The organism is Parapedobacter tibetensis (assembly GCF_024704835.1).
In the GTDB taxonomy this organism is placed as follows: domain Bacteria; phylum Bacteroidota; class Bacteroidia; order Sphingobacteriales; family Sphingobacteriaceae; genus Parapedobacter; species Parapedobacter tibetensis.
Map to the genome: position 1 here is coordinate 1 of NZ_JAMXBE010000021.1, position 51768 is coordinate 51768.

A 51768-nucleotide genomic window follows, 5' to 3' on the forward strand; every position below is an offset into this window, starting at 1 on the left:
AACAAGCTGGACCGCTAGTGTGACAACGGGCACGGTGACCTTGCCAAACACAACTGGCGTGGGTAACCTGAATGAGACCATTGCTAGCTTGCCGAACGGCGCGATGGTGACCTATGTGGTAACCGTGCAGACCCCGTCAGACTTCATGGACGAACTGGTGAACGCGGTACAGGTAACGACACCTACCGAGGATCCCAATCCGGAATGCCTGACCTGTACAACGCCACCATTGACCCCTGATCCACAAGCCGATATTGTAACGGTGAAGGTCATCAGTGATGCAGGACGGACAGAATACACCCCCGGTGAGGCGGTTGACTATACGATTACCATAAGGAACAATGGCCCGAACGATGCGATGGACGTGAATATCATGGATACGGCTCCTGCGGGAACCACCATCAGCAGTTGGACGGCGAGCGTGACAACAGGTACCGTGACCTTGCCGAACACAACTGGCACGGGTAACCTGAACGAGACGATCGCGGTATTGCCGAACGGCGCGGTGGTGACCTATGTGGTAACCGTGCAGACGCCATCCGACTTCAGGGACGAGCTGGTGAACGCGGTACAGGTGACTAGCCCGACCAAGGATCCCGATCCGGACTGTCCAGATTGCGTGACCCCGCCACTTCCACCGTTGCCGGCATCGGACCTAAAGGTCACCAAAACTGTGGATAACAATAGCCCATTGATAGATACCGAAGTCGTGTTCACGATTGAGGTATCCAACGCGGGTCCGAATGATGCAACAGGTGTGGAAGTTGTCGATAAATTACCTTCTGGCTATACCTTCGTTTCCCATGAGACCGCAACCGGTTCTTATGATGAAACATCGGGCATATGGGCCGTCGGCAATCTTACGAATGGTGGTAATGCGTTATTGCGTATCACTGCCCTGGTCAATCCTTCGGGAGATTATAGGAATACGGCCCAAATAACAGGAAATGAGCAAGATCCTGAAGAGGACGACAACGATGACGAAGTTACCTTGATACCCGTTCATCCGCCAGAGGCCGAAGATGATGAAATGGTTGGAAAGGCCAATGAAAATATCGTTATTCCAGTGGTAACGAATGATGAAGGAGCAACTTATCCGTTGGATCCATCATCCATCGAAATCATCAGTCAGCCTCAGCATGGCACAGTGGTGGTCAATGCAGATGGCACGGTGACCTATAGACCTAATCATGGGTATGTGGGGAATGACACATTCACCTATCGGGTGAAAGATAGCGAAGGGAATTGGAGTAACGTGGCGGTGGTATCCATCACGGTGGAAGCAAATCCATTGAAAATTCCGAATGTCTTCACCCCGAATGGTGACGGTCAGAATGATCTGTTTGAGATTGTCGGTATCGAAGGGTTCGACAGGGTTGAACTAACCATCTTCAATCGGTGGGGTAATGAGGTCTACCGCCATCGTGATTACAATAACACTTGGGATGGTAAGGACCTGACTGAAGGAACATACTTCTATATTTTGACCCTATACAGAGGAAGTACCCAACAAGTTGAAAAAGGCTGGGTGCTCCTTAAACGGCAATAGGATTGGATTATGGGCAATCGGCTTGGTAAAAAAGTCGGTTGCCCTTCTACAAACCAATAAGATAACACGATGAAATTAAAAACCTTATTAACGATAATGGCCCTGGGTACTGCACTCATTGTCCGTGGACAGCAAAACATCCAGTTCACACAGTACATCTTCAATTCGATGAGTATCAATCCCGCCTATGCAGGCTATAAAGAGGAATGGTTTGGTCAGTTGGGTTTGCGGAGTCAATGGGTGGGACTTGACGGGGCGCCAGAAACGGGCTCATTGTCCGTCGATGGGGTATTGGATCCAACGAATAAACGGCATGGATTGGGTATTCAGATGACGGCCGACAGGATTGGCCCCCAAGCGGCCACCGCGTTTTACGCCAATTATGCTTTTCGGTTGCGCTTGAACGACGAGGATACGCAACGGTTGAGTTTTGGATTAGGGGCAGGTTTTACCCAGTACAGCCTTGATGGCGTGATGCTAGACCCGGTGACACCAGGCGACCCGAACCTGCCGCCAAACAAAATCGCCAATTTCATACCCGATGTCCGTTTTGGTGTCTATTACTATAATCCGAGTTGGTATGCTGGGGTATCAATCATGGATTTATTGTCCGGCGACCAGAGCAACAATATTTTCCGCTGGGACAATACGACCACCGATAACATCCGGCGTAAACGCCATATCTATTTTATGGGCGGGGCATTGGTCAACCTTAGTGAAGGGACCAAGCTGCGGCCCAGTCTATTGGTCAAGGAGGATTTCAAGGGCCCCACGAGCCTTGATCTCAATGCGATGTTCATCTTCGCCGACCGGTTTTGGATCGGGGGAGGATGGCGTACCGGGGTTACGGTATTCAAAAAGGATTATGAACGCGTTACAGGAAACCGTTTAGATCGACGGAATTCGATTTCAGCCATTACCCAGATCTATATTACAGAGGCGTTGCGTATCGGTTATTCGTATGACCATATCCTGAGCAGGTTGAGTAATGTGCAGAATGGATCACATGAGGTGACATTGGGAATTACGTTTGGCAAGCGGGCGAATCGATTGCTAAGCCCTCGGTTTTTCTAACGGGCGTATGGACATGTTTCGTTGACATTGCTGCGTTAATTGTGAGAATAGTTAAATATAACAAGAATATGAAGGAATCGTTATTCGCTAAAATTTACGTGATTATGGCTTTGGCCATCATGGCTTTGATCACTATTTGCATATTATTGGTTGCCCCGGCCTATGCCCAGGAACAGCCTAATTTGCGTGACCGTGCAGACGAGTTGTACCGGCGTTATGAATATGCAAATGCTTCGGTGTTGTATGAGAAACTTGCGAACCGGAGGAAGCCCCGTTTACAAGACCTGGAACGTCTTGCCGACAGCTACACGAAAATGAATGACTACGAATCTGCTGAAAAATGGTATTCCAGCGTCATCGAACATGAGGATAGTGCGCCCGAAAACTTGCGGCATTACGGCCAGGTGCTAAAAGTAAATGGGAAATATGAGGAGGCTAAGCAGCAATTGGAAGCGTATGCGTCCCTTGCTGGTGACCGTGAATCAGTGGCCAGGCAAATCGCGGGCTGTGACTCTTCCATGGTTTGGATCAAGCAACCTACGGGACATCATGTGCAAAATGAGGCGGCTGTGAACACGGATTTGTCGGAGTTTGCCACGTTCCCTAATGATGGCGCAGTTTACTATACGGGTGAACCTGGAAAAGGACTGGGTTTCAATTCCTATGGTTGGACGGGCAACGCATTTCTACGGATTTATTCAGCTAAACGTTCCACGGATAATAGGTTATCCTCCCCACAGCTGGCAGATGCAGTGCCCAATGATGAACGTTACCATATCGGCCCGATAGCGACGGACAACACGGGGAGCACCTTATTTGTAACCCGCACCTATCCCGGTAAGGAAGGAGAGGTGACCAAAGAACGGCGGAAAAAATACCGCACCCAGAACTTGGAACTTTATATTTATACCAAAACTTCAGAAACCGGCCAATGGGAAGCTACACCATTTCCTTATAACGACGTGCAAAAATACTCTTTAGGCCATGCGGCATTGAGCAATGATGGCAATATACTCTATTTTGCAAGCGATATGCCGGGTGGTTACGGTGGTACAGATATCTGGTTTTGTAAAAAGCAAACGGATGGAAGCTGGGGCACTCCCGTAAATGCTGGATCCGCGGTAAACAGTGAAGGGGAGGAACTATTTCCAAACATTGGCCCAGATAACAGCCTGTATTATTCCAGCGATGGATTGGTAGGGATGGGAGGACTGGATATTTTCCACGCGGAAGGAAGCGGGGATCGTTGGTCGGAATCAAAAAATCTGCGGTATCCCATCAATTCATCAGGAGATGACTTCGCTTATATCGGTACATTGGAAGATGAAGAAAACGTATACGGCTACCTTTCATCCAATAGAACTGGGGGAAAGGGAGCCGATGACATTTATTCATTCACATTAGATAAACCAAAAATTATCATCATCCTGCAAGGGACAACATCCGATAAGCAGACTGGAGCACGCTTAGCGGGCACCGCGATTACGCTTTTTGATGGCGAACGTGAAATCGTCGCACGGCAAAGCAGCACCCGTGAAGGGACATTTGAATTCGTGCTTGACCGCAACCGTGTATATTCCGTGTTGGGCACAAAAGAGGGATATCAGCCTGATTCAGCGGCAGTGAGTACGATGGGAATAGTGAAAAGTGACACGTTAGAAGTGGCTTTATTGTTGGAACCCGAGTTTGTTGTAGGGCAAAATATTGAGCTGGAGAATATTTATTACAATTTTGATAAACACAATATCCGCCCAGATGCCGCGGAGATATTGGATAGGTTGGTACAAATCATGAATGATTACCCCACATTAAAAATCCGCCTCTCCAGCCATACCGACAGCCGTGGCAGCGATGAGTATAACATGGGCTTATCGCAGCGACGTGCGCAAGCCGCTGTCGACTATTTGGTAGGCAAAGGCATCGTTCGTGAACGGATGATTGCCCAAGGCTTTGGGGAGAGCCAACTGGTCAACAAATGTGCTAATGGTGTGCCTTGCTCGCGGGAAGCCCACCAAGCTAATAGGCGGACCGAAGTGACCGTGCTGGAGTATTGATCGAATAAAACTTATTTTTCGAAATGGTTGACCAATCCGGATTTCGGATTGGTCAATTTTATTTACAAGCCCGTTTAATCGCAGCCATTTAATCGCAACAACCATGTCAGGTTTGTTATTTTTTTTACGATTCTGTAATTTTATTTCCATTTTTATGCATTTTTGTTAGCAAAACCAATAAAAATGAAACATTTAGTTACTTGGATTATTTTTTTATTAATTTATACTCCCGAAACCTTTTCACAAACCGGCGGAAACCAACAGGATGCTTTTGACAGTACCTTCTATCACATCTATATGCATACGGCCAGTGAAGATGTCAGGCTTGCCCTGAAGGCAGCCGATTCACTCTACCAAACTTCCGTCAGTGATATCCATAAAATACGTTCGTTGATGCTAATCGGTGATATGTATCACCGCATGGCCAATAGGGATTCCTCGATTTTTTATGCCATTGAAGCGGAAAAAATAGCGGTAAAGGCGAATATATACGATTGGCAAGCCCGCATATATGGCGTTCTTTCTACCCAATACCGAGAAACAGGATTACTAAGTGAGGGAAAAAAATATTTAGAAAAAGGGTTGAAAGCGATAGATAAGGTGGATGATGTAAACCGGTCGAAACTATATAAAGGCCAATGTTATCAGGAAATGGGATTCTATGCCTTGGAAGAAGAGCATTTGCAAGAGGCTATCCAATCGTTCAAATGGGCAGCGACATTTTTCAATGACCTTCCTGAATCACCAACCGTAAACTTTGCACTGACACAAAACGAAGAGCGGCTGGGATTGTGTTATTTAGAACGGGGGATTGTCGATTCGGCAAACTGTCACTATTTGAATGCCTTGGCGTTAGGAACCAGCACTTCAGATGCTGAAACTCCGCTCCATGGCTTTATTTATAGTGGACTGGGGCGTGTATATACGCTACAAGGTGCTTATCACGAAGCAAATGTGTATTTAGAAAAAGCACTTTCGACCGCGGAAACAACCGGGTTTCCCCACCTCAAAATCAGTGTATATAAGAGCCTCGCTTTATATCATAAAGCCACCAATAACAATGAGGATTACATGCATTACAGTGAAAAACATATAGAAGCCGTAAGGGATAATGCATCTAAACACAGTAGGTATGCCGATAACGTATTGGTTGGCATCCAGCAAAAACTAGTTGAAATGACTGCCTCCCACAAGATCATGAGCTCCGTTGCATCCGTTTTGATATTGCTCGGAGGAATGGGCATGGGGATATACATTTGGCAACAAAAACGGAATTATCGGCGCTTCAAGGAGCTTATTCATAGACTGAGAAAAGAAGGGCAGGCCGCCGGCAAGCCAGCTCCAGTTATGGTTGACTCTAGGGATAAGGAGCTAATGCCGGAAGACAAGAAGCAAGAACTGCTGAAAAAACTGGAGCGTTTTGAATCTTCGCTGCAGTTTACCGATAAAAATATTTCCATTGCCGTGTTGGCAGGAAAAATGAAAACCAATACAAAATACCTCTCCCATATCATCAATAATTTTAGGCATAAAGACTTCAATACCTACATCAACGACCTCCGCATCAATTACATCATCGCCAAAATGGAAGAAGACAGCAGATACCTAAACTACAAAATCAGTTATTTGGCCGAGGAATGCGGCTTTTCCACTCATAGCCAATTTACGACCATCTTTAGAAACGTTACCGGTTTGGCACCATCAACTTTCATGACATACTTGAAAAAAACCAATAAGGACAAGAAACCTGTGATGGTCGATTAGAACCTAGTTATAAATGCGGTTGCCGACAGGGTACAGCAGCTGTTTATGCCGTGAAAATAAACATTGTGATAAACTTTTCATTTATAGTTAATTATGGGAGAATTCACCTTTCAAAATTCCGTCATATGACAAGGTAAACAGTTTGATTTACGGCTGCCGACCTGTAACTTTGACGCTTATTACTGCTTTTGTCCATGATGGAAATTTCTATTGCGAGTTTGTTCCTTATTTACATCTTGGTGTTGTGTATTGTTGGGCTGCTTACTTTTTTTTACATGCAGCGGCATGATAGCCGTGGCCAATTGATTTTGGTCCAGGACGGATTTGATCGTGTGATGATGGAGGCTACCCTAGATAAAAGGGTAAGGAGGCCATTGCTGAGGGGATTCTCCCGAGGGAAGCCAAAGCGGCCTGTTTCATACTGCAGTTGTTACGATAAGTTGACCCAGTATTTGGAAAATGCGGAACTTGATTTTTCCTATATCAGAGATGACTCCCGCATGGAGATTTGGATAAAAGAGAAGGAGTGGCTCCCCATCCTGATTTCCAGAATCGGTTTACGCCGATATCTTGTTTCATGGTGTGGAATAGCGTATGAAGTGAACGATGAGAAAAAAGTATACCATTATGTTATGAGATTTTGTGTGAATATAAAAGAAAGCAAAAAGAACAATTGGGGGCTATAACCGATGCAATGATTTAAGTATACCAACCGGATGGCGCTGGCACCTGAGGTGCCTATAGCGATACGTTACATCCATCTACCAAACAACAAGAGGGCTGATTCCTAAATCACCAATAGGCCAATCAATTTAGTTTGATTGGTCTTCTTTTATAGGTACATACCCAACCATTCTTCTTCAAAAACATTTAACTAGCCAACTTGTTATTGTTATCGATTGATAGCAATAGAAAAGAACTGTAATGATTGGAGATTTTCACCCATGGAATTATCTTTTTCGATACACAAGGCGCAAAGCCCGATCATTGCAGCAGCTATTCATGATGGTCATTTGATAGACGCTTCCCTATTGGACGACCTAGCGCTGCAGGAGCATGAACGTTTTCGAGAAGAAGACCCCTATACAGCTTATATGGCAGATTTGCCGGTAAGCCGGATTGATGTGCGGACTTCGAGGTTCCAGATAGATTTGAATCGCGCACGCGAGCAAGCCATATATCGGCGTCCAGAAGATGCTTGGGGCCTACAGGTGTGGCGTCGGCCCTTGCCCAAAACCAGCATCCTACAGTTATTGGACGAGTATGATCGTTTCTATACGGGGGTCGCGCAACTGCTTCAATGGACCATTGCGATGTTTGGGAAGTTCGTGGTTTTAGACATCCATAGCTATAATCATCGACGATCAAATCCTTTAGAAGCTGCAAGCATCAGTGAGAATCCGGAAATCAATATCGGAACGGCATTTAATTACGGAAAATGGCAGCTATTGGGCCGCCGTGTGGTTCGTTTCTTGTCGTATCATTCCATTTTGGGGCATTTCCCGGATGTTAGGGAGAATACGAAATTTGGAGGAGGGACATTTGCCGAATGGGTCAATCGGTATTACGGTGAATATGGATGTGTGCTTTCCTTGGAATTCAAAAAAACGTTTATGGACGAATGGACAGGCAGGGTGGATATCCGGCATCTAAACGATATTAGAATGGCATTAAAGGGGTGTATCCCTTTTCTATTGGATCAGCTTGATGTTCAAAGCAAACTTACTTAATGTGGGATGGCCATTAACGAAAAAAAATATATTAACCGTATCGTGGATAAACTCAAAAAGGGTCTTCCACTTCATATCAGTTTGCCCAATAAGGGTGAGTTGGTTATGGATAGACCAGTTCCCTTTTTGCTGGTTTACCGTATACCACCCGATAGTGAGGATGAATTTACATTAACCCTGGGCAAAACGGAGTCTGCTTATTTGGTAGCCCCGGATACCGATGACTGGACAGTTACACCCATCATTAAGGCGATAGCTAATACCTTGGCAGATCAATTCGGAGGATTTATGCTGTTAGAAGTATGGTTATCCAATCAGGACGACTCGGCTACGTTTACCATCCATATTAACCAAAAAAGTGTGTTGCCGATAGCGGAAAAACTACAGACAGAGTTGCAAAATATTCAGCTTAGTCAGGGGATAGCTATGGATGTAACGCTCAGTAAACGGAAGAAAATGCCATCTCCGCCCTATTATGAGGCATTGTTAAGCAACGAGGAGGCCCGCAAAAGCGAAATCCATGTCATTGGGCTTGAAATCGCCCCCATTTATATCAATCGGCAAACTGGCTCACCGTATCCATTGTTTCTACGGGAATTGCGTGAGGGCTTTGGAAAGGCATTGCGGAAAAGTTTCTTCGAATTTGTACGGATGCAAACATCCTATAACGCGGCCCATTTTGAGATGTTGGGCACCACTGAACTGCATGAAACAGTATGGGAAATCGATGATAAATTGGCTGAATATAGCAACCAGTTTGATTTCCTCCTGTTGGTAACCCCAATCAATGCCAAAGAGGCATGGGAGGATTTTTGTAAAAGCAAGTACCAGAAACCCCCAGTATTTCACTACCGCCCCATGCCTATAGATCCCGAGCTAATTAAAAGGAAGTTGTATTGCCTATCCATTGAAGATATAGCGGATCCAACGATAGCCTACCTTTTTCGGGATAAACGCAAGGAAATAGACCGCATGCTCAACATGTTGGGTGAACGGGAGAAGCCCGATTTCCTCTATAGTAGCCAACAGCTATTTGGCAACATCGAGGAAAACTTGCTCGAAACGGCCCGTGCCATATTGGTGGCTGCCGAACTAAAACGGTCATCTGAAGAAAAGGAGATGTTGAATGCCAATGAATTTGCACAATTGGCGAGAGTTGAACTGCAATACCTGAAAAATCAATATGATATCGTATCCACCGCCGTACGTGTGAGAGACGACGTGGAAGGTGTCATGGTATCGCGGGGCACGCTCAATATCGGGAGCCGCTATCGCATTGCTAAGGAACGGGCCTTTGCATTGCTTCAACATGAGATTGGCACACATGTAGCCACGTATTACAATGGGATGGCCCAGCCTTTCAAGCTATTTCATGTAGGGGTGCCGGGCTATGAACAATTGCAAGAAGGGCTCGCCGTGCTAACCGAATATATGGCTGGGGGGCTCACTAATGATCGGATGCGTATACTTGCCGCCCGTGTGGTGGCAGTATATCACATGGTAGCGGGCAATTCATTCCCCGATACATTTGCCATGCTTACGGACAAATACAAGTTTAGGTCCGAGTTGGCATTTTATATTGCCATGCGGGTATATCGGGGAGGAGGGCTTACAAAGGATGCGGTATATCTCAAAGGGTTGCTGAATGTGATCGAATACATCAAACAGGGCAAAGACATTACGAAGTTGCTCGTGGGTAAGATCCGGCAAGATTATCTGCCGGTTATCGAAGGGCTGATGCATAGGCAGCTGCTCCGGCCATCACCCCTGCGCCCCAGGTTTTTGGAGAAACCCTACTTCGATCGGATTGATGAAATCAAAAAAGGAGGTAGTGTGTTTAAAATGATAAATTAGCTCTGCTGTCAGCTATGGGCCGTCAGCTTATCCCAGTTTTATAACATTTACTTTTCACTTTTGTATATGAACATCGCTTTTCTAGTCAATCAGACACACAAGGAAAAGGTGGATTACACCACCACCGGGCTTGCGCTTGAGGCCCACCGCTTGGGTCACAAGGTATACTACATCGGTGTGGGTGATTTGGCCTATTTTGCAAATGGACAGATAGGTGCCCATGCACGTGTTGTACCCCAAAAGGAGTTTCGCTCAACGTCCACCATGCTGGAAGCCCTACGGGAAAGTGAAAAACAACGAATCAGTGCCAAGGAATTGGATGTACTGTTACTAAGAAACGACCCCGTTATGGATATGGAAAGTCGGCCATGGGCACAGGATGCGGGTATCCTATTTGGACAGTTGGCTAGCCAGCAGGGAGTGGTCGTGCTCAATGACCCAAATGGGCTTGCCCATGCTTCCAGTAAGCTATATCTGCAATATTTCCCGGCAAAGGTACGTCCCGATACCATCATCACCCGTAACCTGGTAGATGTGGAAAAATTCTATCACGACCACAAACGTAAAATCATCCTAAAACCATTGAAAGGCTCAGGGGGTAAAAATGTGTTTCTTGTGGATGGTAAAGAAGACAAAAACATGAAACAGATCGTGGAAGCTATTTGCAGGGACGGTTTCTTGATTGCGCAGGAGTATCTCCCTGAAGCAAGAAAAGGAGACATCCGTTTGTTCTTGCTCGATGGGGATGTGCTGCAAGTGGGTGGGAAGATAGCTGCTATCCGTCGCGTTCAAAAAACAGGCGATATCCGCAGCAATATCCACCAAGGTGGGCAAGCTCAAAAGGTGAAAGTGACCAAGCAATTGTTGGATGTCGCAGGAGCAGTTGCCCAGAAATTGAAAGAAGACGGAATGTTTTTAGCAGGATTGGATGTCGTAGGCAACAAACTAATGGAGATAAATGTCTTCAGCCCGGGTGGATTACAGGTAGCCAGTGAGTTATATGGTGTTGATTTCTGCAATGCCGTCATGACTACTGTGGAACAACGAGTTGGTGGGTAACGAGTCGGTCTGAAGGCGGCTTTACCAGCCACCGCCACCTCCGCCACCACCCCCACCGCTGGAGGAACCCCCGCCGGAACTACCAGAACTCCAACTGCTACTGCCCGATGAACCAGATGAAGAACCTGAGGAGCTTGGTGGTGCTGGATTGACCGCTCCGCTGAAGCTGGCAAGCACGCCTACCGTGGCAACATTGAATGTGGTCATGGAATCGCCAGTATACCAATCGGGCTCATAGCCCAGTTTTTCCAATTCGTTCTTGAATTTTTCAGCCCATTGGTTTTCTACATCGAGGGCGAAGGCGTATGGAAGGAATTTTTCAAACAGTTCGGGCGTATGGTCGGGCGGGTTGAGTATGTTCAGTCGGTGCTCTTCCACGGTTTCCAAGTACATTTTGAAACCCAGTATTTTGCTCATCGTTGTGGCACCAACTTCAGTTGGCACTTTGACTAAACGTACAAACAACACATATAGACCGATGCATGCTACCATGAAAAAGGCCAAAACGTAGTTGATTTGATCAGCAGTGGCAAGTATCGAAACCAAGGGCACCGCCCCGAAAATAAGCCCGAAACCAGTCAACAATAAGCCAATGAAAAAATTACCTTTGAATACTTCATTAATTCCCAGCACCGTAATAACACCTCCAAATGCAACAAAAGGAGTCACGAATAGCAATAAAAAGTCGGTATCCCGTGCTTCGACAATAAAATAGACCACCAGTGCCAGCAACAGAGCAAGGAACCCCCAAATCGCCTGGCGGGTATTTTTTAGAAAGTAATCTTTGATACGGATATCATTGGTGATGGTTTTTTTCAATACGTCTTTGGTTGACCGGAGCGTGGTGCCATTGCTTGCCGCTGTGCTGATACTTTTACGCGAGCGAAATAATTTTTGAAAAACTTCGGCTTCTTCTTTTGATAGCCCATCAGGTTCCTCACTTCTTTTCCTGAGCATATAGTTTTCCTTTTTAGTCCGTGGCACGGCTATCGTAATATGCTTTTTAACCGCCATATTGATCAACGCCGTTGTAAAGGTTTTGTCATCCACTTTCCGTTTATACAGGTAGCGCATTCGCGCAGGCGAAAGTTTGTCAGGTGGTTCATACTGGGCGATGATCGTAGGCATTTTGGGGTCACGGCCATGCCGATTCCATAAGAAGTAATAATACAGGAACAGGCCGAACACTAAAATTGCGGCTAACACATAGCTCTTGTAATCATTATAAAATCCTTCCAATATGCCGGGGCGCCGAATAAATCCTGGGGTAAAACCTACAGCGATAGCAAACCCTTCCCATTGATTCACGTTGTCCTGGGTTTGAAAATGAAGGGTACCATCACTATTGTCCGCATAGGTGCAGGCATTGGTGCTTCGATCAGCTGGCCCAGTATAGCATTGATGTTGCAACACGGACGCCCCCTTCGGGAGATGCAGGGTGATGGATGCGCGGCGTATGGTGAAATTCCATTTATCGCCCGTCACATTCCAGTAAATCTCATCATATCCATCGAAAAACCCTACATGGCCCTTTGTTTGGTAGGTGATGGTGTAGGTATGTATACCCGGTGTGAGCATCACATGCTCCTTGCCGATATAGATGCTGCGGTCATTACGTGTTTCCTCCGTGAAGAAATGTTCCTCAGCCCCATCTTTCCTAATATCGGTGATTTCAAAATCTATCCGTTTACGTATCCCATGTTTATTTATGCGGGAGGTGGGGATGGTGCGTACTAATCCCCGTTTAAAATCACGGCCAAGCGCATGGATGGTGATCTGTTCCGTCACGAGTAGCATCCCTGATGAATCCAGTTTCATATCCACATCAAAAGCGTGGATATATTCTTGGGTCATCCAATACAGACTGTCATTTCTAAATTCTTCAGACGATTGCCGGGCAGAAAGTTCCCCTTGGAAAAGGCACATGAAAAATGCACAAAGTACCAAAGGAAAAAGAATGATTGGATGTTTTAACATGATAGTTATGGGTCAGTATGGTGCTAAGGTATCGTTTTGGGTGGAAATGACCAAACGATACATCCTTTCTTCCGGGAAAATATATCCAAGTCCTTGGAAGGAGTAAAATGTTAAAAAATGGGGAGTGGTTGGTGGGAATTGCCAAAAAGCGATATATTAGCCAATGATTCCATACTAGATTGATTTGAATGAACCCTATCAAAAAAATACTTACTTGCTTTATCCTTAGTTTATTTTCAGTAGTCGTGTATGCTCAAGACACGACAAGCATCAATACCGTAGTGGAAAAGACGCAAAAACTGTTGGAAGCGTATCCAATAGAGAAAGTCCACTTACATTTTGACAAGCCGTACTATGCTGTGGGCGATACACTTTGGTTTAAGACCTATCTCGTTAGCAACTTATATGATTATGACCTCAGCAATGTGGTTTATGTGGACGTGATGAATGGACGCGATTCATTGATGCAGACATTACGTATCCCTTTGGCCAACAACACGGGGTCAGGGCATTTGGTGTTGGATCCAGAATGGTATGTACAGGATAATTATCGCTTTAGAGCCTATACCAAATGGATGGTCAATTTTAATTCGGCCTATTTCTTCAACAAAGTCGTCCCTGTAGGCGATGCGCTCACCGATGGGCTGCATTATACGATTATATATAACGATGCGAGCAAGGGGAAGGGTGCAAAGACCCAAGCCATTATCCAGTTTAAAGATCGGGAAGGCAAACCTTTGAGTAATAAAAAACTGACTTGGGCCGCAGTTGCTGGATGGGAGCCCATAGACGATGGCAAGGCACAAACGGATGCGATGGGCAACGCGACCATCAACATCATCGGGAAGGATCGGGAACTTTTAAAGAAAGGGAACCTGCATGTTTCATTGGAAACAGGAGGTGGGGATACCCCGATGATGGGCGCCTTTCCACTCCGATCGGCCCTTTGGGATGCCGATGTGCAATTTTTTCCGGAAGGCGGCGAACTCATTGCCGGACTGGTCAAGAAAGTTGCATTTAAGGCGGTGGGTAGCGACGGTTTGGGACTGACAGTGAAAGGGGAAGTGACCAACCAAAGCAACGAGGTGGTGGCCACATTTGCCGATACCAATTTGGGTATGGGGCATTTCACGTTCAACCCGGAACTGGACCAGCGCTATACGGCCAAGATAACTTTTGACAACGGTGAAACCCGCAATTATCCGCTGCCGGAGGTTATGGAACAAGGAATCAGTGTAACCGTACAGCATTCAGATACCGCCCAATTGCAATTGGCCATCATGGCCAATGAAGCGTATTACCAAGCACATAAGGACCAGGCATTTTACCTGATTGCGCAGAGCAATGGCATTTTGTGCTATGCCGCACAAGCGACATTGCGTACTGCAACGGTAGCAGTGAACTTGCCCAAAGAACGTTTTCCCACCGGCATTGCACAACTTACCTTATTCACATCGGATGCCAAGCCAATAAGTGAGCGGCTGGTTTTCGTTGAAAATATTAAACCGCTGGATATCCAGGTTACCACTGACCAAAAGGAGTATTCGGCTAAGCAGCAGGTTAAGCTCGGACTAGCCGTAAACAACAACGGCGAGCCTGCCGCAGGCAGCTATTCGATTGCCGTGATTGATGAGGCCAAAGTGCCGTATGAAGAAAATAAGGAAATCACTATCCTGAGTAATTTGTTGCTTACGTCTGACCTCGCAGGATATGTGGAGCAACCGAACTATTATTTCAACAAGCCAGACGAACAAAAGCGGGAAGCCCTCGATGCCCTATTGCTCACCCAAGGCTACCGCCGATTTTCCTATACGGATATTTTGGCTGATAAATACCCACAGGTGTATTTCCTCCCGGAACAGGGGATTTCGATTTCTGGTGTTTTGCGGTTAAACAATGGTAAACCAGTACCCAATGGAGGCTTATTACTTTCCATACCCGACAGAAGTTTCCGTAAGGATACGTATACAGATGAAAATGGACGGTTTGTATTTAATGACCTCGTGTTTACCGATTCGTCAAGGGTAACCGTCAACGCCCGCGGCAATGACAATTACAGAAATTTGGTGATTACCATGGATCAAACTGAGTTTCCAGGCGTCGATTCAAATAGATATCGTGGGGATGGCTTGCTTAACATCAATGATGCGATTGCACCTTATGTAACGAACAGCCGTAATGAGTATCGCACGTCCATCTTGCTTGAAGAGGTGGAGGTGACTGCTAGGGCCAAGCCATCAGCCTCACATAAGGATTACCCCGCCATTTCAGGATTGGGCATGGCTGATCACCGCATTGGGGTGGAGCGCCTCAAGGGTTGCAATATGTTGTTGATGTGCCTCCAAACCGCATTAACGGGGATTACATACGATAGCCAAAGCCAAAATTTCTTCATCACACGCGATTACAATGCCGGGGGGAGGATACCCGTACAGTTTTTTATCAATGGCATGGCGGTAGACGTGCCTTCGCTCAATGGTGTTGCTATAGCTGATATAGAAGGTATCGAGATTTTCCTGAGGGATGAGTTGGGTGTGGTGAGCCGAACCCACCAGAATAATGGCGTGGTATCCATCTATACCAAAAAGGTGGAGAAGGCCCCGAGAATGTCACTTAGCGAGATCGAAAGCTTATTGCCCAAAAGCAATATCATTGATCTTACTCCGCTGGGATATATCAAGGAGCGCAAGTTCTATACACCCAAATACGATACCCCTGAGCGGCGTGCGGTCAACGACATCCGGACAACCGTGTATTGGAATCCCGCCGTGACCACAGGAGAGGATGGGCAAACCCATATCGATTATTATAATGCTGATGGTCTTGGAAATTATCGGGTTGTTGTGGAGGGTATCGATGCACGGGGTAATATTGGCCGTACCGTATATCGATACACGGTGAAGTAAGAGAACACGTGCGCTTATGCCATCTCAGACGATGGCCGTATGAGGTTTATTGAGTAATATCCATGACGAAAGAAAGTGGAAAAAATATGCGGAAGATCATCCATATCGATATGGATGCCTTCTACGCCTCGGTAGAGCAGCGCGATTTTCCCGAATACCGAGGCAAGCCCTTAGTCGTTGGTGGTTCCCCAAATAGTCGTGGAGTGGTGGCCACAGCTAGCTATGAAGCCCGCCAATATGGGATACGCTCAGCCATGCCGTGCAGTATGGCGGCCAAGCTTTGTCCCCAAGTGTTATTTGTACCACCCCGATTTGATGCCTATAAGGCCGTTTCGATTCAAATAAGAGATATTTTTCGCCGTTATACCGATTTCATCGAGCCGCTTTCGCTTGATGAGGCTTATTTGGATGTAACGACCGATAAACTAGGGATAGGCTACGCGATGGATATTGCCCGCCAAATCAAGGAGGCTATTCATGAGGAACTGCTATTGACGGCTTCGGCCGGTATATCCATCAACAAGTTTGTTGCCAAAATAGCCTCCGACATGAATAAACCGGATGGACTTACCTTCATAGGCCCTTCCCGGGTGGAACGGTTTATGGAAGGCCTTCCGGTGGAAAAATTCTTTGGGGTGGGGAAGGTGACCGCTGCGAAAATGAAACAATTACAGCTATTTACGGGTGCCGATCTCAAACGACTGACCGAAGCGGATTTAGTGAGGTTATTTGGTAAGAGTGGGCGTTTTTATTACCGTATTGTGCGAGGGATAGACGACCGGCCTGTACAGCCCGACCGTGAACGTAAATCGCTGGCGGTGGAGGATACGTTTAGTAAAGACCTCATCCATATGGATGCGATGGAGGAGGAGCTTGGCAAAATTGCCTCGAAATTGGCTAGCCGCCTAAAAAAAAGTCAACTTAAAGGACGCACGTTTACCCTTAAAATTAGATTTGCTGATTTCAGGCTCATTACCCGAAGCCATTCTTTACCTTATTATACCGATGATTCCGAGGAAATGCTTGCTATTGCTCGCCAATTCCTCCAACTAGTGGTAGCACAGGATCCGATGCCTATACGGCTATTGGGTATATCGGTGAGCAATTTTGATAATATCCCGCTTACACCAAGCCAACTAAAGCTGTTTTGATTCTAGCGCTATACCTGCTGCCCATACTCCTCATCCTATCTCCACTTCCTTTTGGACAATTTTGACGGCATAACTGGTCGGCAATACACCTTTACCGTATCGCTGTGCATATACTTTGGTGAATTCCGCCCCAAAATAGAGGATGGCAGCCGAGTAATAAATCCACAATAGGAGTACGATGATGGAACCGGCAGCACCGTATGTAGAAGCTGGGGCACTATATAGCATGTACAGCGTGATGAGGTATCTGCCCAACATAAACAGCAATGCGGTAAAAACGGCCCCCCAAGCAATATCGCGCAGACGTAAACGGGCATCAGGTAAAACACCAAAAATAGTAGCAAAGAGGATGGTGATAACTAGGAAAGTAAGCCCAATATTGACCCATTGGATCATCCACATGGAAATATCGGGGAAGTACCGATTGATTTGGTTACTTAGGGCCATAATTATCCCATTCAATAATAGGGAGGCAATCAACAAAAAGCCCAGCCCAATAACCATGGAAAAAGAAATGGCTCGGTTAAGCAGCATTTTTAACCACCCCTTCTTGGGTTTCGGCTTTACGCCCCATATCCGGTTTAGTGAATCCTGTATCTCCACGAAGATGGTAGTAGAACCCATCACCAATGCAGCGATCCAAATGGCGACGCCCATCCCAGATTTATCAGAAATGCGGATTCGCTCAATGATCTGTTGGATTTGCGCGGCGGCTTCGAGGCCAAATAAATCCGTGAATTCTTCAAACACCTGCGCCTGTGCTCCTTGTTGGCCCTCGACGCGTTCCCCATACAGAAAGCCTACCAACCAGATAACAATTAGTAACAATGGAGCAATGGAAAACACGGTATAATAAGCCAAGGAAGCACTCATCTTCATGGCTTTGTCGTTAGAAAATTCTGAAAATGTTTCACCAAACAGCCCAAATACTTCCTTATAATATGATTTCCTAAAGCGTTTCAATATGGTAATGTGTTGATTCCCTTATGATAACCGAAATCAGCAAAATAAGTTTTATAATCGCTGCCTTGGAAAGCCTGCGCTAAGGTAACGGTGTCTATTCTTGATAGATGCTTTCTATCTCTTTTTCATAACGCTGCATGATTATTTTACGCTTTAGGCTCAGTTTCGGTGTAAGTTCCCCGGCGTCGATGGTCCATTCCTTTGGTAACAGCACGAATTTCTTTACTTTTTCCCATTGGCCAAAACCTTGGTTAAGCCGATCAAGTTCGCGCTGATACTTGTCGATTACCGCTGGTTTTTTAACAATTTCCATTTTTGATTCAAAAGGAATTCCTTTGATTTTGCACCAATTTTCCAGTACATCAAATGCAGGAACAATTAGCGCCGAAGGGAATTTCCGGTTTTCGCCAATGACCATTACATGTGCAATCAAGGTAGACTCCATGTATTTGTTTTCCAAAGCCTGTGGTGCCACGTATTTACCTCCCGCTGTTTTGAACATTTCCTTTTTACGGTCTGTGATCCGCAGAAAGCCATCAGCGGTTAATTCGCCAATATCACCGGTGTGAAAGTAGCCATCCTTATCAATAACTTCTGCGGTGGCAGCGTCATTTTTGTAATAGCCCATGGTGACATTTGGTCCTTTGCACAGGATTTCGCCATCGGAAGCGATTTTGACTTTTACGCTTGCCAACAGCTTGCCTACCGTTCCGAATTTTACCCCGCCTTTTTCCAAGCTGTTAACAGCGATGACAGGGGATGTTTCCGTAAGCCCGTATCCTTCGAGCACCGGTATGCCCGCTGCCCAGAATACACGTGCCAAACGAGGTTGGAGGGCTGCACCACCAGAGACAATAAGCTTGATATTGCCACCTAGCGCCGCTTGCCATTTGCTGAAAACCAATTTGCGGGCAATACCCAATTTGAAATTAAACCATGCGCTATTTTTACCGGGTTCTTTATTATTGAGCCCTAGATTGAGTGCCCAGAAGAAGATATGTTTTTTCAATCCGCTGAGATCTTTGCCTTTGGAAACGATTTTGTCATAAACTTTTTCCAATACGCGTGGTACGGTGGTGAACCCGTCGGGTTTCACATCGTTGATGTCCGCCACAATAGTGTCCAAGCTTTCGGCGTAGTAGATTTCTACCCCCTTTACAAAATACAGGTAAACCACCATGCGCTCAAAGATGTGACATAATGGCAAAAAGCTAAGCGCTTTTTTGAAGTAGTCTGGCAGCAGGTGATGACAGTCGTGTACGTTGCTCATGACATTTTTGTGCGAAAGGTACACGCCTTTTGGCTTGCCAGTTGTGCCGGAAGTATAGATGAGGGTCAGCAAATCGTCTTCGTGAACGGCGTCACGATAAGCGGAGAGATCGGTATCGTGTTGTTTGCCTTCCTCGACCAATTGCTGCCAAGAAGGTACATTGTCCACAGGATCAAAGGAGTAGATGGGGGTATCCAGGTTGTTTGCTTGCAGCGCGGCTTTTACCTTTTCATGTAGATCCACATTGCTTAGGAAGATGATTTTTACTTCGGCATCATTAATGATGAAGGAAAGATCATGGTCGGACAGGGTGGGGTATAGCGGAATAACGGCAGCACCAAGCTGGTTGATTGCGAAATCACAGAAATTCCATTCGGGTCGGTTAGATGACATCAATGCGATTTTGTCACCTTTGCCAATGCCCTTAGATACAAGCCCTTTGCTTAAGTTATCTACGATGGCCAAAAAAACATCAGTGGAATAGTTTGTCCACTTACCATCCGATTTCCCAGCTACCATTACAGGTTTGGCGTAGTTGTTTTTGTAGTGGGTCAATATATCAAAAATCCGGGTTGGTGACTTCATATACAAGTTTGTTTGGTTTATAATCCTAACGCTATGCAAGTTTAGCATTTAAGCACCTAAGTTAATAATAATTCGATTAAATCATAGAAATCGAGTGCACGACAAACCTGCGAAGCAAGATTGAATGAACAATTCTCGCAAGCACGCGGAGACCCGTTGCGCAGAGGGCGCTAAGTTGACGTCTTTGTTACTTTGCGTGAACCTTGTTGGGCCGCGAATGAAAATTGTTGTTGTGCATCCGTGAAAGTGATGATTGAGTTTGAGTTGTTAAACTATTGAAACAATAGCAATGTTGGCATTTGTTTTGAGAGCCAAAAAGGAAACTATATTCATATCATTATTGCATGGAAAAAAAACTCATTGCCTTATTAGTTGCCACAATTTTTGTCGGAATCACATATCACCAATCCTTAGCACAAGAAAGCAGTACATACACTCGGGCCATAGGTGGCCGTTTCGGTGTAGCGAACGGCATTACCTACAAACATTTCCTCAATGACACCCGTGCCATTGATGGGATCGTCAATTTCCAAGGCAATAGAAATTTTACGATTTTCAAGGTATTGGGGTTGTACGAAATCCATAAGCCGATCGACTTCGTAGATGTTGAAGGCTTGCAGTGGTATTATGGTTTTGGTGGAGGCCTAGGCGGATATCGGTATAAAGATACGGATGAAAGTGGGTTGGCTTGGAGCTTCGATGGTGTAGTTGGCGTTGATTATAAAATAACAACGGCCCCGATTAACCTATCGCTGGATTGGAAACCCACCATGGAACTGACTCCTGAATCGGGAGTTCGGTTTGACGGTATTGGGTTATCCATCCGGTTTGTATTTTAGTGGGCTATCGGCTATCAGCTTTCGGCTAATGACCGCTTGCTGATAGCCGATAATCGAAAGCCGATAGCTAACCAATCATTCCAACGATAACCAAATCTTCCCCAGTTTTTCCTGCTCCGGTGTCGCATTTTGTAATGGAACGATATTGAATACTCCTTTCTTTTCTTTTCCTAAGGTGATTTCCAATTCACGTACCTTTCCATCCCTAGCGATCAATACCTTGGCCACATCTCCGATGGACGCTGATTGCAGAAAGCGGGTCATTTCTTTATTATTGGCATCCAAGCGTTCACCATTGATAGCAATAATTTCATCCCTTACATTGATGCCTCCGTCCCAAGCACCGGTGCCCCGGGTTACGCCAGTTACCATAATGCGACCATCAGTTACCGAAGTTGACATACCAAAGTCGGGCAATTCGCGTCCTGAATTATAATCAATCAATTGATAACCTACGGCATTTAAATAATGGTTATAGTCTAATGGTTCCACAGTATGTGCTGCACGGAAAATGTCGGCGACGGATATCGTGGCTATCTGCTCGATTAATGCTTGCAACTCATGTTCTTCGAAGCCACGTTTCTTCTTGATATAAAACTCCTCATAAGCCACCTTCAGGACATCGTCCAGCCGTTTTTCGCCGTTGGTTGCCGCAAGGATTTGCAAATCGAGCATCATGGCGAGCAAAGCGCCTTTGTTGTAATAAGAGACACTCGTGTTCGCTGAATTTTCATCGGGGCGATAATGTTTTATCCAAGCGTCGAAGCTAGCCAATGCCACAGGTTGTACCCGTTGGCCAGCGCGGTTTTCAACCGCATTTACATCATTGGCCAATGCTTGAAGATAAGTCGCTTCATTCATAAATCCACTACGGCGGAGGATAAGGTTATCGAAATATGCCGTAAAGCCCTCCATTATCCATAATGCGGTCGTGTAGTTTTCGGCATCGTAATTAAAGGGGCCGAGTTCGATCGGGCGGAGTCGTTTGACATGCCACAAATGGAAGTATTCGTGTGCCACAAGCCCTAGGAAACCTACGTAAGACCGTTCGTTTTGATAGCCGTTTCTGCTTGCCCCCAACACGGTGGAGTTGAGATGCTCAAGTCCACCACCACCCGATTGGAAGTTGTGCACGATAAACACATAACGTTTGTTTGGGTTTACACCAAACACGCTTGTTGCCTCCTCCACAATCGCTGCACAATCGCTTTTCAGGCGTTCCCGATCATAATTGCCTCCTCCTACCATGGCAATCTCATGGTGCACACCAGCGGCATCGAATGTAAAGATATCTTGGTTACCCACCTCGATCGGCGAATCGAACAAAATGTCAAAATCTTTCGCGCTGAACGTGCCGGGTTTCCCAGCAACGGGTTTGAGTCCCGTAGAGATTTTAGACCATGAAGGATGTGGGATAACGGTCACCTCTACCGGATGGTCTATCATCCCATCTACATACATGAATGTAGCCGCGGGCGATAGAAATGCATGCACATCATCTATAAAATTGGTTCGCACCGACACCTCAAATCCATAAATGCGGTAATGTATGATCACGTTGTCGCTTTTGTTTGATGCAATGCGCCATGTGTTCTTACTGGTTTTCTCAACGTCCATGGGATCTCCGTTTGCACTGCATGCTTCAACGCTTTCCACATGCCGCGAATATTCCCTGACCAAGTATGAGCCAGGAGTCCATACCGGCATTTTCACATCGATATAATCCTTGCGAAGGCCCGAAATCTCCATTTTGATTTCGGCATAATGTGCTTGTGGTTCTTTGAACGAAACTTCGAAATGGACACGGGTGTTGGCATAGGTAGTTACAGTGGTCATAATGACTAATAGATTGACAACGATTCTTTTCATGACTGTGTTAAGTAGGAAAGTACAAAAGTATAAGTATAAGGTAAACCGCCAAAGGAATATGCTAATAATTGCAAATTAAGATAACTAAAGGGACGCTAGCTGTAAAAAATGTGATACAGCTAAAAAATACCTTTTGATTACAGTAGTTTTGACAAATGTAAAGGTGTATATTTATTTCTGATTGTTGCATCCAAACGAGACACCTTGCATCTATATTTCAGTTTATAACGATGAAGAAAAAATACCTATATATTACGATTGCCATTGTTGCTGTCGCTTTTGTGAGTTACCGACTAACCCGAAGTGACAACGCCAAAGTAGCTCCTCCAGAGGCAAGGCCTGGTGGGGGAGCTATGGAAGTCAATGCTATCGTGGTTAAACCCCGCCAGTTTGCTAATGTGATTACCCTGTCCGGCTCCATCGAACCCAATGAAAAAGTACAGATACGTAGTGAGGTGTCCGGTATTGTAAGAGCGCTATCATTCCGTGAGGGAGCTGCGGTGCAAAAAGGCCAGGTATTGTTTCGTATTGACGATTCGGAATTGCAGGCGCAGTTAATCCAAGCGCAAAGCAGTGAAAAATTGGCTGAAGATAATGAAAACCGTGCCCGTCTACTACTGGAGAAGGAGGCCATCAGCCAGCAGGAGTATGATGTGGCGCATGCTGATTATGAATCGACCAAGGCCCAGACCGTACTCATCCGTGCCCAGATAGCCAAAACCTCCGTTCGAGCTCCTTTTAGCGGGAAGATAGGTCTTCGATCGATTTCCGAAGGAGAATACCTCACTCCAACCACCGTAGTGGCCAATTTGCTGAGTATCAATCCGGTTAAAATTTTGTTTTCAGTACCCGAGAAATACGGTAGCCATATCCATGTGGGGCAAGGGCTGAACTTTAGCGTTAGTGGATCCGACACCAAGTATCACGCGGAAATTTATGCCGTCGAACCAGGGGTGGATGCCACGACACGAACCATTAGTATCAGGGCAGTGGCTGAAAATCCGGGAGAGCAGCTTTTCCCCGGTTCTTTTGCACGTATTGAATTATCATTGGACAGTAAGGAAGATGCGGTATTGGTGCCCACCGAGGCGGTGATTCCCATCCAAAATGGCAAACAGGTGTATTTATTAAAGGATGGGATGGCTAGAGCCACCGATGTTGAAGCGGAAAACCGCACCCGCACGGACGTATTGATCATCAACGGCGTAAATATCGGTGATACGGTATTAATTTCGGGTATCATGTCGCTCAAGGATGGTATGCCCGTACGCGTACAGGTTGTTGAACATAATTAAATTCCAAGCCATGAGTCTCTCCACCATTAGTATCAAAAGGCCGGTTCTTACCATGGTAATGAACCTGATGCTCATTTTATTTGGTATCATTGGATATACGTTCCTTGGTGTGCGTGAATTTCCTTCTATTGACCCACCGATGGTATCGGTACGGACGAACTATGCGGGTGCCAACCCGGATATTATCGAATCTCAAATTACTGAGCCTTTGGAACGTTCGATCAACCAGATTGATGGAATCCGCAACATCTCATCGTCAAGCAGCCAAGGCTCCAGCCGGATCAACATTGAATTTCTGTTGAGTAAAGATTTGGAAGAAGCTGCCAATGATGTCCGGGATAAGGTATCACAGGCTATGCGCAGCTTGCCGCAGGATATCGATGCCCCACCCGTCGTATCCAAAGCCGATGCCGACTCTGAGGCTATTATCGTGATGACGGTCCAAAGCGAATCGCATTCAGCTCTTGAACTTGGTGACATTGCTGATAACATTATTGCGCAACGCTTGCAGACGCTGCCTGGAGTGAGCTCTGTACAGATTTGGGGCGAAAAGCGATATGCGATGAGGCTGTGGATTGATCCCATGCGCCTTTCGGCCTACGGGCTTACGCCGTTGGATGTTCGCAATGCACTGAGCAGACAGAATGTAGAGTTGCCCTCAGGGAAAATTACGGGAGAAAATACCGAGCTTTCTATCAAAACAATTGGAAATCTGACCACCGAGGAAGAATTTAACAACCTGATTATCCGCTCGGAAGGCGACCGGATTATCCGGTTTGGTGATATTGGAAATGCCGTGCTCGGCCCGGAAAATCTGGAAAGTGAATTCCGGGAGTCAGGTGCTGTCATGGCAGCGATGGCCATCGTACCCCAACCGGGCACGAACTACATCGACATCGCCAATACGTTCTACGAGCGATTTGAACAACTCAAGAACGAGGTGCCGAGTGATATCAAAATGGAAGTAGCCATCGATAATACGTTGTTTATCAAGCGTTCGGTTACTGAGGTAGCGGAAACCATTGGCATCGCATTGATACTTGTAATTCTCGTCATTTTTATTTTTTTTCGAGAATGGGGCATTGCATTCCGTCCGTTGATTGATATACCGGTATCACTGATTGCCACTTTTTTCGTGATGTACTTGTTCGGATTCTCTATCAATGTGCTGACCTTGTTGGCTATTGTACTGGCTACCGGATTAGTGGTTGATGATGGTATCGTGGTTACCGAGAACATTTACAAAAAAGTGGAGGAGGGCATGTCGCCGATTATGGCGGCAATAAAAGGATCAAACGAGATTTTCTTCGCTGTCATCTCCATTTCCATTACGTTGGCTGCCGTATTTTTACCGGTGATGTTCATGGAAGGGTTTGTAGGGCGATTATTCAGGGAGTTTGGGGTGGTCATCGCCGCCGCGGTATTGATATCCGCATTTGTGGCGTTGTCGCTTACACCGATGCTCAACGCATACCTCATGCGCAGCGGGGCCAAGCATTCCAAGTTTTATAACGCTACTGAGCCCTATTTCGTGAAGATGACGACCGGCTATGCTAATTCGCTGCGCCGGTTCATGCATGCAAAATGGGTAAGCTTTCCGATATTGGCCATCTGCTTTGGACTTATTGCTTGGTTTTGGGTCAATTTGAGGAAAGAAACGGCCCCTTATGAAGACCGGGGTTTGGTGCGAGCCAGTGTGACCGCACCGGAAGGGAGCACATTTGAGTATATGGACCGTTTTATGTTGGGAATGATACAACTGATTAACGATTCCGTGCCAGAGAAAACCGTAAATATGGTAAACACATCGCCGGGATTTTCAGGTACCGGGTCAGCCAACACAGGAATGATGCGTATTGGCCTTGTACCACCTGAAGAACGGGAACGGTCGCAGGATGAAATCGCAGAGGCTCTGATCAAGCAAACCAGCAGGTTTACCGAAGCCCGTACATTTATTTCCCAGCAACCTACGATAGCAGTAAGTAGGAGGGGAGGTATGCCCATCCAATACATCATTCAGGCACCGAATTTTGAGAAGCTTGAAGAAAAGATACCTGAGTTTATGGATCGGGCGACCGCAGACCCCACATTTGCCAACGTGGATGTGAATCTCAAATTCAATCGACCCGAACTTAATATCAGCATTGACAGGGATAAAGCGCAGAGCCTTGGTGTATCGGTATTGGACGTGGCGCAGACCTTGCAGCTTTCATTGAGTGGGCAGCGGTTTGCCTATTTCCTGATGAATGGAAAGCAATATCAGGTGATTGGCCAGTTTTCCAATCTGGATAGAAGTTCGCCTTTGGACTTAGCTACCATTTTTGTCCGTAGTAGTACAGGCGAGTTGGTACAGCTCGATAATGTGGTGGATATGGCCGAGCAGAGTAGTCCCCCCCAATTGTATCACAACAATCGTTTTATGTCTGCCACGGTCTCTGCCTCACTGGCTCGTGGAAAGACTATAGAAGAAGGAATCGATGCAATGGATCGGATTGCGGATCAAGTGCTGGACGACAGTTTCTCCGTCGACTTGGGTGGTGAGTCCCGTGACTTCAGAGAAAGTAGCTCGAATGCACTCTTTGCCTTCTGTCTAGCCTTGCTGCTCGTATACTTAATCCTTGCCGCCCAATTCGAGAGTTTTCTGGATCCATTTATCATTATCCTTACGGTGCCTATGGCGGTGGCCGGCGCCATGTTGTCCTTGTGGATTACGGGTGAATCGTGGAATATTTTCAGTCAGATAGGTACCGTGATGCTTATCGGACTGGTCACAAAGAATGGTATCCTGATCGTTGAATTTGCCAATCAGCTAAAGGAACAGGGAAGACCAGTCAAGCAAGCAATCATCGAAGCCGCTGAAGCAAGGCTCCGCCCGATATTGATGACTAGCCTGACCATTTCATTGGGTGCGTTGCCCATTGCAATGGCCTTTGGTGCTGCCGCTACAAGCCGCATTGGGATGGGGGTAGTGATTGTTGGTGGCACCATGTTTTCCTTAATACTCACCTTGTACATTATTCCTGCAGTTTATGCCATGTGGTCAAGGGAATATAAGGCTAATCCCGAACTGGAAGAAGCCAAACGTATAGAGGAAGAAGTGGTGGCAGCTACCGATTAATTATGAAGAGACTTATTTATATTGTATTTTATATCATTCCCTTCTATGGGACTGCCCAACAGGAGTTCACCTTAGAAGAAGCCGTCGCTATCGCGTTGGAAAATAATTATGATATTCGCTTGGTGTCTAAAGATGTAGCTATCGCTGAGAACAATGTGAGCATCGGAAATGCTGGTATGCTGCCCGTTGTCACTGGGGATGTATCTGCGGCTGCAGGTATCCAAAATACTACGCAGACTTTGTTAAGCGGAGAAATCCGTGCATTACGTGGGGCTACAAACCGATCATCGGCTTATGGCGCCAATCTGGACTGGACCATATTTGATGGGCTTCAAATGTTTACCCGCTATGAGCAGCTTAAGGAATTGAAGGCATTGGGTGAAGCCAATTTAAAAGCGGCCATATTGGCTACTATCTATGAGGTGGTGAGTAGCTACTTTAACTTGGTGCAGCAACAACAACTCATCAATGCTACTCAAACAGCGCTAGATTTATCCGCCTTTCGTTATCAAACCGCCGAAAACCGGTATCAGATTGGCCGGGCTTCCAAATTGGAGGTATTGGCGGCCAGCGTGGATCTCAATACCGATACCACCAACTTGCTGCGGCAGCGCGATCAATACCGAAGCACACAAATCCGCCTTAATGAACTGCTGGCACGTGATGTGAATACGGAATTTAGTATTGTAGATACCATGATCATCACTGCCGACCTTCATTATGAAACATTGTCCAAACAGGCAAAGCAACTGAATCCGACTTTACAGTCGGCTATCGTCAACCACCGGATTAGCGAATTGGAGCTAAAACGTGTTAAAGGCGAACGTTATCCGGTGGTCAGCGTTTCATCGGCTTATACCCGTTCCCAATCTAGGACCGAACTTGGGTTTTCTACCCAGTCAAGAAACAATGGATTCAATTACGGCATTTCGGCTTCCATGAATATCTTCAATGGATTTATGCAACGGAGGAATGAACAGAATGCGCAATTTGCCGTGGAGGCTGTGGAAATTGAAGTCGATAAAATCAGCAAGAATATAGAAGCGCAGTTGCTTGCTGCATATCAGACCTATTTGATGAACTTGGATTTAGTAAGGCTTGAAGAAAGAAATAAGGACATCGCTAAGGAGAATATGGACATTACGCTGGAAAAATTCAAACTCGGCAGTATTGCTCCTTTGGAGTTCCGTGAGGCCCAACGCAATTTTGTGGATGCCAGCGCAAGGTACACCACTGCACAATACCAAGCCAAGCTGGCTGAAATAACATTGAACCAGATAGCCGGAACGTTGAAGGTGGATTAATTGTGGTTTCGGACTTACTGACTTTCGGTCTTTCCAACTTTTTTCGTAAATTTGATATCCTGAAGGAAGCTAACGCATAAACACTATTCAATGATATTAGTAGCAGATAGCGGTTCCTCCCAATCGGATTGGATGCTGGCATTGCCGGGAGAAGAGCCACTGGCATTTACGACCAAAGGGTTGAACCCTTTTTTTGTAAACGAAAAGGATATTGCAAAAATCATCCAGAATATACCGGAAATTAAACCTTATACCGACCATATAAGTGAAGTATATTTTTTTGGTTCCGGTTGCTCGAGTCCTGATAGACGCGAAATGGTTTCCAATGCGTTATCGCAATTATTTATCAATGCCTTTGTTTCCGTGGAGACGGATCTCATTGGTGCAGCATACGCCACTTGTGGTAATCGTAAGGGATACATTGCAACCTTAGGGACAGGATCCGATGTGAGCTTTTTTGATGGCCAAGAAGTGCTGCCTACTAGACAGGGCATCGGGTATGTCCTTGGCGATGAGGGTTCAGGAGTTTGGTTCGGTAAACAACTGATAACGAATTTTCTGTATGGCACCATGCCCACTGATCTAGCTGAAAGATTTAATGCCAAATACCGGATTAATAAGGAAATCGTTATCAAGAATGTATACCAACGGGCTTCCCCCAATGCCTACTTGGCATCATTCGCCCGATTTATGGGCGAGTATATAGATCATCCATTCGTGGATGAACTACTGAAAGTGGGCTTTAAGGAATTTATCACAACGAACATCAAACCTTTTCCAAATTACCGGGAGTATATTTGCCATTTTGTGGGGTCTATAGCGTTTTATTTCAAGGATCAGCTGCACTATATTTGCGAGCAGAATGGGGTCAAAATCGGCAAGGTGTTAAAACGACCCATTGAGGAATTGTTTAACTATGTCATCCAACGGGAAAAAAACTATGAGATACAGTAGTCCTGAAGTTCGGGATCTGGAATACAACGGTTCCATCCCGCTAAGACGGGACAGGTATTGACTGTTGAAAATTAACCCCGCAAATCGGGCTCCTGAGTGCAAATGAATACATATAAAGACGATTAAAATAAACATAATGAAATTAATGATTTTAATGCTGACTACCGTTGTCATGGCTTCATCAGCCGACAATGTATATCAATTTTCCATCACATCTATTGATGGCAAAGAAGTGAATCTTTCTCAATTTAAGGGCAAGAAAATATTAATTGTCAATACGGCATCCAAATGTGGATTTACTAAGCAGTATGCAGGTTTGCAGGAGTTATCAGAACAATATGCGGATAAGGTGGTTGTCATCGGGTTTCCCGCTGATAATTTTGGTGGTCAGGAACCGGGAAGCAATGAAGAAATCCAGGGATTTTGTGAAAAGAATTTCGGGGTAACGTTTCTATTGGCTGAAAAAAACAGTGTGAAAGGGGATGATATATCGCTGTTGTTCGAATACCTCACCGGAGCCCAAAACAGTGATTTTACTGGCGAAATCAACTGGAATTTTGAAAAATTTCTCATCGACGAACAGGGGAATCTCGTCCATCGTTTCCGGTCTAAGGTGGAGCCGATGAGTGAAGAACTTACGAGTAAACTCTAGATGAACTGAAAATAAGCGAAGGTTAAAATAAAAAAAGCCTCCTGGTGGGCAGGAGGCTTTAAACTAACCAATTATAAACCTAAATTATGAAAAGTCTTATCTATAGGCCTAAGACCTATTTTATCTAATGATCTATGACTATAACGCAAAGATAAGCCTTGTAGTCTGTGGGGCTTTAAATATTTATGTAATTTTATTAATACCTATTTATTCCGGTAAAAACATGACCTGCATCTGGGTTCATAACTCTCTTTTTCGCCCAACAATAGTTGCTGCTCATCTTTGGCAATACGGAAAGAATAATTTGCGGGCGCACCGCACCGTACACATACGGCATGTACTTTGGTGATATGCTCGGCGATAGCCATCAACGCGGGTATTGGACCGAAGGGTCTGCCCTTGAAATCCATGTCCAGTCCAGCTACGATGACACGGATTCCACGATTGGCCAGTTTGTTGCATACCGTTGGCAATTCATCGTCGAAGAACTGCGCTTCATCAATGCCCACTACCTTTGTAGTGCTGCCCACTAGCAAGATATCCGATGAATGGTCTACCGGTGTAGATTTGATACTATTACTATCGTGCGATATAATATCGATATTATGGTAGCGCGTGTCTATTTTTGGTTTGAAAATTTCCACATCCAGCTTGGCAAACTGGGCACGTCGCATCCTGCGAATGAGCTCTTCTGTTTTGCCCGAGAACATCGAACCGCAAATCACTTCGATACTTCCGTATGCTGCACTTCCTTGTGCAAATCGATGTTCAGAAAATAACATAGTCTAACTCCTATTCCTCGAAGACTTGAATTTTACATTCTTTTAAGGCCCTGAAGGCCCGCTAATATCAGAATTTAATGCTAAATTTGGCTAATAAATCACCAAGAAATACGTTTCAATACTATGGCGACAAAACAGCAGATTTTTGAAAAAATAACGGAACTACTTAACGACATCAACGACCAGTATGATGATTTGCAAGCTGATAAGTTATCAGAGGATGGTCTAGAAACGGATCTTTTTGAGGCTACAGCAAATTATTTTGCTGCCCATGTGGCCTTGTATAATAAGCTTCATAAAAGGGACACCGGGGAGGTTGGTGCCTCTGCACCCCCTATTCAGGATTCCGATGACGAATTGGAGAGTGAGCAAGCAGATGAACCCGATGATGTCCAACAGATTGTTTTCACACCTCCCATCGATTCAGAAGCAGAACAAGCATCACATGCGGAACAAGTTGAAGAAGTAAGCTCGGATGACAACAATGAAGGCGACGACCAATCTAATGAAGATACAGATCAGGAAGATACCGATAATGATTCGCAGGAAAAAGTAGCTGATACTATCGCAGAAGATACATCGGATGATGAGGAAGAACCTGTATCTGCCAAAGATGAACAGGATGCCGAAGAAGACGAAGGGAATGCCGATGAGGAAATCAAGCAAGCTGTCGATACAGATGAAGAAAAAGGCAATGGCGAATCTGATGAAAGGAAGGATAACAATTCAGAACCGGTCGACGAAACGAACGATGAGTTTGTGAATGAAGTAACCATTGCGGAAAAGGAAGTAAGTGTTGAACCAATGGATGCCCCTCAAGCGACACCTTCCGAAGCAGAGAAACCTGCAAGGCCCCTCTCCATCAACGAAATGATGTCTGCCCAACGGAAGGCAGGCACCAATCCGATTTTTGCGGCGCGTCGTGGGGAATCCGAAAGGATCGCTGACCTTAAATCAGCTATCAGCCTCAATGACAAATTGCTTTTCATCAAAGACCTCTTTAATGGGTACAGCCTTGCCTACAGTGAAGCAATCGAGTTACTTAACCGGTATGATGATTTTGCCGCTGCAGAAGCATTTCTACAGGCCAATTATGCCGAGAAAAACAATTGGGCGGCTAAACAGACCACAGTAGACAAGCTGTATGCCGTTATGCGGAAACGGTTTGGTTGATTGGAAGTCGGAAAGTCCGGAAGTTTCTTTGGCAACTTTAGGTCTTTCCAACTTATTTCAACTTCACGCTCCCATACCGTGAGCTGATGTTAAGGGAGTTGCCGCTCGTCTTATTCCAATAGCCTTCATAACTTTTTGACGTGTTATTTTCAGATTTGCTGTCGATATGAGCAAGGTTATGGTCATATTCAAACCCTCCATAATTGACGGCTACGTTGAGGTTGAAAGCGGCATTAGATGCCGGATTGATGTTGACACTAGAGTATGAAGCAGCCACATTGGCTTTTCGAATCGCCGAGCCAAGGCCCATTTTGAAACCTCCACTGTACCGGAGGCTGATGTTTGCTTCACGATTCACTTTCCCAATTTCGCTCCCACTGGTATAACTCAGGGACAAGGAGAGTTTTTCCGCTTCGGATAGGGTGAACCCACCATAGCGTACGGATACTTCCCCTTCGTTGAGGTATTCAACTTCAGCCTTTGAATATGCTATGGCAAGCGAATTGCTTTGGGCACTGAGGCGGCCGGCTTGGAGACTGCCATAGCTTATAGAAACAGACACTTTGCCGTCCCTATCGTCCATTTCAATGGATCCATATCGATTGACGAGCGCCAATTCATTCCCTTTCGGCATATAGACCTCATAGTCTACATTCAAGGCACGGTTGCTCCCACTACCTGTCAGCGAAGACCACCAATTGGAATCCCCTTGGGAGATGTTTGTCTTGAAGGAAATGTTATTGCCCGATTTTGATTCGTCAATACGCACGCGATCTAATGCTTCCTGAGCTTTTCTTTCTGAGTCTTCAGCAGTACGTATCCTCACCGTTACTTTGATTTCATTACGATTCCAATTGCGTACAACAATTTTACCGTACCGATTATCGATATTGAGCTTGTTATTGATGTTGACCGGATAGCTTTTTTCGATGACTTTTTCCCTTTGGAAGCCAATATGGTTGGCATCCACTTCTTCCCAAATATGTCCCCAGTCAATTTTGGCAGCCTCTTCGGCGATTGCTTGACTTTGTTGTATAATGGGCGTGAAATCTATTCTTTCGATTTCGCATACGATTTTTTGTGCTTCCACTTCCGACAATACTGCAGTTTTTTCTGCATCTCGGCTTAGGGCCTCAAAATCGATTTCCTTTACGGCATTGGCCACTTCCACGCTGATTTCGGTAGCCAGCTGGCCGATGCTTCTTACCGCTACCTTCAATGCCTTTTCGTTTGCATTATGTGTCGGAGGCTGCGCAAATGTTGCCATACTGGACAACAAAAACGCCATGGTTAATAAGATATATGAATTAAATCTGTTCATCTTTTGCTTGGTTTTTAGTGTCATTAATATAGTCTAATATTTCTAATTGTTGTCCAAGCACCTCGATTTGTGCGCGGAGATTACGAATCATGGCTTCCAGTGTCAGTTGCTTGTTAGGGCTCTCCGTCAGTTCTCGTTTCAGTGTCTCATAATTTGCTTCCATTTGGTTGAGCACTGCCGAAAACTCGCCATAAAGTGCAGGATTAGACGCCGCAATAAAGGCAATTGAATCCTTTTTCTGTGTCACTAATTGGGCGTAGTTTTTTTGCTCAGCAGCCAACGTGGGGTTTATTTGACTGTAATCTTCATAGGCTTGTTTTCTTCCATAAAAATACACCGTGATACCGGCTACACCAATCAGGAAGGTCACGGCGGCTACTTTCAGCACTTGTATGAGCCATATTTTCCTGATAGGCGCTTTGCCCTGGGGTGTACCTTTTTGATCCAATTCACTTGCTATCCGTTGCCAAAGCTCCTTTGGTGGGGTTCCATGGTCAAACGCAGCCCTGTTTTCCGTGATGAATGTTTTCAAATCCTTTTTCATTTCTTTCTCCTCCTATGTTAGCTCCGTTTTAATTCGCCAAGTAGTCCAATAATTTTCGTTTTCCGCGAAAGAATTGGCTCCGGGAAGTCGCTTCGCTTATCCGCAGAATATGTGCGATTTCCTCGTGATCGTATCCTTCGAGCAGGTACAGTGTCAGCACCAACCGATAGCCGTCAGGCAATTTGTTGATGGCCTCCTTGATCGCTTCCACCTGGAATGCGATATCACCTTCTTCCGGTTCATCTTCAATGATATGGTCTCCTTCTTCGAGCGGTTGCAACTCCAGTTTCCGCTTGCGCAAGGCGGATATGGATTTGTTGACTACAATTTGTTTCATCCAAAGGCCAAACGTGCTCTCTTGGCGGAAACCATCCAAGCGGGTGAAGGCGTCAATGAATGCCTCCTGCAGCACATCGGCAGCCTCATCTTCATCGCGTACGATGCGAAGAGCCGTGTTATACATGGCTTTTGCATACAGATTGTATAGCTTGAATTGGGACTGGCGATCGCCTTGTTTGCAGGCCACTACCAATTCATAATGCTTGTCACCAAATGAGGCTTCCAACTAGCTGTGTTTTTCTATGATTCACAAAAATAACGTTATTCCGCTTTTTCCACACGTTGTTTCCTAACTCACTTAATCAATAGACGCGCGCGGTGTGGTGTGTGTTGCATCATTCCGAAAAAAACGAGAAGTGTTTCACAAAAAAAGTATTTTTGTTCCCAATGCATACCATCCAACTAAAGAAAAATAAAGACAAGGCCGCCTTCCAGCTTCACCCCTGGGTGTTCTCGGGCGCTATTGAGAACATCCAGGGAAATCCAGAAAATGGCGATATCGTACAGGTAATGAACTTTTCGGGTGAATTTGTTGCCTATGGATATTACAACAACCTATCTCGCGTAGCGGTCCGGCTTATCGAATGGCATCCGGATCAGTTACCGGACGAACAATGGTGGCGCATGCGGATACAACGGGCCGTTCAAGCCCGGGAGCACCTGCTCCGATCGGGAGATACCGATACATTACGGCTTATTTTTGCAGAGGCTGATTTCCTTCCTGGTCTGATTGCTGATAAATATGGCGATTTTATTTCCCTCCAAGTACATGCATCCGGTGTGGAGCGGGTAAAACCGATTATCATTGATGAGCTGGATCAATTGCTTAAACCCAAGGGAATATATGAACGCAGTGATGACAATGCCCGTGGCCATGAGGGGCTGGCCGGCAGTAATGGGTTGTTATTTGGCTTGCATCCTCCTGAATTTGCGCCAATCAGAGAAAATGGCATCCTATACGAGGTCAATATTGCTGAGGGGCAGAAATCCGGCTTTTACTGCGACCAGCGTGACAACCGCTTACTAACGGCGCAATACGCCAAAGGCAAACGGGTACTTGACGGTTTCTGCTATTCCGGCGGGTTTTCGTTGAATGCCCTGGCCCAAGGGGCAAGGGAAGTGGTCAGTGTGGATAGTTCGGCTCTGGCCTTGGAAACCCTGCAACGGAATATCACGCTGAATGGCTATGACGCTGCCAACCATACAGCCATACAAGCAGATGTGAATAAACAGCTCCGGGCTTTTTCAGAGGCAGGAGAGCGGTTTGACCTTATCATCTTGGATCCGCCTAAATATGCACCCTCGCGTTCCAGTCTGGGCAAGGCAGCGCGAGCTTACAAGGACTTGAATAGGAGAGGACTAATGTTGTTGGAAAGCGGGGGTCTACTGGCCACTTTTTCCTGTTCGGCGGCAATGGATATGGCTACTTTCAAGCAGGTATTGGCTTGGGCAGCGCTGGACGCAGGCAAGGAAATCCAGTTCATTCGCCAATTCACGCAGCCCGAAGACCATCCCGTACGGGCTTCCTTTTCAGAAGGGGAATACCTGAAGGGGTTGTTGTGCAGGGTGGTGTGATGTAATCTTCCTGAGTTTCCATACTGTTACTGCGATGCATAGCGTTGCAGGCCGCGCAGGATCACTTCACAGGCCATTTTAATTTCCTGGTCACTGATAGTGAGCGGCGGAGCGATGCGCAATGCGGTTTCGCAATGCAGGAACCAATCAATGATGACCCCATGCTCTGCACAGTACTTGCTGATGTTTTCTACCTGTGCAAAACTAGCGAGTTGCAGGCACATCATCAGGCCAAGGCCTCGGATTTCCCGGATGGCGGGATGCCGCAAGTATTGGCGGAACAGTGTCGCTTTCCTTGCTACCCCTTCTACCAAATGCTCATCCAGTATGACGTTGAGTGACGCCAATGCTGCAGCACAGCTCACCGGATGGCCACCAAAAGTAGTGATATGTCCAAGCATGGGGTTATCCTTGATAACATCCATTACCGCCTTGTTGGCGACAAATGCACCAATGGGCATGCCGCCACCCATACCCTTGGCAAGCAAGAGGATATCAGGCACCATACCATAATGTTCAAAGGCAAACAGCTTGCCTGTGCGGCCGAAACCCGTCTGTATCTCATCAAAGACAAGCAAGGTTCCTGTCTCATCACAGCGTTTTCTTACCGCTTGCATGTATTCAACATCCGGTACACGTATCCCTGCCTCCCCCTGCACGGCTTCAAGGATAACCGCGGCAGTGGATGAGGTTATCTTAGCAAGACTATTCAGGTCATTATAGCGGATGAATGTGATTTCCGGTAGAAGAGGAGCATAAGCTATGCGGTATTCAGGATTTCCGATGAGACTCAGCGCGCCCTGTGTGCTCCCATGGTACGCTTTTTCGGCTGCGACGATTTCACGCCTTCCTGTAAATTTCTTGGCGATTTTCATGGCGCCCTCTGTGGCTTCGGCTCCTGAATTGGTGAAGTAAACCGTATCGAACCTTTCGGGCAGTACGGACAGGAGCTTGGTTGCCAATGCTACTTGTGGAGCCTGTACAAATTCGCCATATACGGTAACATGTAGGTACTTGTCGAGCTGCTTGGATATGGCTTTGAGCACGTTGGGATGTCGATGGCCGATGTTGCTCACCGCAAAACCTGAAACCAGATCAATGTACTTCTTGCCATCTGGTCCATAGAGGTAAACCCCCTCAGCATGTTCGATTTCGATAAGCCGGGGAGAACAAGAGGTTTGAGCCGTATTTAACAGAAAAAGCTGTCGATTGCTAAGCATGCGCAATGTGGCAAATTTACTCGTTTTCCTTATCGCGCCTTCTGTGCTGCAGTTGGCGCATTAAGTAATTGCGGAACTCCTCTTCAACTTCAAAGAATTGTGAGGCACGGGCCTGCCCAATCACATTGGCAAAACGTTTCCTATAGATTTTCTTCACTTCCAACTCTTTGGCATCAAAAGCGAGGACATCACGGTTGGTGGGATTAAGGCTATTTCCCGGGAGTTTCTGGCTTCGCAGGTTCTGCGATTTCCTATCCCGTTTCTCATGCCTTAGATTGGATATTTCCTTATAATATTGATTGTATATTGGGAAAAATTTCTGCGCTTCCGACGGCGTTAGATTGAGTTCTTTGGTAATGAACGCTACTTTCTCCGCCTCGATTCGCTCAAATCGCTTTGACCTGTTCTCCTGAGCCATTGTAAAAGCAGTGGAAAATAGCAAAATAGTTGCAATGAGATTCAAATATTTTATTAAGGTCATTTTTTTAAAGCGTATTATTAAGGTATGCTTCGATATCTTCTTCACTTAATCCCTCCCCGATATTACGCCCACCGAAGTCATCGAGATGCTCCGAAATGTAGGTGAAATCGCTGGTTGTGCCATAAAACTCAAGATAATTGAGTATTTCTTGGTCAGATACAGCGGTTAAATGGTTGGTGCTTATGGACTGCTCGCTGTCAGCGAACCTTAAAAACCCAACAATACTTACAGCCAATGCGACACAGGCCGCGGCAGCATAAGCCATCCATTTTGGCCGGCTAATCTTCCTAATGGGTGTTAATTCTCCTTGGGACGTCCTTTTGGTGATGGCATGTTGCAGATTATCAAAATAATCCGCTGGCACGATAAAGCCCGGTTCGTTTACTTTTTCCTTGAGTTTTTGCGCTGAAACCTCAATCAGAATATCTTCCTGTAATTGTTGAAAATAGCCCGGCGGAACGGGCATTGACAGCAGCGAACCATTGCCAATGTGCCTACATCTTTCGGATAGGTTTCTTTCCAAGCCTACAAAGTAGCCTTCCGGAACAGAAAAACCAGGCTCATCCACGATTTCTTTCAGTCTTTGCTCGGCAATTTTTGTGGTTATATTATCCCGCAGTTCATCAAAATAACCCGAGGGAACCATGAATGAGGCTTGTGAATCTTCGATATGGCGACACCTTTGGAGAATACATACATGTAGGTCCTCGAAATAATCGGCTGGCACTGTATATGGATTCATTTGCAATGCATCCGGCAGTCTTCCCGATTCATCCAAGTGGCGATATGTGTGTTTATCCTTCATGGTACTTCTTAGATGGTATTGTTACGTGAAGGTTTAATCGTTTGCCTCAAAAAAATGCGCTATTTTCTTTACAGCTAAGTGATATGATGCTTTCAATGCACCCACACTGGTGCCTACGATGTCTGATATTTCCTCATATTTTAAATCGTCAAAATATTTCATGTTAAACACCAGGCGTTGTTTTTCAGGAAGCGTAAGCAACGCCTGCTGTAGCTTTAGCTGGGCTTGATTGCCATTAAAATAGGTGGTGTCCGTCAGCGAATCGGCTAGGTATGCAGAGCTTTCATCGTCTAATGAAATATTTTGCCGTTGTTTTTTCTTGTTCAAGAACGTAATACATTCATTGGTAGCGATGCGATATAGCCAGGTGTATAATTGGGCGTCTTCCCTGAAATTCGCCAAGTTTTTCCATACTTTGATGAATATATCCTGTACCAAATCATCTGCATCGTCATGATCGATTACCAAACGTCGGACATGCCAATATATTTTTTGCTGGTATTTTTTCAACAATAGGACAAACGCCTCTTCACGTGTACGTTCATCTGCAAATTTCTCCAATATCTGGGCGTCTTCCATCATGCACTGGATTGGGTGCTTATCATCCCTACTGTTTCCGTTTGATTACGCGCTGTACAGCGCTTACGATGTTGGCGGCATCTAATCCGTATTTTTTCATCAGGTCGGCCGGTTTGCCACTTTCGCCAAAGCTGTCATTCACGGCTACATATTCCTGAGGTGTTGGATTGTTTTTGGCCAATACTTGTGCAACACTGTCGCCAAGTCCACCAAGCCTGTTATGCTCTTCTGCCGTCACTACACAGCGAGTTTTGGCCACTGATTTCAAGATGGCGGCCTCATCCAATGGTTTAATCGTGTGGATATTGATGATTTCCGCATCGATACCTAACTCAGCCAGTTGTTCTCCGGCTTGAATAGCCTCCCACACCAGATGGCCCGTGGCAAAAATACTGACATCCTTGCCTTCATTAACCATCCATGCCTTGCCGATTTCGAATTTTTGGTTGGGATCCGTAAAAATAGGGACAACTGGACGGCCGAAACGCAAGTATACGGGGCCTTCATAGTCGGCGATGGCAATAGTCGCTGCCTTGGTCTGGTTGTAATCACAAGGATTGATAACGGTCATACCCGGCAACATCTTCATCAACCCGATGTCTTCCAATATTTGGTGAGTAGCCCCGTCTTCGCCCAAAGTGAGGCCTGCATGTGATGCACAAATTTTCACGTTTTTGCCCGAATAGGCAATAGACTGCCGAACCTGGTCGTAAACACGTCCTGTAGAAAAGTTGGCAAATGTACCAGTATATGGAATTTTACCTCCAATCGTAAGCCCAGCCGCGATACCCATCATGTTGGCCTCAGCAATGCCGATTTGGAAAAAGCGTTCAGGAAACTCCTTGATGAAATCATTCATTTTGAGTGAACCAACCAAATCAGCACATAGTGCCACCACGTTTTGATTTTTTTGGCCCGCTTCCAATAACCCCGCGCCAAATCCTGAACGGGTATCTTTTTTATCTGTATAAGTGTATTTTTTCATTTTTCATTTTTTAGATATGAGATATGAGATATGAGTAGCTAAAGTTAATAGTCTCCCAAAGTTTCCTCCAATTGCGCCAGAGCCAATGCCAATTGCTCATCATTAGGCGCCACACCATGCCATTTATGCGACCCCATCATGAAATCCACACCGTTACCCATTTCTGTTTTCATCAATATCAATACAGGCTTGCCCTTACCGGTGCGCGATTTGGCATCGGTCAACCCGGCCAGTACTTCGCTCATGACATTGCCATTCATTTCAAGCACATCCCATCCAAAAGCCTCCCACTTGGCCCTGAGGTTGCCAAGAGACAGCACATCTTCCGTAGCCCCATCTATTTGCTGCCCATTGTAATCGATGGTCGCGATGAGGTTATCTATTTTGTTGTATGGGGCATACATGGCAGCTTCCCAGACTTGTCCTTCTTGCTGTTCGCCATCGCCCATTAGCGCATATACCAAATGGTTGTCATTATTGAGCTTTTTGGCTCGGGCGGCTCCAATGGCTACGGAAAGCCCTTGGCCTAGTGATCCGGAAGCCACACGTATTCCCGGTAACCCTTCATGCGTAGTGGGGTGACCTTGGAGACGTGAATTAATTTTACGGAATGTAGCTAATTCGCTGGCATCGAAATAGCCTGCCCGCGATAATGTGCTATAAAACACTGGAGAGATATGGCCGTTTGATAAGAAGAAGATATCTTCTCCGATGCCATCGATATCAAAACCAGGTTTTCGATCCATGGCGCTAAAATACAGTGCAACAAAAAATTCGGTGCAACCTAATGATCCGCCAGGGTGTCCCGATTGGCAAGCATGGACCATCCGCACAATGTCACGTCGAACCTGGGATGCAATTTTTTCCAATTTTGTGATGTCTTCGCTCATTATTATAAGGTTAATTCAGTTTTTGCGGCCAAAGTTAGTGATTTTACGTTAGATGTGGGTTATGAGATGTGAGACTTGAGATATGTGATGACTACAATAACGGTTTCAACACTTCCCATACATTCTCAGCAAGGATTTTATGCCCTTCTTCGGTTGGATGAATGCCATCCCGTTGATTTAGCTTAGTTTCACCAGCCACACTTTCCAATAAGAAGGGTACATAAGCCATATCATTCTCTTCAGCCAACTTCGGAAAGATGGCTGTAAACGCCTTGCCATATTCGCCGCCCATATTGGGGGGCACCATCATGCCTGTGAGCACCAATTTGCAGCTAGGATATTTATTTTTTACTTTATCGATGATGCCTTGTAGATTTTTCCGGGTTTCTTCGGTGGGAATACCCCGAAGGCCATCGTTGGCGCCTAACTCCAATACGAATACTTCGATTTCCTCATTAAGTAGCCAATCAATGCGTTCATTTCCGGCAGCAGAGGTCTCGCCACTTAATCCTGCATTGATAACCTGATAAGGGAGTCCCAACGAATCTATCCGTTGTTGAATAAGACTAGGAAATGCCAAGTCAGGGCTGTCGAGACCATAGCCCGCAGTGAGACTATTGCCAAAAAAAAGAATGTTTTTGGTTTCCGTCTTTGATTTTGCTGAATCCTGCTGGCTTGTTTGTGTATTGTCTTTCTCCGTTTGGCCAGTTGGATTGCCACAACCAATTATGAAACAAAGCCCTAATAATGCAATCAATGTTTTGAAAAACATATCGCTACATTGCTTCCGCTACTACCTCTTGCACTTCGGGTACCATCCGCTTAAGCAGGCCTTCGATACCTGCCTTGAGGGTGATGGTAGATGATGGACAACCGCTGCACGATCCGCGTAGTTCTACAAACACAGTGCCTTCATCAAATGATTTGTAACTGATGGCTCCACCATCCTGTTCCACGGCAGGCCGTACATAGTCATGTAGGATTTGCTGTATTTTGATTTCGGTTTCTGTACCTTCAAAATTCACATCCTCATCCTTCGCCACTTCTTGTACCTTGAGTTCAGACTCCACGGCACCTTTCACAAATTCCTTGAGCAAACCTTCGATATCTTCCCATTCCGCGTCTTCGGTTTTGGTGACCGTTACGAAATTGCTGGCAAAAAACACACCGTTTACAAAGTTGAACTTGAACAATTCCCGTGCGAAAGGCGATTCTTGTGCCTTCTGCTTATCGGGGTAATCCAAACTTCCATTAATCAGCAGCTTATTAACCAAAAATTTCATGGTAGCCGGGTTGGGAGTATATTCCGTATAGACGTTTATCGTTGCCATGTTTAATTAATTTATACAAAGGTATTAATAATTCATGACTGTTTTGGTCAGGGTGAGGTCAAAGGTTCGGTGTTTATACGCCTGTGTAGCTCCATGGTGTTATCGCTTTCAACTCCGCTTTCACGGCATCGCTCACATTGAGGGTGTCTACAAAGGCGGCAATAGCCTCCTGGGTGATGGCCTCATTGGTGCGGGTCAATTCTTTCAATGTTTCATAAGGTTTCGGATAGCCTTCACGTCGCAGGATGGTCTGTATGGCTTCGGCCACCACTGCCCAGTTTTGCTCCAGATCGGCCTTCAAGACACTTTCGTTGAGGATAAGTTTTTTTAAGCCCCTAATGGTGGATTTGATGGCAATGAGGGTATGGGCCAATGGCACGCCGATATTGCGGAGCACGGTGGAATCCGTGAGGTCACGTTGCAAGCGCGATATGGGCAATTTGGCTGCCAAGTGTTCAAATAACGCATTGGCCATGCCAAGATTGCCTTCGGCATTTTCGAAATCAATGGGATTCACCTTATGGGGCATGGCCGATGATCCGATTTGTCCTTTGGTAATTTTCTGCTTGAAGTAATCCATGGAGATATAGGTCCATACATCCCTACATAGATCTATCAATATGGTGTTGATGCGTTTCAGTGCATCACAGTGGGCTGCGAAATGGTCGTAATGCTCGATTTGTGTAGTTGTTTGTGAACGCTGCAGTCCCAATGTTTCATTGACGAACATATTGCCAAAGGCCACCCAATCTGTATCGGGATAAGCCACTTTATGGGCATTGAAATTGCCCGTGGCACCGCCGAATTTAGCGGCATAAGGAATAGTTTCCAAGCCTTGGATCTGGTTGCCTATCCTTTCGACGAAAACCTTGATTTCCTTACCCAACCGGGTGGGAGATGCCGGCTGTCCATGCGTGCGGGCAAGCATCGGTACGGTGGCCCATTCAGTAGCCAATTGTTCCAGTTCCGTTACGAAGCTGTTGAGTTGTGGAATATATATATTCGTGAGTGCTTCTTTCCATGAATAGGGAATAGCGGTATTGTTGATATCTTGTGAAGTCAGTCCAAAGTGAATGAATTCCAATGAATCCACCAAACCCAAGGCTTCAAATCTATCTTTGAGAAAGTATTCTACGGCTTTTACATCGTGGTTGGTTTCTTTTTCTTTTCCCTTGATCCATTGGGCATCTTCCAATGAAAAGTGTTTATAAATATCCCTTAATTTGTCATTAAGACTACCATCAAAATGCCGCAACTGAGGAATCCCCTTGTTACAGAGCGTTATAAAATATTCAATCTCCACGAATACCCGGTATTTAATAAGGGCATATTCAGAAAAATAGTCGGATAATTCCTGTGTAGCATTATGATAGCGACCGTCTATGGGAGATACGGCCGTGAGTGGTGATAAGGACATACTGAATAATAGTTTGCTACAAAGGTAGAAAAAATGAAGGGGAGATACGAAAATCTTACATCACAGAAACGAGCGGTTGTTATAGACTCATATCGTAATGCGTCCTCCCGTTACCGGTATCGTAGCACCGAAGATGTAGCTGGCTTCTCGCATGCAAGGAAAACAAAAGCAGGAACTATCTCAACATAGGTGGTGCGATAAGTATGCATCGATTATATGGTTATTAAATCGCTACGACATCGTGCTGATGGACTAGACTATTCTTGCAATCGATTTGTCAATGGTCTCTAGAATATGGTTTGAGCTTTTTCTTTAATTGTTGCCGCGCCACATGAATACGGGTTTTTACCGTCCCTATCGGAATTTTAAAATGCTCAGCAATTTCATGGTATTTATACCCTTCAAAATACATAGAAAACGGATAGTAATATTCTTCCGATAGGTGCGACAAAGCCTGCTCAATATCTTCCATCACGAATTTCCCTTCTGCACCATTATTTAGCGCACTTTTAAAAAGATCTGAAGACGAAATATTATCGGATTTAATCATGATTGAGTTGGTCTTGACCTTTCTCCTGTAATAGTTGATGAAGGTGTTTTTCAATATCGTGTAAAGCCATGCCTGCAAATTCGTTCCTTCCTTAAATTTGTTGTAATATGAAAATGCTTTTAGCATGGTATCTTGCACCAAATCATTGGCATTTTCCTCATCATGAGTGAAATAGAAAGCGTAATTGTTTAGTGAGCCAGCCTCATTTATAACTTTGGCATTAAATTCAACCTTATTCATAACTTATAGAATTTATTGTTCACGATATATTTTTACTGTCGATGCTTTTAACTATCCTTATTAACATAATTAACATAGCCAACTGCTCGCTCATGCCTTCAACTCTCCACTTTTTAACTGGTAAAAAAGGAACAGACCCCAACGACCAATGGCCGATAGCACCTATCGATTGTTCTGTCTGGAAAAGAGATAAGATATTACCGAATGATAACGGGCTATCACCGGAATGCATAACGATATTTGTCAACATCGTCTACCTTTTATCATCAACATTTAAAGAAACAATCAAATACTTGCCTAGTTTTTTATGCTTGTCTAGTTTTTCCATATTTGAGTTAGACCCTGTTCTTTAGTAATAATGAAAATGAATTGGTAATAAAATGCTGTTTGTTTTAATGGATATAATTAGCAACTGCTTGCGAAGATAATAACAACATAGGAAGTGTTTTGTTTGAATTAATTATAAAAAACTGAAAGGGGTCATCGTGCTCAATAATAGAGACCTCAATATGGTCACCTGGGAGCACGTATGTTATCTGGAGAACCCAAATTTGATATGAGATGGACTTGCATCCGAGGCGATCACTGCATGAATGCAAAGAATAATAGGGATAATTCATTAACAAAACCATCCATGAAAGTGGAGCAATGGTCGACATATCTATACACCGACAACTAAAATTAAGACATAGTGAGCGGCTAAACCCTTACCGCAATAACGGTATCCTAGTTGGTGTATATCCATAATTACTTGATATATGTGTTGTATGCATATTGGGTATGACGTTTGATTAATGTATATTTTTCTCAAGATTATTAGTTGGCACAATGAGCAAGGTTGAATTGACGATAATTGGATGCGGTGACGCATTCGCGAATGGAGCACGGATGCATACATGCTTTTATATAAAAGCATCCCATTGCGGCTTGTTGCTTGACTGTGGTGCAAGTGCCGTACCGGGGTTGAAAAAATATGGTGTGGATAGCAATGATATAGATACCATAGTAATATCTCATTTCCATGGTGACCATTTTGGAGGTATACCCTTTTTATTGCTAGAAGAATCTTTAAGGCAACGTGAAAAACCACTGACGATTATCAGCCCACCAACAGGTAGGGAGCGGATTACGCAACTTCTCAATCTTTTATATCCAAGCAGTGATGTATTAGGAAGGCTTAATCTCCTATTCAAGACGTTTATTCCTGGCGGAATGTTGCAAGCTGATCATTTGGAAGTATGCGCGTTCCCTGTCGTCCATACGGAGGAGGCTTTTCCGCACGGGTTACGGATAGGGATAGGCGGTAAAATAATAAGTTATTCGGGTGATACGGAATGGACACCGGTACTGATCGAATTGGCTAGGGATGCCGATTTGTTTATTTGCGAATGCAATTTTTACGATTCAGCGATAAAAGGCCATATGAATTACATGACCCTGCGGGCATACGACAAACAACTTACCTATAAGCAAATATTACTAACGCATTTTGGTGCCGAGATGCTCCAAAACCTTGATCAGGTGAGGCATGCATGTGCAGAAGATGGCTTAAAAATCGTATTATAGCAGGGGTTTAGGCAGTGCAAAATGACCATTAATTGCGAAATTTTTGTGTTACCATTAAACCGTATACACCACCATCCAGAATGCCTATCCCCACACGGCCGAATGCTGGACGGAGGATGTTAGCACGATGGCCTGGCGAATCCATTAAACCTTCATGGGCCAATAGTAAGGTTTGGGCAATGGCCAGATTTTCTCCAGCAGCGAGAAAGGTAAGATTGGCCTTTCGTATGCGATCGAACGGTGTGTCGCCTTCCAGCGTGATATGCGAAAAATAGCCCCGTGCAAACATGTCTGCTGAATGTTGCCGGGCTACCGGTATCATTTCCACATCATTTTTTAATGGAGGGAGATCGACTTTCGCACGTTCTTCATTAATCAATTGAAGCATCTCAGTTTCTAAGTCGGGTCGAGGTTTGGGGTTTTTAACGGTGAAGGGGAGATCCACTTTTTTGGTGGAAGCCGGGTCGATAGTCATTTTGTTCATCGATCGGTTTACAGCCTCTTCAAATACAGGGGTCAATTGTTGCTCTACTCGTTCTAATTTAGTTGTTAATCGTTGTGCTAGCCAACTATTACGCGTATGAGATGAAACGGTGTCTGATAACGGGAGCAGCAACAGTAAAGCCGACACAATAGCTGCATAAAGGATTCCCATTATGGCTCCGGGCAAAAGACCAAGCAGCTTGTTTAATTTATGGTCATGAGTTTTCTGAGGAATTGTCCGGATTACTTGGCCTGTCAGCGTTGAAAAAATGATGCTGACTACTAGCAATGTAATTAAAAATGTCAGGGGAATCGTCCATATACTGGCAATGACATGTGTTTCCACAAATTCGGAGAGATAACGATATAGCCAAAAAGTAACCAAAAGGCTTCCCAGCCATGAAATCAATCCGGCCATTCCTGAATAAAACCCTTTGGATATTCCATTCCAGAGAGCCAGTAAAATGATCAAGGCAAGTATGATATCTATAATATTCATTTGCTCCCTTACTTTACTGTATAACAATGAAAGGGGTATGGGGTTTTATGATAATGCTCAAACAAAAAATATAGGCTGGTGTTCTCATGGTAACTTGGTATGAATAAACTGAAAGATAAAGTAGCATTGGGTTACCGGGTCAGATTCCGGGATTTCAGCTAGGGCACGGGGCACGGGTGTCGCAATGCAGGATAATCAGACATAGACCTCCATGGTTAATTAAAAAATGCCGGAAAAGAAAACAGCTAATCATCAAGATTATTATCCTAATCAAAAAGTAAGATTACTTTTAGGCGGCAATGCGTATTTTACATTGCTTATTCAGCTCATTGAACAAGCAAAAGAACATATTCACTTACAGGTTTATATTTATGAACCAGATGAAACAGGACAACAGGTAGCTGATGCGTTGATTGCTGCGGCGAAAAGAGGAGTGACTGTATATATACTTGTAGATGGCTATGGTTCGCAGGGCCTGAAAAAAACCTTTACAAGGCAATTTGAGGAAAATGGTGTGCATTTCCGGTTTTTCGAACCCTTGTTCAAAAGTAAAAACTTTTATGTAGGTAGGCGGATGCATCAAAAAGTGTTTGTAGTAGATGCCCATTGTGCATTGGTAACGGGCGCTAATATTGGCGATAGGTATAATGATAAGCCAGGCCAAGCCGCTTGGTTGGATTTTGCGCTTTACGTGGAAGGTGAAATTGCTATAAAGTTATGTGAGTTATGCTGGATGACTTGGAAGAACTTCCAGCGGATTAGGCATATTCCGCGTTGTGAGGTTTATCCCACTAAGATTGACTTTGGACCCAAAGAAACCTGCGCCGTGCGGATGTGTCGGAATGACTGGGTACGGCGGAAACATGAAATTAGCAGAACCTATGCACAAATATTACGAAATGCCGAGGCAAAGGTCATTATACTCTCCAGTTATTTTTTGCCGGGGACAGCTATACAAAATCATATCAAGGCGGCGGTGAAGCGTGGTGTAAATGTGAGGCTAATTATTTGTAGCCGTATGGACGTTCCGCTGGTGAAAGATGCCGAACGGTTTATGTATGGTTGGCTTTTGAGACACCATGTAGAAATTTATGAATACACCGGAGAGATGCTCCACGGTAAATTGGCTACCTGTGATGAAGAATGGATGACTATCGGTTCTTTCAATGTCAATGACCTTAGCGCTAAGGTTAGCGTGGAATTGAATCTGGATGTACAGGGGGAAGCTTTTGTACAACACACAATTCGTGAGTTGGAATCCATTATGCAAAATCATTGCATACGCGTGTGCCCCGATAGTTTTTCTAATAACAATGGTTTGCTGACCAGGTTTATGAGATGGTTTTCCTTTAAGATGTTGCGTATCATTTTTTTCCTAGGTACTTTTTATATGAAACAAGAAAAGCGAAGGAATGATTAACAACAAGTCGCTATACTATTGCCTTAGTTTCCATTTCGTTTATACTGTAAATTCCAACCAAGAGCTATTATCCGTATAGTCAAATACGACATGAATCGTATTTTCAAATTCGAAGGAGCGAACCAAACCAGCAATTTCATGTTTAACGGTATTGATGCATTGATGGATTAAGTCGTTTCTAAATCCACTTGCTTGTAAGTCCAATACATATCCGATGGATATGATCCTGGCCAATACCTTACCTAAATCGACCAATTTTCGTTGTGGCAAAACAGTGTCAATCTGAAAATCGGTTTCCTTTTTGAAGAAATCAACGGCATTGGCGGTAAGGGGATGCCGCTTCAAAAAACTGAAAAGATGTTGCTCCTTTTCCTTTTTCATCATCCGGTACATCGTTTCAGCAATTTGACCATATAACATTTCATTGGAACCTTCAAATATTTGAAACGAGCGGCTATCTGTTGTCCCTCGGCCACCGATATGGCTTATTCTGTACCCTTTTGCCCCAGAAACCTGCAAGAGTATTTGCGCAGATTCATGCATCATATCAGTCACCACTGCTTTCATACTATTTGCCTCAAGGCCTGCCAAGGCTAGGTTGTTTTCAATGCCACTTATGGTGCAGCTTCGGGCGCACATGGCGGAACATAAGGTATATGCCGCTTGTATCCGTGAAAGCTGAAACTGGATTTGGTCCATGTCAAAGAGGCTGCTTGCTCCGATGGTTCTGTTTTTACAATGGGTGATGGCTTCATCCAACATCCGTTTGATAAATCCCATACCCATCCCCGGAAATTGCAACCTGCTTCTATGTAGAATGTCAAGCATCATTTTTATACCGGTAGATTCCGGCTGTAGCTTGAACGACTTCGGTACTTCAATGTCAAGTTCATTGCGCCCATAGGGAATCATATATAGGCCTAGATTGTCATAATATTCTTCTACTTTGATTTGTTGTTTTTCCTGCCGAGTATCGCAGATGAAAAAACTGAGGTCGCGATCCAATTGACCGCTGGGCAATTGCTTCCTTGAAGCAACGAGCCAATAATCGGCCATTCCGGTCAATCCCTGCCAGTGTTTTGTCCCTTTTATTTGATAGCTATGTTCCTGTTCTTTATGATAGGTTTGCATATTCAAGGCATCGCTTCCGAAATCAGGTTCGGTAATCATCAGTCCCCCCATACCCCGTTCTTCGATAAACCGCTTAAAAATAGCCTCTTTAACGGCCGGCTTGGCATATTTAGCCACAGGTTCCAGAAATAAGGCAATGTTAATTCCAAAAATTAAAGAGAGTGAGAGCGATTCATAGGATGCGGAGGCCAAGATACCCAGGCATTCTTTCACATGTAGCCCACGGCCTCCGTATTCTTTGGGGATAGCTACCGATAAAGGGTGCTTGTCTAAAATTTCATTGCTAATGGAAGATGGTAAACCCCTCCTTAGGCTTAATTGATCGATGTCATTTCGTTCATGAAAAAGATGCTTCAGCGTTTGTTCAAAATCCTTTATAAAGGATTTGAAATTTGTATTTATTGGTGGTGTTAGTGTATCCAGCATTGTTTAAAGATGTTATATTTTTTTTACCACCTCTGTATAAGTGGCCAATTTTTCAGCATGCCTTCTCATTTTGAGATGACAATTTAATGCGACTTTAGTTTTGAGAAAATTGAAGAGCTAGGGCGATCATTCGCTAACAACCAATGACTAATCCTAGCATATTAAAATTAAACATTTAGGTACGGAATCTCAAGTTGGCACGGGTGTACTAAAAAAAGCAACCACATGTTCAGAAAAAAAGAGATTATATCGCAACCTATTTACATTCATGCAATGATAAGGAATAGACAGCATTTGGCCCAATTTTGAACGATAAATATTAGTTGATGATGAATTTTTTGTGTGAATTAGATGAAGCAAAAGAAAATATCGTCATTGTCGAAAAAGATGGGATATGGCAGGTAATGGATGGTGAAATCCATCCTGATATTGTGAGTGCAATAGGTAAAGCATTGCGCTCATACGCTCGTTATAATTCATTAACCTGACATGAATTCATTAACCTATATGTTTGTTCGAAATTCTTCAAACAATAATGCCCACAGATTGTCAACACCTTAGAAGCATTGATTGGTAGCGCAGGCTCATCATTTGGAGATGCGGAGATCAAAAACGGGAAGAGACAATTAGTTTTAGAAGAATTGCAATAGCTTAAAAGAAAGGAACAATCATGGAAGACTTGAAAAAAACAGCTGAAGTGTTAAATGACTTAATCAAAATCAACAATGACCGAATCGCAGGCTACCAAAAAGCAATAGCCGAATTGCCAGCTGCCCATGTGGACCTCAAAGCACTTTTCAGTGGATTGATAGAACAAAGCCAAAATCTAAAAACCGAGCTCCAAGAACACATCAGTTCACGGGAAAATGTGGTAGATGAAGACACCACCATGGCCGGTAGAATATACCGTGCATGGATGGATGTCAAGGTGATTATGGCTATGGATGACCGTAAAGCGCTTTTAGAAAGCTGTGAGTATGGAGAAGACGCTGCGCAAAGAGCCTATCGGCAGGCAGAGCAAGAAGAAGGAATATCCATTGCTGCCAAGTCGCTTATTTCCAAACAAAAAACACAATTGTTGGCTTCACATGACCATGTCAAGCAATTAAGAGATCGTGAAAAGGTGATATAATGGAGGTAGATGAGAATAATAGTCAACAACATATTTATGATGATGAAGAACCTGAGTACAACGGCGGAATGTTTAAGGGATTTGGTAGCATTCCATGCCGAACGCATAAATGGTTATGAAAACATGCGGAATAAGTTTAGTCCCGAGGAGACCTGTTTAGAATCGTTATTCACTGGATTCATCAGGCAAAGCAAGATGATGAAGAAGGAGTTATATGATATTGGAACCTCCATGGGAATAAAAGAAGAGATGTTGCTGCCTCAACAGGAAGGTGAATACGGACTGGCATGGTCTGTAGTGAAAGCCGTTTTTTCCGACCGGATGCCCAGTTATTCTTTGGACAAATGTAAATCGGGTGAAAATGCACTATTAATTGCTTATCATAGTGTAGAAGGTACAGATGGATTGAATGCCGAAGTAAGAGCATTGGTTAATAAGCAGAAACGGGAGGTAATAGCTGCCCGTGATTGGATTGCTCATTTTGAGCGATTACTGCATAAGCAAGCCATGAAAGAGCCTTTGGCAGCTGTCTCATAATCCGGTATGTGTTTGATAATATTAAAGCAAGTTCCCATTTTTATGGGATTTCCAACACTATAAATCATGACAGACCAATCAAAAACAACATTGGAATTGCTGAATGACTTGATCGAAGTGAATGGGCGGCGTATATGGAGCTATCAATCCGTACTTGAAGGCCCCATTGATCGCACCGATGAAGGCCTGATACGGTATTTACGCAGATAATTGCCCAAAGGGGGCGGGAATAAGGTTACTTGGACGCCTTGTTATTGAGCCACGTTAGCTTCCTTCATGGCGATTTCTGTCAATTTTGCATCGGTGTCTGATGCAATCTTTGGCCTACTGGGAGAGTGTAACACCAACTGTGTCACTGGATAAAACGAATAAATA

The 51768-nt window shown here is 44.9% G+C and carries 45 protein-coding genes; 24 read left to right on the forward strand and 21 right to left on the reverse strand.

The features are described from left to right. From NF543_RS22810 to NF543_RS22845, 8 genes are all read left to right on the forward strand, one after another. Positions 1-1549 (forward strand): T9SS type B sorting domain-containing protein (locus tag NF543_RS22810; RefSeq protein WP_257670518.1); only part of this gene is annotated, 1549 nt, incomplete at its 5' end. A 69-nt stretch (positions 1550-1618) separates the two neighbouring features. Then, the gene (locus tag NF543_RS22815; RefSeq protein WP_257670519.1) at positions 1619-2623 is read left to right on the forward strand and encodes a PorP/SprF family type IX secretion system membrane protein; all 1005 of its coding nucleotides are present in this window, start codon (positions 1619-1621) and stop codon (positions 2621-2623) included. A gap of 68 nt (positions 2624-2691) precedes the next feature. Then, positions 2692-4677 (forward strand): OmpA family protein, encoded by a 1986-nt coding sequence (locus NF543_RS22820; RefSeq protein ID WP_257670520.1) that lies wholly within the window; start codon positions 2692-2694, stop codon positions 4675-4677. A gap of 183 nt (positions 4678-4860) precedes the next feature. Beyond that, complete coding sequence (locus NF543_RS22825; protein ID WP_257670521.1) at positions 4861-6441, forward strand: helix-turn-helix domain-containing protein; 1581 nt, start codon at positions 4861-4863, stop codon at positions 6439-6441. A 194-nt stretch (positions 6442-6635) separates the two neighbouring features. Then, positions 6636-7127, forward strand: coding sequence for a hypothetical protein (locus NF543_RS22830; protein WP_257670522.1), 492 nt, complete (start codon positions 6636-6638; stop codon positions 7125-7127). 258 nt (positions 7128-7385) lie between these two features. After that, positions 7386-8171: an N-formylglutamate amidohydrolase gene (locus NF543_RS22835; RefSeq protein WP_257670523.1), complete on the forward strand. Its 786-nt coding sequence runs from the start codon at positions 7386-7388 to the stop codon at positions 8169-8171. Positions 8172-8213: 42 nt separating this feature from the next. Continuing rightward, entirely contained in the window at positions 8214-10025 is a 1812-nt protein-coding gene (locus tag NF543_RS22840) for a peptidase MATCAP family protein (protein ID WP_257957556.1), read from the forward strand. A gap of 66 nt (positions 10026-10091) precedes the next feature. Continuing rightward, entirely contained in the window at positions 10092-11084 is a 993-nt protein-coding gene (locus NF543_RS22845) for an ATP-grasp domain-containing protein (RefSeq protein WP_257670525.1), read from the forward strand. A gap of 21 nt (positions 11085-11105) precedes the next feature. On the opposite strand, the gene NF543_RS22850 is transcribed toward NF543_RS22845, so the two are convergent. Continuing rightward, the gene (locus NF543_RS22850; protein ID WP_257670526.1) at positions 11106-13061 is read right to left on the reverse strand and encodes a DUF2207 domain-containing protein; all 1956 of its coding nucleotides are present in this window, start codon (positions 13059-13061) and stop codon (positions 11106-11108) included. Between the two features lie 188 nt (positions 13062-13249). On the opposite strand from NF543_RS22850, the gene NF543_RS22855 reads away from it, so the two are divergent. Both NF543_RS22855 and dinB read left to right on the forward strand, forming a co-directional pair. Further along, entirely contained in the window at positions 13250-15967 is a 2718-nt protein-coding gene (locus tag NF543_RS22855) for a carboxypeptidase-like regulatory domain-containing protein (protein WP_257670527.1), read from the forward strand. 86 nt (positions 15968-16053) lie between these two features. Continuing rightward, on the forward strand, positions 16054-17118 hold the full coding sequence (dinB, locus tag NF543_RS22860) for a DNA polymerase IV (RefSeq protein ID WP_257957557.1): 1065 nt from the start codon (positions 16054-16056) through the stop codon (positions 17116-17118). 30 nt (positions 17119-17148) lie between these two features. On the opposite strand, the gene NF543_RS22865 is transcribed toward dinB, so the two are convergent. Next, the gene (locus NF543_RS22865) at positions 17149-18081 is read right to left on the reverse strand and encodes a YihY/virulence factor BrkB family protein (RefSeq protein ID WP_257670529.1); all 933 of its coding nucleotides are present in this window, start codon (positions 18079-18081) and stop codon (positions 17149-17151) included. A gap of 94 nt (positions 18082-18175) precedes the next feature. Next, the gene (locus NF543_RS22870) at positions 18176-19936 is read right to left on the reverse strand and encodes an AMP-dependent synthetase/ligase (RefSeq protein WP_257670530.1); all 1761 of its coding nucleotides are present in this window, start codon (positions 19934-19936) and stop codon (positions 18176-18178) included. Between the two features lie 344 nt (positions 19937-20280). On the opposite strand from NF543_RS22870, the gene NF543_RS22875 reads away from it, so the two are divergent. Continuing rightward, positions 20281-20775, forward strand: a complete 495-nt coding sequence (locus tag NF543_RS22875) for a hypothetical protein (RefSeq protein ID WP_257670531.1) — start codon at positions 20281-20283, stop codon at positions 20773-20775. A 75-nt stretch (positions 20776-20850) separates the two neighbouring features. Here the strand turns inward: NF543_RS22875 and NF543_RS22880 are convergent, their stop codons facing one another. Continuing rightward, complete coding sequence (locus tag NF543_RS22880) at positions 20851-22644, reverse strand: M61 family metallopeptidase (RefSeq protein ID WP_257670532.1); 1794 nt, start codon at positions 22642-22644, stop codon at positions 20851-20853. Positions 22645-22874: 230 nt separating this feature from the next. Between NF543_RS22880 and NF543_RS22885 the strand changes: the two genes are divergently transcribed. From NF543_RS22885 to NF543_RS22905, 5 genes are all read left to right on the forward strand, one after another. Continuing rightward, positions 22875-23939 carry an efflux RND transporter periplasmic adaptor subunit gene (locus tag NF543_RS22885; protein WP_257670533.1) on the forward strand — a complete coding sequence of 355 codons (1065 nt, stop codon included), beginning with the start codon at positions 22875-22877 and terminating at the stop codon, positions 23937-23939. Between the two features lie 10 nt (positions 23940-23949). Continuing rightward, positions 23950-27057: an efflux RND transporter permease subunit gene (locus NF543_RS22890; RefSeq protein WP_257670534.1), complete on the forward strand. Its 3108-nt coding sequence runs from the start codon at positions 23950-23952 to the stop codon at positions 27055-27057. A gap of 2 nt (positions 27058-27059) precedes the next feature. After that, complete coding sequence (locus tag NF543_RS22895; protein WP_257670535.1) at positions 27060-28361, forward strand: TolC family protein; 1302 nt, start codon at positions 27060-27062, stop codon at positions 28359-28361. 90 nt (positions 28362-28451) lie between these two features. Further along, on the forward strand, positions 28452-29315 hold the full coding sequence (locus tag NF543_RS22900; protein WP_257670536.1) for an N-acetylglucosamine kinase: 864 nt from the start codon (positions 28452-28454) through the stop codon (positions 29313-29315). Positions 29316-29460: 145 nt separating this feature from the next. After that, positions 29461-29967: a glutathione peroxidase gene (locus tag NF543_RS22905; protein WP_373275028.1), complete on the forward strand. Its 507-nt coding sequence runs from the start codon at positions 29461-29463 to the stop codon at positions 29965-29967. Positions 29968-30170: 203 nt separating this feature from the next. Here the strand turns inward: NF543_RS22905 and NF543_RS22910 are convergent, their stop codons facing one another. Then, positions 30171-30749: a thymidine kinase gene (locus NF543_RS22910; protein ID WP_257670538.1), complete on the reverse strand. Its 579-nt coding sequence runs from the start codon at positions 30747-30749 to the stop codon at positions 30171-30173. 123 nt (positions 30750-30872) lie between these two features. Here NF543_RS22910 and NF543_RS22915 point away from each other — a divergent pair, with 123 nt between their 5' ends. Next, the gene (locus tag NF543_RS22915; RefSeq protein ID WP_257670539.1) at positions 30873-31922 is read left to right on the forward strand and encodes a DUF8457 domain-containing protein; all 1050 of its coding nucleotides are present in this window, start codon (positions 30873-30875) and stop codon (positions 31920-31922) included. A gap of 52 nt (positions 31923-31974) precedes the next feature. Here the strand turns inward: NF543_RS22915 and NF543_RS22920 are convergent, their stop codons facing one another. The 3 genes from NF543_RS22920 to NF543_RS22930 are packed head-to-tail and all read right to left on the reverse strand — an operon-like array spanning position 31975 to position 34352. After that, positions 31975-33243 (reverse strand): DUF4097 family beta strand repeat-containing protein, encoded by a 1269-nt coding sequence (locus tag NF543_RS22920; RefSeq protein WP_257670540.1) that lies wholly within the window; start codon positions 33241-33243, stop codon positions 31975-31977. Beyond that, positions 33230-33787 (reverse strand): hypothetical protein, encoded by a 558-nt coding sequence (locus NF543_RS22925; protein WP_257670541.1) that lies wholly within the window; start codon positions 33785-33787, stop codon positions 33230-33232. Before NF543_RS22925 ends, NF543_RS22920 begins: the two co-directional genes overlap by 14 nt. Positions 33788-33815: 28 nt before the next feature. After that, entirely contained in the window at positions 33816-34352 is a 537-nt protein-coding gene (locus NF543_RS22930; protein ID WP_257670542.1) for an RNA polymerase sigma factor, read from the reverse strand. Between the two features lie 161 nt (positions 34353-34513). On the opposite strand from NF543_RS22930, the gene NF543_RS22935 reads away from it, so the two are divergent. Beyond that, positions 34514-35701, forward strand: coding sequence for a class I SAM-dependent rRNA methyltransferase (locus NF543_RS22935; protein WP_257670543.1), 1188 nt, complete (start codon positions 34514-34516; stop codon positions 35699-35701). A 26-nt stretch (positions 35702-35727) separates the two neighbouring features. On the opposite strand, the gene NF543_RS22940 is transcribed toward NF543_RS22935, so the two are convergent. The 11 genes from NF543_RS22940 to NF543_RS22990 all read right to left on the reverse strand — a co-directional run bounded on the left by NF543_RS22940 (position 35728) and on the right by NF543_RS22990 (position 44449). Further along, positions 35728-36921 (reverse strand): aspartate aminotransferase family protein, encoded by a 1194-nt coding sequence (locus NF543_RS22940; RefSeq protein WP_257670544.1) that lies wholly within the window; start codon positions 36919-36921, stop codon positions 35728-35730. 16 nt (positions 36922-36937) lie between these two features. Further along, positions 36938-37402 (reverse strand): hypothetical protein, encoded by a 465-nt coding sequence (locus NF543_RS22945; protein ID WP_257670545.1) that lies wholly within the window; start codon positions 37400-37402, stop codon positions 36938-36940. A gap of 4 nt (positions 37403-37406) precedes the next feature. Beyond that, positions 37407-38207, reverse strand: coding sequence for a hypothetical protein (locus tag NF543_RS22950; protein WP_257670546.1), 801 nt, complete (start codon positions 38205-38207; stop codon positions 37407-37409). A gap of 33 nt (positions 38208-38240) precedes the next feature. Next, a complete protein-coding gene (locus NF543_RS22955) occupies positions 38241-38786 on the reverse strand; it encodes an RNA polymerase sigma factor (protein WP_257670562.1) in 546 nt (181 codons plus the stop codon). Between the two features lie 28 nt (positions 38787-38814). Beyond that, positions 38815-39771, reverse strand: a complete 957-nt coding sequence (locus NF543_RS22960) for a transketolase family protein (RefSeq protein ID WP_257670547.1) — start codon at positions 39769-39771, stop codon at positions 38815-38817. Between the two features lie 44 nt (positions 39772-39815). After that, a complete protein-coding gene (locus tag NF543_RS22965) occupies positions 39816-40661 on the reverse strand; it encodes a transketolase (protein ID WP_257670548.1) in 846 nt (281 codons plus the stop codon). A 91-nt stretch (positions 40662-40752) separates the two neighbouring features. Further along, complete coding sequence (locus NF543_RS22970; protein ID WP_257670549.1) at positions 40753-41433, reverse strand: arylesterase; 681 nt, start codon at positions 41431-41433, stop codon at positions 40753-40755. 4 nt (positions 41434-41437) lie between these two features. Continuing rightward, positions 41438-41992, reverse strand: a complete 555-nt coding sequence (locus tag NF543_RS22975) for a NifU family protein (RefSeq protein ID WP_257670550.1) — start codon at positions 41990-41992, stop codon at positions 41438-41440. A gap of 73 nt (positions 41993-42065) precedes the next feature. Next, positions 42066-43409, reverse strand: coding sequence for an adenylosuccinate lyase (gene purB, locus NF543_RS22980; RefSeq protein ID WP_257670551.1), 1344 nt, complete (start codon positions 43407-43409; stop codon positions 42066-42068). Positions 43410-43686: 277 nt separating this feature from the next. Further along, a complete protein-coding gene (locus NF543_RS22985; RefSeq protein WP_257670552.1) occupies positions 43687-44199 on the reverse strand; it encodes an RNA polymerase sigma factor in 513 nt (170 codons plus the stop codon). Between the two features lie 19 nt (positions 44200-44218). Then, positions 44219-44449 (reverse strand): hypothetical protein, encoded by a 231-nt coding sequence (locus NF543_RS22990; protein WP_257670553.1) that lies wholly within the window; start codon positions 44447-44449, stop codon positions 44219-44221. Between the two features lie 578 nt (positions 44450-45027). Between NF543_RS22990 and NF543_RS22995 the strand changes: the two genes are divergently transcribed. Continuing rightward, positions 45028-45765, forward strand: a complete 738-nt coding sequence (locus tag NF543_RS22995) for an MBL fold metallo-hydrolase (protein ID WP_257670554.1) — start codon at positions 45028-45030, stop codon at positions 45763-45765. A gap of 28 nt (positions 45766-45793) precedes the next feature. Here NF543_RS22995 and NF543_RS23000 read toward each other — a convergent pair whose 3' ends face one another. Beyond that, a complete protein-coding gene (locus NF543_RS23000) occupies positions 45794-46747 on the reverse strand; it encodes a CvpA family protein (protein ID WP_257670555.1) in 954 nt (317 codons plus the stop codon). A 226-nt stretch (positions 46748-46973) separates the two neighbouring features. Between NF543_RS23000 and NF543_RS23005 the strand changes: the two genes are divergently transcribed. Further along, on the forward strand, positions 46974-48167 hold the full coding sequence (locus tag NF543_RS23005; protein ID WP_257670556.1) for a phospholipase D-like domain-containing protein: 1194 nt from the start codon (positions 46974-46976) through the stop codon (positions 48165-48167). Between the two features lie 39 nt (positions 48168-48206). Here the strand turns inward: NF543_RS23005 and NF543_RS23010 are convergent, their stop codons facing one another. Then, complete coding sequence (locus NF543_RS23010) at positions 48207-49724, reverse strand: acyl-CoA dehydrogenase family protein (RefSeq protein ID WP_257670557.1); 1518 nt, start codon at positions 49722-49724, stop codon at positions 48207-48209. A 326-nt stretch (positions 49725-50050) separates the two neighbouring features. On the opposite strand from NF543_RS23010, the gene NF543_RS23015 reads away from it, so the two are divergent. From NF543_RS23015 to NF543_RS23030, 4 genes are all read left to right on the forward strand, one after another. Continuing rightward, entirely contained in the window at positions 50051-50212 is a 162-nt protein-coding gene (locus tag NF543_RS23015) for a hypothetical protein (protein ID WP_257670558.1), read from the forward strand. Positions 50213-50394: 182 nt separating this feature from the next. After that, the gene (locus tag NF543_RS23020; RefSeq protein WP_257670559.1) at positions 50395-50856 is read left to right on the forward strand and encodes a PA2169 family four-helix-bundle protein; all 462 of its coding nucleotides are present in this window, start codon (positions 50395-50397) and stop codon (positions 50854-50856) included. A gap of 42 nt (positions 50857-50898) precedes the next feature. After that, positions 50899-51393 (forward strand): ferritin family protein, encoded by a 495-nt coding sequence (locus tag NF543_RS23025; protein WP_257957558.1) that lies wholly within the window; start codon positions 50899-50901, stop codon positions 51391-51393. A 66-nt stretch (positions 51394-51459) separates the two neighbouring features. Further along, positions 51460-51603: a hypothetical protein gene (locus NF543_RS23030; RefSeq protein WP_257670561.1), complete on the forward strand. Its 144-nt coding sequence runs from the start codon at positions 51460-51462 to the stop codon at positions 51601-51603. Positions 51604-51768: the final 165 nt, after the last annotated feature.

What these genes read in the sequence shown, in the direction of transcription:
- NF543_RS22815 (WP_257670519.1), top strand. Translation starts at nt 1,619, where the DNA reads ATGAAATTAAAAACCTTATTAACGATAATGGCCCTGGGTACTGCACTC.
- NF543_RS22905 (WP_373275028.1), top strand. Translation starts at nt 29,461, where the DNA reads ATGATTTTAATGCTGACTACCGTTGTCATGGCTTCATCAGCCGACAAT.
- NF543_RS22985 (WP_257670552.1), bottom strand. Translation starts at nt 44,199, where the DNA reads ATGAATAAGGTTGAATTTAATGCCAAAGTTATAAATGAGGCTGGCTCA.
- NF543_RS22830 (WP_257670522.1), top strand. Translation starts at nt 6,636, where the DNA reads ATGATGGAAATTTCTATTGCGAGTTTGTTCCTTATTTACATCTTGGTG.
- NF543_RS22900 (WP_257670536.1), top strand. Translation starts at nt 28,452, where the DNA reads ATGATATTAGTAGCAGATAGCGGTTCCTCCCAATCGGATTGGATGCTG.
- NF543_RS22925 (WP_257670541.1), bottom strand. Translation starts at nt 33,787, where the DNA reads ATGAAAAAGGATTTGAAAACATTCATCACGGAAAACAGGGCTGCGTTT.
- NF543_RS22845 (WP_257670525.1), top strand. Translation starts at nt 10,092, where the DNA reads ATGAACATCGCTTTTCTAGTCAATCAGACACACAAGGAAAAGGTGGAT.
- NF543_RS22880 (WP_257670532.1), bottom strand. Translation starts at nt 22,644, where the DNA reads ATGAAAAGAATCGTTGTCAATCTATTAGTCATTATGACCACTGTAACT.
- NF543_RS22960 (WP_257670547.1), bottom strand. Translation starts at nt 39,771, where the DNA reads ATGAAAAAATACACTTATACAGATAAAAAAGATACCCGTTCAGGATTT.
- NF543_RS22895 (WP_257670535.1), top strand. Translation starts at nt 27,060, where the DNA reads ATGAAGAGACTTATTTATATTGTATTTTATATCATTCCCTTCTATGGG.
- NF543_RS22875 (WP_257670531.1), top strand. Translation starts at nt 20,281, where the DNA reads ATGGAAAAAAAACTCATTGCCTTATTAGTTGCCACAATTTTTGTCGGA.
- NF543_RS22870 (WP_257670530.1), bottom strand. Translation starts at nt 19,936, where the DNA reads ATGAAGTCACCAACCCGGATTTTTGATATATTGACCCACTACAAAAAC.
- NF543_RS23010 (WP_257670557.1), bottom strand. Translation starts at nt 49,724, where the DNA reads ATGCTGGATACACTAACACCACCAATAAATACAAATTTCAAATCCTTT.
- NF543_RS22995 (WP_257670554.1), top strand. Translation starts at nt 45,028, where the DNA reads ATGAGCAAGGTTGAATTGACGATAATTGGATGCGGTGACGCATTCGCG.
- NF543_RS23005 (WP_257670556.1), top strand. Translation starts at nt 46,974, where the DNA reads ATGCCGGAAAAGAAAACAGCTAATCATCAAGATTATTATCCTAATCAA.
- NF543_RS23020 (WP_257670559.1), top strand. Translation starts at nt 50,395, where the DNA reads ATGGAAGACTTGAAAAAAACAGCTGAAGTGTTAAATGACTTAATCAAA.
- NF543_RS22955 (WP_257670562.1), bottom strand. Translation starts at nt 38,786, where the DNA reads ATGGAAGACGCCCAGATATTGGAGAAATTTGCAGATGAACGTACACGT.
- NF543_RS23030 (WP_257670561.1), top strand. Translation starts at nt 51,460, where the DNA reads ATGACAGACCAATCAAAAACAACATTGGAATTGCTGAATGACTTGATC.
- NF543_RS22820 (WP_257670520.1), top strand. Translation starts at nt 2,692, where the DNA reads ATGAAGGAATCGTTATTCGCTAAAATTTACGTGATTATGGCTTTGGCC.
- NF543_RS22835 (WP_257670523.1), top strand. Translation starts at nt 7,386, where the DNA reads ATGGAATTATCTTTTTCGATACACAAGGCGCAAAGCCCGATCATTGCA.
- NF543_RS22890 (WP_257670534.1), top strand. Translation starts at nt 23,950, where the DNA reads ATGAGTCTCTCCACCATTAGTATCAAAAGGCCGGTTCTTACCATGGTA.
- NF543_RS23025 (WP_257957558.1), top strand. Translation starts at nt 50,899, where the DNA reads ATGAAGAACCTGAGTACAACGGCGGAATGTTTAAGGGATTTGGTAGCA.
- NF543_RS22855 (WP_257670527.1), top strand. Translation starts at nt 13,250, where the DNA reads ATGAACCCTATCAAAAAAATACTTACTTGCTTTATCCTTAGTTTATTT.
- dinB (WP_257957557.1), top strand. Translation starts at nt 16,054, where the DNA reads ATGCGGAAGATCATCCATATCGATATGGATGCCTTCTACGCCTCGGTA.
- NF543_RS23015 (WP_257670558.1), top strand. Translation starts at nt 50,051, where the DNA reads ATGATGAATTTTTTGTGTGAATTAGATGAAGCAAAAGAAAATATCGTC.
- NF543_RS22940 (WP_257670544.1), bottom strand. Translation starts at nt 36,921, where the DNA reads ATGCTTAGCAATCGACAGCTTTTTCTGTTAAATACGGCTCAAACCTCT.
- purB (WP_257670551.1), bottom strand. Translation starts at nt 43,409, where the DNA reads ATGTCCTTATCACCACTCACGGCCGTATCTCCCATAGACGGTCGCTAT.
- NF543_RS22965 (WP_257670548.1), bottom strand. Translation starts at nt 40,661, where the DNA reads ATGAGCGAAGACATCACAAAATTGGAAAAAATTGCATCCCAGGTTCGA.
- NF543_RS22950 (WP_257670546.1), bottom strand. Translation starts at nt 38,207, where the DNA reads ATGAAGGATAAACACACATATCGCCACTTGGATGAATCGGGAAGACTG.
- NF543_RS22850 (WP_257670526.1), bottom strand. Translation starts at nt 13,061, where the DNA reads ATGTTAAAACATCCAATCATTCTTTTTCCTTTGGTACTTTGTGCATTT.
- NF543_RS22825 (WP_257670521.1), top strand. Translation starts at nt 4,861, where the DNA reads ATGAAACATTTAGTTACTTGGATTATTTTTTTATTAATTTATACTCCC.
- NF543_RS22920 (WP_257670540.1), bottom strand. Translation starts at nt 33,243, where the DNA reads ATGAACAGATTTAATTCATATATCTTATTAACCATGGCGTTTTTGTTG.
- NF543_RS23000 (WP_257670555.1), bottom strand. Translation starts at nt 46,747, where the DNA reads ATGAATATTATAGATATCATACTTGCCTTGATCATTTTACTGGCTCTC.
- NF543_RS22945 (WP_257670545.1), bottom strand. Translation starts at nt 37,402, where the DNA reads ATGACCTTAATAAAATATTTGAATCTCATTGCAACTATTTTGCTATTT.
- NF543_RS22915 (WP_257670539.1), top strand. Translation starts at nt 30,873, where the DNA reads ATGGCGACAAAACAGCAGATTTTTGAAAAAATAACGGAACTACTTAAC.
- NF543_RS22975 (WP_257670550.1), bottom strand. Translation starts at nt 41,992, where the DNA reads ATGGCAACGATAAACGTCTATACGGAATATACTCCCAACCCGGCTACC.
- NF543_RS22970 (WP_257670549.1), bottom strand. Translation starts at nt 41,433, where the DNA reads ATGTTTTTCAAAACATTGATTGCATTATTAGGGCTTTGTTTCATAATT.
- NF543_RS22990 (WP_257670553.1), bottom strand. Translation starts at nt 44,449, where the DNA reads ATGTTGACAAATATCGTTATGCATTCCGGTGATAGCCCGTTATCATTC.
- NF543_RS22910 (WP_257670538.1), bottom strand. Translation starts at nt 30,749, where the DNA reads ATGTTATTTTCTGAACATCGATTTGCACAAGGAAGTGCAGCATACGGA.
- NF543_RS22885 (WP_257670533.1), top strand. Translation starts at nt 22,875, where the DNA reads ATGAAGAAAAAATACCTATATATTACGATTGCCATTGTTGCTGTCGCT.
- NF543_RS22935 (WP_257670543.1), top strand. Translation starts at nt 34,514, where the DNA reads ATGCATACCATCCAACTAAAGAAAAATAAAGACAAGGCCGCCTTCCAG.